Here is a 55982-nt window from a genome sequence, read left to right as displayed (position 1 = left end):
CCTCCCCGTGTACGTCGGCCAGGACCACCGGGTCGGCGCAGCGGACCGGGTCGGTCCTGAGGTGGATCCCGGCCCGGTCGATCAGCCGGGCCCCGACCCCGAGCCGGCGGGCGGAATCGTGGTTGCCGGAGATCATCACGGTGGCCACGCCGAGCTCGGCGAGCCGGTGCAGGGCCCGGTCGTAGAGCTCGACGGCGGGCAGCGGGGGCACGGCCCGGTCGTAGATGTCCCCGGCGACGAGGACGGCGTCGACCTCGTGCTCGCGGGCGGTCGCGACCAGGTGGTCGACGAAGGCGGACTGGGCTTCGAGCAGGTTCACGCGGTGGAAGGACCGGCCGAGGTGCCAGTCGGAGGTGTGCAGGAACTTCACTCGACCGCTCCGACCCGCACGCTTGATCTCCTCCGTGGCTCCGCACACCGACCCTCCAGGCTAACCCGTCCCCCAGGGGGTGCACTGCCGTCCCGGAGTTCCCGTCCGGCCTGCCGGGCCCCTGCGGTACAGGGTCCGCCGCCCGCACCACCACCGGCTGTTCGGCGGCCTCACCGTCCGGCTCAGCCTTCGCTGTAGGCCTCACCGCCGAGCGCGAAGCCCGCGGTCCCCGCGCTGATGTCGGCGAGCCAGGCCCGGAAGGCCTCGACGTCCGCTTCGGGGAGGCCGATCTCGATCGAGACGGCCTCCCCGTAGCGCACGTCCAGGACCACGCGTCCGGTGGAGCGCAGGTCGTTCTGCATCTTGCCGGCGCGCTGGTGGTCGACGGTGACGGTGGCCAGCCGGTAGCGGCGCCGGGTGACGGTGCCCAGCGCGTCGAGGGCCTCGCCGACGACTCCCCCGTAGGCCCGGATCAGGCCGCCGGCGCCGAGTTTCACACCGCCGTAGTAGCGGGTGACGACGGCGACGGCGTACCGGATGTCCCGGCGCATGAGCATCTGCAGCATGGGCACCCCTGCGGTGCCGCCGGGCTCGCCGTCGTCGCTGGCCTTCTGGACGGACGCGTCGGCGCCGATGACGTACGCGAAGCAGTTGTGCGTGGCGGTGGGGTGCTCCTTGCGGATCCGCGCGACGAACTGCTGCGCCTCCTGCTCGGTCGCGGCGGGCGCGAGCGAGCAGAGGAAGCGCGAGCGGTTGATCTCGGATTCGTGCACACCCTCGCGGGACACCGTCACGTACTGGTCTGCCTTCACCGCTCCACCCTAAAGGGAATCGGACATGTGTCCTTGTCGTTGATCCGGAGAGCGGCACGGCCGAAAGAGCGTTCCAGAGCAGCAGGAGGCACCACACGTGTACGGCGATCCGGCGACCATCCGCAAGATCCTCACCGAACTGGGCGACACCTGGGCCGTGGTGGGCCTCTCGAACAACCGGGACCGGGCGGCCTACGGGGTGGCCCGCGTCCTCCAGCGGTTCGGCAAGCGCGTGATCCCCGTACATCCCAAGGCGGAGACGGTGCACGGCGAGCCCGGGTACCCCTCGCTGGAGGCGATCCCCTTCAAGGTGGACGTGGTGGACGTGTTCGTGAACAGCGCGCTGGCCGGGCCGGTCGCCGACCAGGCGGCGGCCGTCGGCGCCGATGCCGTCTGGTTCCAGCTGGGCGTGGTCGACGAGGCCGCCTTCCGGCGCACCCGCGAGGCGGGGCTGGACATGGTCATGGACCGCTGCCCGGCGATCGAGATACCCGCGCTCTAGACCTGTCGTGCGAGTCCCGCCTGGCCGTCCTTCGGCGGCCTGGGACACGTCCCCCGGTGGCCGGTTTGACCCCGGTGACGATGCTGGGGTTCCTTTGTCCGCACCCCACCGTTCGCCGCACCGCACTGCGAGGTCCTGCTCATGACCGCCCTCTTCGCCCTGGCCACAGCCGTGCTGTGGGGCCTCGCCGACTTCGGGGGCGGGCTGGTGACCCGCCGGATACCGGCGCTGACGGTGGTCGTCGTTTCGCAGGTCGTCGCCGTCGTCGTGCTCGGCGCGGTCGTGCTCGGCACCGGCGCGTGGCGGGAGGCCGGGCCACAGCTGTGGTTCGCCGTCGGCGCGGGTCTGGTCGGGCCGGTCGCGATGCTCAGCTTCTACAAGGCGCTGGCCCTCGGCCCGATGGGCGTGGTGTCGCCGCTCGGCTCCCTCGGGGTGGTCGTGCCCGTCGCCGCCGGGCTGATCCTGGGCGAGCGGCCCGGCCTCGGCCAGTTCGCGGGGATGGCTGTGGCCGTCGTCGGCATCGTCCTCGCGGGCGGCCCGGAGCTGCGCGGTGCGCCCGTCCAGCGCCGGGCCGTCGTGCTCACCCTGGTCGCCGCCTTCGGTTTCGGGGCGGTGATGGCCCTGATCGCGCAGGCCTCCACCACCGTGACCGGGCTGTTCCTCGCGCTGTTCGTCCAGCGGGTCACCAATGTCGCGGTGGGCGGCGGCGCCCTGTGGGTGCAGACCCGGCGCGGCACCCCGGCACTCCCGGCCGGCACCGGCCCGCGGGTCCTGTGGGGGCTGCTGCCCGCGCTCGCCTTCGTCGGCCTCGCCGACGTCGCGGCGAACGGCACCTACTCCGTCGCCGCCCAGAACGGCCCGGTCACCCTGGCCGCCGTACTGTCCTCGCTGTACCCGGTGATCACCGCACTCGCGGCCTTCGCCGTACTGAAGGAGCGCCTGCGCCCCGTCCAGGCGGCGGGCGCCGGCCTGGCCCTGGCGGGCACGGTCCTGCTGGCGGCGGGCTGAGCGCGCGAAGGACCTACGACTGCTCGGCCTCCGTCAGTTCGGCCTCCGCCAGTTCGGCCTCCGTCAGCTCCGCCAGCCCGCTGAGTTGCTCCGGGGTCATCCCGTCGGGGATCGGCACCGGCGCCGGCGTGCGCAGCGGCGGCTGCCAACCGGTCTCCGGCTCCCAGCGCCGGACGACGCGCGCCGGCGCCCCGGCCACCACGGCGTGGTCAGGCACCTCGCCCCGTACGACGGCCCCCGCGGCCACCACGACGTTGCGGCCCAGCCGGGCGCCCGGCAGGACGACCGCGCCCGTACCGAGCCAGCAGCCGGGGCCGATCTCGACCGGCGCGCTGCGCGGCCACTGTTTGCCGACGGGCTGGTGCGGGTCGTCGTAACTGTGGTTCGTGGACGTGATGTACACCCCGGGGCCGCAGAAGGTGTCGTCCCCGATGGTGATCCGGGTGTCGGCGATGACGTGGCTGTCCCGGCCGATGACCACCCCGTTGCCGAGGACCAGGACGGGCTCCGTGCCGAGGTCGAGGTCCGGCATCATCCCGGCGGTGAGGGTGACCTGCTCGCCGATGATGCAGTAGTCGCCGAGCCGGATCCACGGCTCGCCGAAGACCGTGCCCTGCGGGAAGGCGAGCCGGGTGCCGTGGCCGATCGCGCCGAACCGCAGCCGCCCCGGGGTCTGCGCGGTGACCGCGCCGGCCCGCTGCATCCAGCGCCAGCCGGCGTGGACCGTGCGGCTCGCCAGCCGGCGGCGCAGGACCGTCAGAGAGGAGAACGTGTTCTGGTTCTTCGGCACCCGGCCACGGTAGTGCGCCGGGTGCCGGTCGGCCGGGCCGCGATCCTGTGATCTTCACCCCATCTCGGGGCGGGCCGGGCCCGTGCCCTACGGTGCCGGTAGCGCGGCATCCGGAAGCAGAGGAATGATCATGACGCAGCAGTCGACGCAGGGGCAGGCACTCATCGCGGGCGTGGGCGACAGGCGGCCGTCCATCGACCCGACGGCCTTCGCCGCACCCACCTCCGTCGTGGTAGGCGACGTCACCCTGTCCGCCGGCGCGAGCATCTGGTACTCGGCGGTGCTGCGCGCCGACTGCGGCCCGATCACGCTCGGCGCGGACAGCAACGTGCAGGACAACTGCACGCTCCACACGGACCCCGGTTTCCCGGTCTCGATCGGCGAGCGCGTCTCCATCGGCCACAACGCCGTCGTGCACGGCTGCACCGTCGAGGACGACTGCCTGATCGGCATGGGTGCGACCGTCCTGAACGGCGCGGTGATCGGCGCCGGCTCGCTGGTGGCCGCCCAGGCGCTGGTCCCGCAGGGCATGGTCGTCCCGCCCGGCTCGCTGGTCGCGGGCGTCCCGGCCAAGGTGCGGCGCGAGCTGACCGAGGAGGAGCGCGAAGGCATCAAGGTCAACGCCGCGATGTACGTGGAACTGGCCAAGCAGCACCGCGCCTCGGTGACCCCGGAAGCCTAAGGGGTGTCCGGGGGCGGGCGGCCTACTCGGCGACGGCCACCGGCGTGGCCGGCTCCACCGGGCCGGCCGCCGCGGCCGCCGCGGCCGCCTTCTTCATGCGGCTGCGTACCACCAGCGTCACCGCGATCCCGAACAGCACGGCGAGTCCCAGCGCCAGCCAGGAGAACCGCTTCAGCCACGGCTCCGCGACGATCCCGACCGAGTAGATGACGGCCGTGGTGCCGCCCGCCCAGAGGATCCCGCCGAGGATGTTGGCGATCAGGAACCGCCAGTACGGCATGTGCAGCACGCCCGCGAGCGGCCCCGCGAAGATCCGCAGCAGCGCCACGAACCGCCCGAAGAACACGGCCCACATCCCCCAGCGCTCGAAGGAGCGTTCCGCCACCGCCACGTGCTCGGGCCCGAAGTGCTTGGGGAAGCGCCGGCCCAGCTTCTCCAGCAGCGGCTTGCCGCCCCTGCGGCCGATCGCGTAGCCGATCGAGTCGCCCACGATCGCCCCGGCGGTCGCGCAGATTCCCAGCACGACGGGGTCGATCTCGCCGTGCTGCGAGGCCAGCAGCGCAGAGCTGACCAGGATGATCTCGCCCGGCAGCGGGATGCCGAGGCTTTCCAGCCCGATGACCAGACCCACGAGGAGATAGATGCTGACCGCCGGAATCGTCTCCAGCCATGCCTGGATGTGCACCGGTACGTCCTCCCGTGTCGTCCCCGGCGCGCCTCCTGTGACACGCCGAACAAGCAGCCTATCGGCTCCTCACGACCGCCTTTGACCTCAGTGGGAGTTCACGCGAGGAACGGCCCGCGAACACCTCCCGGCGGCCGGAACCCAGCACCCAGGCGTGCTGCTCCGGGTCCCAGGACGACAGCGCCCGGGCGTCCACGTCGACGATGACCCGCTGCGCCTCGCCCGGCGCGAGGGTGAGCCGCCGGTAGCCCGCCAGCGCGCGCACCGGCTGGTCGAGCGTGATCTGCGCGGACGGGCCGACGTACACCTGGGCCACCTCGGTGCCCTTGCGGCGGCCGGTGTTGCGGACGGTGAACTCCACGCGCAGGCCGCCGCGCTCCGGCCGGACCGTCAGCTTCTCGTACTGCCAGGTCGTGTACGAGAGCCCGTGCCCGAAGGGGAACAGCGGGGCCATGCGCTGCGCGTCGTACCAGCGGTGGCCCACGTGGACGCCCTCCGCGTACTCCTGCCGGCCGCCCACCCCCGGGTAGCGCAGCGGGTCCCCGGCCACCGGGGTGGCCTGCTCGTCCGCCGGGAAGGTCTGGGTGAGCCGGCCCCCCGGATCCACGTCCCCGAACAGGATGTCTGCGGTGGCGCCGGCGCCCTCCTGTCCCGGGTAGTACATCTGCAGGACCGCACCGGTACGGGAGAGCCAGGGCATGGTTGTACTGGAGGGGGTGTTGAGCACGACCGTGGTGCGGGGGTTGGCGGCGGCGACCGCCTCGATCAGCGCGTCCTGTCCGCCCGGGAGTGCCAGGGTGGTCCGGTCGCTGCCCTCGCTGGCGTCCTCGTAGGCGAACAGGACGACACTGCGGGCCGCCTTCGCGGTCCTGACGGCCTCGGCGACGTCCGCGGCCCGGCCGGCCTTCGTGATGTGCCGCAGCCTGAAGCGCCGGCCCTTGTCCCCGCCCCGGCCGGTCACGGCGAGCCGGTGGGTGCCCGCCTTGAGGGCGAGCGTGCGGCGGCGGACGGTCATCCCGTCGGGTGCGCAGCCGAGCAGTCCGCCCCCGAAGTGCTCAGCCTGACCCTGCCGCACGGGGAACAGCTCCTCCCCGTCCAGGCGCACGCCCGGCCGCTGCCCGGTGTAGTGGACGACCAGGGTCCACTCGTCGTCCGCGGCCAGCCGGAACTCCGCCTCGTGGCTCCAGTCGTGCCCGGCGTCCACGACGCGGTCGTCCAGGTCGGCGGGGGGCGTCAGCAGGGCCGGCGGCAGCGGGCGGCCGTAGAGGTCTTCGCCGAGGGCGTAGCGCACGGCGGAGCCCTTCCCGGCGCGCCGGCGAATGGCGGTGAACGGGGCGGCCGCCCCGTCGGAGACGACGTGGGCGCTGCCGCCGCCACCTACGAAGGGCACCTGGCCGGTGGGGCCGATCACCGCGATCGAGCGGGCGGCGGCGCCGGTCAGCGGCAGGGTGCCGTGCTCGTTGCGCAGGAGCACCGCTCCGGCGGTGGCCACCTTGCGCGCCACCCGAGCCCCGGCAGCCGCGTCCCGCGCGGGCCGCGCGGCGGGCCGGGCCGCGAGCAGCCCGAAGCGGTCCATGGTGGTCAGGATCCGTCGAACGGCGAGGTCCACGGCGCTCTCGGGGACGGAGCCGGCTCGCACCGCCTCGCGCAGCGGGCCGCCGAAGTGGGTGCCGCCGGGCATCTCCATGTCGAGTCCTGCGCCGATGGCGGCCACGGTGCTGTGGGTGGCGTCCCGGTCGGACATCGCCCAGCCGTCGAACCCCCAGTTCCCGCGGAGCACTTCGTCGAGCAGCGCCGCGCTCTCGCAGGCATGGACGCCGTTGACCTTGTTGCAGGCGCCCATCACGGCGCCCGCGCCGGCGGCCACGGCGGCCTCGAAGCCGCGTAGCTCGGTCTCGTGCAGGGTCTGTTCGGCGACGACCACGTCGACGGTGTCGCGGCCGTGCTCCTGGTTGTTGAGGGCGAAGTGCTTGACGGTGGCGATGAGCCCCTCGTCCTGGATCCCGCGGACCATCTCGCCGACCAGGTCGGCGGTGAGGCGCGGATCCTCGGCGAAGGTCTCGAAGTTCCGGCCCGCGTACGGGGTGCGGATGAGGTTGACCATCGGCGACAGGACGACGTCCTGGCCGAGGGCGCGGCCCTCGCGGCCGATGACCCGGCCGTACTCGCGGGCCAGCACGGGGTCGAAGGCGGAGGCGAGCAGGACCGGCGCGGGCAGCGCGGTGGCGGGCCGGGTGACCCGTACGCCGGCGGGCCCGTCCGCGAGGCGGAGCGCGGGGATGCCGAGACGCGGGACGCCGGGCACGTAGCCGGTCTGGCCGAGGGAGGCCGGGTCGGCGCCGCCGTGGAGCAGGGCGGTCTTCTCGTCGAGGGTGAGCCGCTCGATCAGACTGTCGATCCGGGCCGCGCTCGCGGGCTCGGGGGCGGGCGCGAGGGCGGCGGAGGCCCCGGTGCGGAATCCCGCGCCGGGCGGCACGGTCGCGACGCAGCCGCCCGCCCCGAAGGCCGCGCCCGCCACGCCCACCGTTCCGAGCAGCCGCATCGCGGAACGTCTGGACACGGCCTCGCTCATGGGCGCTCCCGGCAGCGTGGGTCGGCGGGAGCGGCCCGCGCCGGACCGCTCCCCCGCCCACTGTGCGCCGCGCCACCGCGGAGCCGGCTCCGGACGCGCCACAGCGGCGCCCGGATTCAGCCCTGCGGCGGCTGCGACACGCCGTCGGCGTCCCGCCGGGGCTCGTCCTGGAGCTGCACCCGCGCCTCGGTCCGGTGCCCGCGCGCGATGTAGTCCCGTACGACGGCCTCCACCGCGTCCTGCGGCGACCCGACCCCGGCGAGCACCATCACCTCCACAACGAGCTCGGCGTCGAGGCTGATGTTGACCTTGGCCATGGGGTACCCCCTCCATCGTTGTGCGAGGGACTCTAGACCCTGTCGTCAAAGCAGCGCCGGATTCCGATGTTCCCCCCGCAGCCGGGTACCCGGAGCCGCACCCGCACCCGCACTCCGCCCGCACCCTGCGGATCTCGAACTCCATCGCACCCCTTGAGCTGGGGTGTTGCAACGACTCCTAGAACCCAAGCCCCGGGGCGGGGGCCGTGTCAGCCGGGAGGCCTAGGCGTTGGGGCGAAGGGTCCAGACGACGGTCATCTCGCCCGTCACGGCCTCGTCCTCGCGCTGGATGGCGATGGTGACCGGGAACTCGGGGCGGCCGCCCGCGTCGAGTTCGGCCACGACCTCCGCCGCCGGGCGACCGAGGGTGGCGGTGGCGGTCACGACGCCCTTGGCGAGCTTCTTGTAGCCGATCTCGGCCTTCACCGCGAGGGGCACGGCGCGCGAGAGCTGGTCGCCGAAGGCGGCCAGGACGATCGCGCCGCTCGCGGACTCGGCGAGGGTGAACATGGCGCCGGCGTGCGGGCCGCCCACGTGGTTGTGAAAGTCGGGCTGGTCCGGGAGGCGGACGACCGCGCGCTCCGGGGTGGTCTCCAGGAACTGGAGGTTCAGGGTCCGGGCCATCGGAACCGTCGCGGCGAGCAGTTCGCCCACGTTCATCTGATCTGCGCTCATGGGACGCGATGTTACCCACGAGTAGATGTTCTTGGCCAGTGCCGTAACGGGGGCGGCCGTGGCCCCGGGCGACCCCTCCCACTATCGTTACCGGCCATGTGGCCAGGACAGCAGCAGCAGCCCGGGGGCGAGCAGAACCCCCAGGACGCGCAACAGAACCCCTACCAACAGCAGTCGGGACAGCCGAACCCGTACCAGCAGCAGCCTGGTTACGGATACCCGCAGCAGCCCGGGTACCAGCAGCCCCCGACGGAGCCCGGCCAGCAGTGGGGGCAACCCCAGCTGCCCCAGCAACCCCAGCGGCAGCCGGGTGGTGGCGGGAGTCCCTTCCAGACGAAGACCGTGGCCATCGTCGCCGCGGCAGCGGTGGTCGTGGCGGCCGCCGCGACCGGCGCGTTCGTCCTGACCCGGGACGACAAGAAGACCGACGAGGCCGACGACAAGCCCTCCGCCTCCGCCTCGGCGTCCGTCGCGCCCGCCCCGGCCGGCAGCAGCCCGAACCCGCGGGCCGAGGGTGACGTGAAGCCGACCGTCCCGGGGTGGAAGGTGATCGTCAACCCCAAGCACGGCACCGCCTTCGAGGTCCCGCCGGAGTGGAACGTGCTGAGCTCCGGCACCGCCATCGGCTTCGAGGACGAGGCGAAGAAGGACGGGTCGCCATACGTCTCGATGTCCGCGCCGGCCTACCTCAAGCAGGACTGGTGCAAGGTCGACTCCAACAAGGACGGCCACGAGGAGACCACGTCGCTGGCCGGCACCGGCACCAAGGGCGGCCAGGGCGCGAAGGACACTGCCGAACTCTCGCGGAACGCGGCCGGCAGCTGGGCGTACGGGGGGTACGGACAGCCGCACCCCATCGAGGTCACCAAGATCTCCGAGGCCAAGGAGTACACCACTGCCTCCGGCCTCAAGGGTCACATGGCGACGGCGACCGTGAGCGGCCTGGCGAAGGACAGCAAGTGCGACTCCGACGGCAAGTCCATCGCCTTCGCCTTCAAGAACGCCAAGGGTGACTTCGCCAGCTGGATCCTCTACAGCGCCGCCGGAGTTCCGGACGAGGTCAGCAAGGAGACGATGGAGAAGATCCTCAGCACGGTCCGCCTGTCCGGCGGCTGATCCGGCTCCCTTCTCCTGCTGATCCCCCTCCCCGCTCTCCCCGGGCCGACAATCCGTTTGGATTCCCGGCCCGGGGCGGCGATAGTCCGGGGGTGAGCTCTCCCCCCGCCGCTTCTCCCCGTACGCCCGCACGCCGCCGCCTGCCCGCGTGGGCCGGCCGCAACTACACCCTGCTGACGGGCGCGGCGGTCGTCACCAACCTCGGCAGCCACGGAGCGCTCATCGCGGCCGCGTTCGCGGTACTGGAGGCCGGCGGTTCCGGCGCCGACGTCGGCCTCGTCGCGGCCGCCCGTACGCTGCCGCTCGTCCTCTTCCTGCTCATCGGCGGCGCGCTCGCCGACCGGCTGCCGCGCCACCGCGTGATGGTCGCGGCCAATGCCATCAACTGCCTCTCCCAGGCCGCCTTCGCCGTGCTCGTGCTCGCCGGTGACCCCCAGCTGTGGCAGATGATGCTGCTGACCGCGCTGTGCGGCACCGGTACGGCCTTCTTCAACCCGGCGGCCGAGGGCATGCTGCTGTCGACCGTCTCCGGTGAGCACGCCAACCGTGCCTTCGCGCTCTTCCGCATGGCGATGAACGGCGCCGGCATCGGCGGCGCGGCCCTCGGCGGCGCGATGATCGCCGCGATCGGCCCGGGCTGGGTCCTGGCCGTGGACGCGGCGGCCTTCGCGATCGCGGGCGCGCTACGGGCCTTCCTCGACGTCGGCCACGTCACAGAACGGGCTCCCGGCGGCGGCCTCCTGGCCGACCTGCGCGAGGGCTGGGTGGAGGTCAGGACCCGGCCATGGCTGTGGAGCATCGTGCTCCAGTTCTCCGTCGTGGTCGCCGTCGTCGGCGCCGCCGAGGCGGTCTACGGTCCGCTGGTCGCCCGGGACCGGCTGGGCGGGCCGGCGCCCTGGGGGCTGGCCCTGGCCTGCTTCGGCGTGGGCACCATCGCGGGCGCCGTCCTGATGATGGTCTGGAAGCCACGCCGGCTGCTGCTGGTCGGCACCCTGTGCGTGTTCCCGCTGGCGCTGCCGTCGGCGGGCCTGGCCGTACCGCTGCCGGTGTGGGCGCTGTGCGCGGTGATGTTCGTGAGCGGCACGGCCATCGAGGTGTTCGGCGTGAACTGGATGACCACGATGCACCAGGAGATCCCCGAGGAGAAGTTCTCCCGGGTCTCCGCCTACGACTGGTTCGGCTCGGTGTCGATGCTCCCCCTGGCCACGGCCCTGGCCGGCCCGGCCGAATCGGCCTTCGGCCGCACCCAGGCCCTGTGGGGCTGCGCAGCCCTGGTCGTCCTGGCCACGGCCCTGGTCCTCGTGATCCCGGACGTCCGCCGCCTGACCCGCAGACCACCGGCCGAACCGGCCCTTGCCGCCACCCCCGTCCCCTCCAGCCCCGCGGTATCCCCCAGCCCCGCAGCCACGCCCCCCAGCCCCGCCACGCCCTCCAGCCCCTCCAGCCCCGCCGGCGTTTGAGGCGCGGGGCCCGGGGCGGAGCCCCGGCAGCGGCGCCGCACCCGCTCCCCTCACCCCAGGCTGAACGCACCTTCCGGCGGAGCCGGGGACGGCGTGGCGTCCGCGTCAGCCACGGGCACGGCTCCCCGCACGAACCGCGCAAGCGAATCCCCGAACACCACCCTGGCGGGAAACGCGTCCGCGGCACACCGCCGAGCCAGCAAACCCACCTCCAGCGGAGCGTCGGACGCCAGCAGCACCGCGTTCCCGAACCGCCTCCCCCGCAGCACCGCCGGCTCTGCGACCAGCGCAAGCTCCCCGAACACCGCCCCGAAGTTCGCCAGCTGCGCCCGCAGGAAACCGAACGGCGCCCCGTCGGCGAGGTTCGCCGCGTACAGCCCGCCGGGCCTCAGCACCCGCGCCGCCTCCCGCGCGTACTCCACCGACGTCAGCTGCGCCGGCACCCGCGAACCGCCGAACACGTCGGCCACCACGACGTCCGCACTCTCCGCGGGCGCCGCCTCCAGCCAGGCCCGCGCATCGGCGGCGTGCACCGCGACACCGGATCCCGCCGGCAGCGGCAAGTACTCCGCGACCAGTTCAACGAGCCCCGTGTCGAACTCGACGACTGCCTGCCGGGATCCCGCCCGCGTCGCCGCGGCGTAGCGCGGCAGGGTGAGGGCGCCGCCGCCCAGGTGCAGGAGGTCCAGCGCGAGCCCCGGCTCCGCCGCGCAGTCCAGGACGTGCGCGAGGCGGCGTACGTACTCGAACTCCAGGTGCTGCGGATCGTCCAGGTCCACATACGACTGCGGCGCCCCGTCGACGGTCAGCAGCCAGGCCCGCTCCCGGTCCACGTCCGGCATCAGCTTGGCGGTGCCCTGGCCCACGTCCCGGGTCACCGGGATCTGTTCGTCGCTCACCCGTCCATTGTCGGTCCGGTCCCGGCTCAGCCCGACCAGACGGCCGCCGCCTCGACGGCGTGCTCCTCGGCCTGCGCCAGGCCCGCCCGCGCTGCCGGGTCCCGCCGCGCCGGGTCGAGCACGTTGCGCCCGAAGACCTTGCGGGCCGCCGCCGACGGGGTGATCAGCAGCACCCTGGCGCCCGCCTTGCGCAGTCGCGCGGCCTGTGCGGACGCCGAGGGGACGAGCCCCGAGCCGAGCGCGATCGGGGCGATGACCACCACACGCCGGTAACCGGCGGCCAGGTCGGCATTGGTGGCGGAACGGACGCCTCCGTCGATGAAGCGCCGCCCGCCGACGGTCACCGGCGGCCATACCCCGGGCACGGCGCAGCTCGCCGAGACGGCGTCCACCAGCCCGGCCCCGCTCTCCCGGTCGAAGTCGGCGGGCTCACCGCTCAGCGCGTCCACCGCGGTGACGACGAGCCGCCGCTCGGCGGGCCAGTCGTGCGAGACCAGCCGGGACGCCAGCACCTCGCGCCGCTCCGCCTCCGCCCCGGTGTCGGCGGCCAGTGCCATGGCGCCGACCCGCTGCCGGTAGGCCGTCGCGTCGCGACGCGAGCGCGCCATGGCGACGGCGTACCGCGCGATCAGCGCGGCCCCGAGCTTCTCCGCGATCTCCCCGGCGGCGTCGCCGAGCTGGCGCTCGTACAGTTCCTGCGCGGTGAGCATCCCGGAGGTGAGCTGGGCGCCGACCACCGAACCCGCGGAGGTGCCGACGACGAGGTCGGCGGTGGTGAGGTCCACTCCCGCGCGGGCGAGCCCGTACAGGATTCCGCACTCCCAGCCGATGCCGGTGAGTCCCCCGCCGCCGAGCACCAGTGCCGTGTCGCCGCCCATTCCCGCCGCCCTCCGCGCATGCCTGTGGTGACGGCAGTCTGACGCAGCCGGACCGCCGCCACCACACAGGGGCCCGGAGCACCCCGCACATCACCGCCCGGATCGGTGGCCGGCCCCCGCCGGCCGCGGCGCCGCCCGGGCCACCTGCCGGATCAGCCCGCCCGGATCACTCCAGTACGGCCGTCACCGTGCCCGCGCCGACGGTCCGCCCGCCTTCGCGGATCGCGAAGCCGAGTCCCGACTCCAGCGGGACGTCCCGCCCGAGCTCGACGGTCATGGTGACCGTCTCCCCCGGCCGGGCCACGCCGGCCTCCCCCAGGTCCACGTCCCCCACCACGTCGGCGGTGCGGATGTAGAACTGCGGCCGGTATCCGGTGGCGACCGCTGTCGTACGGCCGCCCTCGCGCGCCGAGAGCACGTACACCTGCGCCGTGAAGCGCCGTTTCGGCGCCACACTGCCGGGCGCGGCCACCACGTCGCCGCGGCGCACCTCGTGCCGGTGGACCCCGCGCAGCAGCAGCGCGACGTTGTCCCCCGCCTCGGCGGACTCCATCGGCTTGCCGAAGGTCTCCAGGCCGGTGACCACGACCGGGTCGGACGCACCGTCCCCGCCGAGCATGCTCACGCGGTCGCCGAGGCGGATGCTGCCCCGCTCGACGGCGCCGGTCACGACCGTCCCGCGCCCGGTGATGGTCAGGACGTTCTCCACCGGCAACAGGAACGGCGCGTCGGTGTAGCGCACCGGCGTGGGCACGTACGTGTCCACCGCGTCCAGCAGCGCCTGGATCGCCCCGGTCCACCGCGGGTCGCCCTCCAGCGCCCCGAGCCCGGAAACCCGTACGACAGGCGCGCTGTCACCGCCGTAGCCGTGCGCGGTGAGCAGTTCGCGGACCTCCAGCTCGACCAGGTCGGTCAGCTCGGGGTCCCCCGCGTCGGCCTTGTTGAGCGCCACCACGATGTGGTCGACGCCGACCTGCCGGGCGAGGAGCACGTGCTCGGCGGTTTGTGGCATGACCCCGTCGAGCGCGGAGACGACGAGGATCGCCCCGTCGAGCTGGGCGGCGCCGGTGACCATGTTCTTGACGTAGTCGGCGTGGCCGGGCATGTCCACGTGGGCGTAGTGGCGGGTGTCGGTCTCGTACTCGACGTGCGTGAGGTTGATGGTGATCCCGCGCCGGGCCTCCTCCGGGGCCCGGTCGATGCGGTCGAAGGGCACGAAGGATCCGCCCCCGCGCTCGGCGAGGACCTTGGTGATGGCGGCGGTGAGGGTGGTCTTGCCGTGGTCGACGTGACCCATGGTGCCGATGTTGAGGTGCGGCTTGGTCCGCACGAAGGCCGTCTTGGCCATGATCTCTTCCCGTGGCTCGAAGCTGGAACGGGACCCCTGAGTCGAGCCGACCCTCCCCCTGCGGGGTCCGCCGGACGATCCGGGAAGGGTCAGCTTCGTGCGCCGTCGAATGCGGCGAAGGGAAATTCCTCTGCGGGAACAGCGAATGCGGCAGCCTTCGGCGCGTCCGCGACTGCGGACGATGCGGCGGGGAAGGCGTACCGGGACATGCGCCTGATCCTGCCGGACCCGCCCCGGCGCGTCGAACGAATTTCCGCGACCTCAGAGGTTCTTGAGCGCCTCGCGCACGGACAGCGGGGACAGGGAACGCCGTTCGGCCTCGACGAAGGCGCGCACGGCGGCGGGATCCGTCTTCGCGTACTCGCGCAGGCACCAGCCGATGGCCTTGCGGACGAAGAAGTCCGGGTGGTCCGCCTGGCGGCGGCAGTAGCCGAAGAGCCGCCCGGTGTCGGTGGCGGACTTGTAGCGGAGCTGGTGGAGCAGGGCGGTGCGGGCGAGCCAGAGGTCATCGTCGCCGATCCACTCGTCCATCACCGCCGCCAGCGCGGGGTCGGCGGCCACCAGCGGGCCCACGGTGTGCGCGGCCAGCAGGTCGACCGTGTCCCACCACGGCACGGTGGTGATCAGGTGCCGGACCACCGGCAGCAGGCCGGACGAGCACCGGGAGACGTGCCGGCGCAGGTAGTCCACCGCGAAGTAGTGGTACTCGCGCTCCGGGAGCCGCCAGCAGCCCAGCGCGAGCGCCGCGCAGTCCGTCTCCGACGGACGCGGAGTGTCCTTGGTCACTGCCTTCGACAACTCGCGGCGCAGCGGGGTGGGGATGCCGAGGAAGGGGGCCACGTCCTTCATGTACGCGGTCATCGGCACCGCCCGTGCCGGGTCGGCCGCCGCCGCGTACACCTCGGTCAGCCGCTCCAGGAGGGTGTCGGCGAGGGCGCTGTGCGGGACGTTCGGAGGTCGCCGGTCGTTCGACAGCATGAGGCCCAGATTACGGCGGGGCGCCGCACGGGTCGGCTAGTCTCCCGGGATGTCCCTCCTCCTCGCGCCGTGGACCCGGCTGTCGCTGCTCGTCGTGCTGCTCGTGGCGGCCGGCGTGGGCGTGCTGCTGTACGAGCCCCAGCGCATCCTGTCGGAGGGGTGGCCCCCGGGGTTCCCGGTGGGCGCGGCGGTCCTGCTGTTCGCCGCCGGGTACGGCGTGTGTGCTGCGGCCTTCGTCCCGCGCCCCCTGCTCAACCTGGCCGCGGGAGCCGTCTTCGGCACCCAGTTCGGACTCCTCGCGGCGGTCTGCGGCACGGTGCTCGGTGCCGCGATCGCCTTCGGCCTGGGGCGCGTCATGGGCCAGGAGGCCCTGCGCCCGTACCTGCGCGGCCGCTGGCTCAAGGCGGCCGACGGGCAGCTCAGCAGGCACGGGTTCCGCTCGGTGCTCGCCGTGCGGCTCTTCCCCGGAATGCCCTTCGTGGTCGCCAACTACTGCGCGGCGGTGTCCCGCTGCGGCTGGCTGCCCTTCCTCGGCGCCACGGCGCTCGGCGTCGTCCCGAACACCACGGCGTACGTGATCGCGGGGGCCAGCGCCTCCGCCCCCGGTTCGCCCGCGTTCCTCGTCTCGTTCGGTTTCATAGTGGTCTCGGTGGTGGCCGCCGGAGTGGTCGCCTGGCGCAAGCGGCACCGCCTGGCACCTGCCCGGATCCACGAGACCACGTACGAACTGACGCCCCAGCACCCCCCTGTGGTCACCGGCGCTCCGCACGGGCCCTAGCATCGGACCCGAACTGCCCGACGATCACAAGGACGAGCGCACCCCGACATGAGCTGGTTCGAATCCCTAATCCTCGGTCTCGTCCAGGGGCTTACGGAGTTCCTCCCGATCTCCTCCAGCGCCCATCTGCGGCTGACCGCGGCGTTCGCCGGCTGGCACGATCCCGGAGCGGCCTTCACCGCCATCACGCAGATCGGCACCGAGGCCGCCGTACTGATCTACTTCCGCAAGGACATCGCGCGGATCGTCTCCACCTGGTTCCGCTCGCTGTACACGCCTGCGCTGCGTTCCGAGCAGGACGCCAAGATGGGCTGGCTGGTGATCGTCGGCTCGATCCCGATCGGTGTCCTCGGCCTGGCGTTCAAGGACCAGATCGAGGGCCCGTTCCGCGATCTGCGCCTGACCGCCACCACCCTCATCGTGATGGGCCTCGTGCTGGGCATCGCCGACCGGCTGGCAGCCCGTGACGAGGAGGGCGGCCGGCACCGCGCGATCCGCGAGCGCAAGACGCTCAAGGAGCTGGGCGTCAAGGACGGCCTGATCTTCGGTGTGTGCCAGGCGATGGCCCTGATCCCGGGCGTCTCCCGCTCCGGCGCGACGATCTCCGGCGGTCTGCTGCTGGGCTTCACCCGCGAGGCCGCGGCCCGCTACTCCTTCCTCCTCGCCATCCCGGCCGTCCTGGCTTCGGGCGCGTTCGAGATCAAGGACGTGGTCGAGGAGCCGGGCCACATCTCGTGGGGGCCGACGATCTTCGCGACGGTCATCGCCTTCTTCGTGGGCTACGTCGTCATCGCCTGGTTCATGAAGTTCATCTCCAGCAAGAGCTTCATGCCCTTCGTGATCTACCGGATCCTGCTGGGCATCGCGCTGTTCATCCTCGTCGGCATGGGCGTGCTGAGCCCGCACGCCGGCGAGTCCGGCGGCTGAGCACACCGAGGATCACCGCTTCGCGTGAACCGGAGGCCGCCCGGGAACGTTCCCGGGCGGCCTTCGCGTCGTTGTCCCTGGAGACCTGAAGGCAAGGAGCAGGGGGTGTCCCATGGGTCGTGTGGTTCTGGAGCGTTTTCCGGCCGGAAGTCCGAGGGGAAGCTGGCCCGCCGAGGAGTACGCCGCGCAGCGGATGCGCGAGGGCGTGGACGCCGAGGTGGTGATGGACCTGGACAGCGACGCGTTCCTCGTCGTGGTCCGGCAGCGGGAGGCGTATTCCGGTCACTGAGGGCCCGTACGAAGATCCGGTCGGCGCACGCCCCTTGGCCTGGGGACCCGGCAGCCCCACACTGACCCGATGACGCAGCGTGTGGACCTTGCGACGGTAATGGACCGGCTGGCGATCGACGAGGTGGTCACGGGGTACGCGGTGGCCGTCGACGACGGCGACTGGGCGGCGTACCGTGCCCTGTTCACCGCGGCCGGGCGGGCCGACTACAGCTCGGCGGGCGGGATCGAGGGCCCGGCCGGGGAGGTCGCCGACTGGCTCGCGGAGACCATGAAGCTGTTCCCGGTGCGTCAGCACCTCATCGTGAACCGGCTGATCCGGCTGGAGGACCTGGGCGGTTCACCCGGCGACAGCGCCGAGGTACGGGCGGACTTCCTCAATCCGATGCTGCTCGACGGCGGCGAGTCCGACGGTTCCGTGACGGCGCCCAACTTCGTCGCCGCCGGGCGCTACTCCTTCGCGCTGGCCCGCACCCACGACGGCTGGCGGCTCACCCGCGTCACCGTGCACGAGAAGTGGCGGCACATCTCCGCCTGACTGCCACACTGGAAGCGGAGGCGCGTCATGGTCCCGATCCGTGTCCGTTGGTTCCCGCGGTGGCGTGCGCCGGCCGCGGTCGCCGCCGGGGCAGTCCCCGCGCTCGCCTTCCCCGCGCCCGCGCTCTGGTGGTTCGCCTACGTCGCCCTCGTGCCCTGGATGCTGCTGCTGCGGTCGGCCCCCACCGGGCGGCGGGCCGCGCTGGAGGGCTGGCTCGGCGGCGCGGCCTTCATCGTCGCCGTCCACCACTGGCTGCTGCCCAGCCTGCACGTGTTCCTGGTACCGCTGGCCGCACTGCTGGGCCTGCTCTGGATCCCCTGGGCCCTCCTGGTGCGGGAGTTGCTCGGCGGGATCCCGGCGGCGGGCCGGACGGGCGCCGCGCTGGTCCTCGTACCGGCTGGGTGGCTGCTGTCGGAGCTGGCGCGGTCCTGGCAGGGGCTGGGCGGGCCGTGGGGGCTGCTGGGGGCGAGCCAGTGGCAGGTGTCGCCCGCGCTGCGGCTGGCCTCGGTGGGCGGGGTGTGGCTGGTGAGCCTGCTGGTGGTGGCAGCGAACTGCGCGCTGGTGCTGCTCGTCGCGGTACCCGGGGCGCGGGTGCCGGCGGTGGCCGGGGTGACGGGGTGTGCGGTGCTGACGGGCGTGGTGTGGCTCTGGGTGCCGCGCCCCGAGGTGTCGGCCGGGCTGCGCGTGGCCGTCGTACAGCCGGGTCTGGTGGCGGACGGTCCGGACAGTGCGGAGCGGCGGTTCGCCGCCGGGGAACGGCTCACCCGGGCCCTTTCCGGGCAGCCGGTCGACCTGGTGGTGTGGGGCGAGAGCAGCGTCGGCGGCGACCTGGCGGCGCGCCCGGACCTGGCCGGACGGCTGACCTCGCTGTCCTCTCAGGTCGGGGCGCCGCTGCTGGTCAACGTGGACGCACGGGGGTCCGACAGCCCCGGGATCCGCAAGAGCGCCGTGCTCATCGGCCCCGAGGGCCCCATCGGTGAGCGGTACGACAAGATGCGGCTGGTCCCATTCGGCGAGTACATACCGGCCCGGGCCCTCCTCGGCTGGGCCACCTCCGTCGGCAAGGCGGCCGGCGAGGACCGGGTGCCGGGAGACACCCCGGTGGTGATGAACCTGCCCGGGCGGCCGGACGGCCGCCCCGGCGTCCGCCTCGGCCCGCTGGTCTGCTTCGAGTCGGCCTTCCCCGACATGAGCCGGCACCTGGTCCGCGACGGCGCCGCCCTCCTCGTCGCCCAGTCGGCGACCTCCAGCTTCCAGGACAGCTGGGCGCCGGCCCAGCACGCCTCGCTGGCCGCGCTGCGGGCGGCCGAGACCGGCCGCCCGATGGTGCACGCCACCCTCACCGGTGTCAGCGAGGTACACGGCCCGTCCGGCGAGCGGATCGGCCCCGCCCTGCCCACCTCGGCGAGCACGTCGCAGGTGTACGAGGTCCCGCTCGCCCGGGGCACCACCCTCTACGTCCGCTTCGGGGACTGGCCGGTGGCGGCGGCCCTCGCCGCGCTGGCGGCCTACTGCGCGGCGGAGGGCACCCGTGCGCTCAGGAGGCCTGCCGCAGCGCCGACGTCACCACGCGCTCGCACAGCTCGTGGGTGAGCAGCGCGTCCCGCGCGCTGAGCGTCCTGCCCGCCTCGACGGCCTGCAGGAACGCGTCCACGGCCTGCTCGATGCCGCGCTGGCGGGCGACCGGCACCCAGTCCCCGCGGCGCCGCACGGTCGGCTGGCCCTTGTGGTCGATGACCTCCGCGAGGTTGACGACCTGCCGCTTGGTTTCCTGCCCGGAGACCTCCAGGATCTCCTCGGTGGAACCCGACAGCCGGTTCATGATGCCGAGCGCGGTGAATCCGTCACCGGACATCTGGAGCACCACCTGGTGCATCAGTCCCTCGCGCACCACGGCTCGCACGTCGAGGTGGTCGGCCTCGCCGGGCAGCAGGAAGCGCAGGGTGTCGACAACGTGGATGAAGTCGTCCAGCACGAGCGTGCGGGGGTCCTCGGGCAGCCCGACGCGGTTCTTCTGCATGAGGATCAGTTCGCGCGGGTGGTCGGCGCACTGCGCGTAGCCGGGCGCGAAGCGGCGGTTGAAGCCGACGGCGAGCGAGACGCCGCGTTCCTCCGCCAGTTCCACGAGCCGCGCCGAGTCCGCGAGCTCGTACGCGAGCGGCTTGTCCACGTACGTCGGCACGCCGGCCTCCAGCAGCCGCCCGACGATCTCGGGGTGGGCGGCCGTCGAGGCGTGGACGAAGGCCGCGTCGAGCCCTTCGGCGAGCAGCGCGTCGAGGTCGGTGTGCCGGCGTCCGGCCGGGACGTGGTGGATCGCGCCGACCCGTTCCAGCGTGGCGGGGGTACGGGTCTGCAGGTGCAGCTCGACTCCCGGGCGGGTGGTGAGGACGGGCAGGTACGCCTTCTGCGCGATGTCGCCGAGTCCGATGCAGCCGACCTTCACCGGGAGCCTCCTGGTTCGTTCCTTGTGGGACTCCGGCAGCTTAAGTCCTGCGGTCGACCGGGACTTAATCCCTGGTGGCGGGGGCCTGGTTAACCGAGGATGGCCCCTATGACCACCAGTTCCGGATCACATCGCAATGAGCCCTCCACCACCGCGGACGAGCGCGGCATGCTGGACGGCTGGCTCGACTACCACCGCGCGACCCTCGCCTGGAAGTGCGAGGGGCTCCAGGACGAGCAGCTCCGCCGCAGTCCGCTCGCACCCTCGGAACTGAGCTTGCTGGGCCTCGTACGGCACATGGCCGAGGTGGAGCGGTACTGGTTCCGGGAGATCATGCTCGGCGAGGACCTTCCCGAGCTGTACTGCACGAGCGAGGACCCGGACGGGGACTTCCACTTCACCGACAACGACACCTGGGCCGAGGTGGAGCAGGTGTGGCAGACGGAGGTCGAGCTGGCGCGCCAGGCCGCCGCGGGCCGTTCGCTGGACCTGCTGTCGGAGGCCGAGAGCCACCACCGGGGCGAGGTGTTCAGCCTGCGCTGGGTCTACACCCACATGATCGAGGAGTACGCGCGCCACAACGGGCACGCGGACCTGCTGCGCGAGCAGATCGACGGAGCCACCGGCGACTGAGGGCTGTCCCGTCACCCGTGCGGGGTCAATATGGCCCGCGGGTTTTCGCAACGTGGCCCTCGCAGAGCAGAGTTGCGCGAGTGCATCCAACCCGAACCACGACGAGGCTGCTGCTCGGAGTCGCCTGTGCCGTCTCGGCCGTCTCCGGCTGTGTGAACGTGAGCCCCGCCCCCGGGCAGCCGGGGGCGGCGGCCCCCTCCGCGGGGCTGCTGCCGCACCACGAGCTGAGCGGCGGGCCGGGAGCCGCCCCGGGGGTCGTGCAGGCACCTGCTCTGGAGGCGCTGAAGACGGCTCCGGAGAAGCAGGCGCGGCCCACGGCTCCCGCCCCCGCCGGACGGTCCGCCGAGCGCACCGCGCAGGGCGCCACCGCCGGGCCCCTGGAGGCCGCACCGCCGGTGCCGGAGATCCCGGAGCCCGGGGGCCGGCCGGACCGGCTGCGGGCCGTCAGGGCGGCGGCCGCCCGCACGGCCCGCAGCCCGACGCCGCGGTGGAGCGCGAGCTGGTGCGGGAGCTTCCGGTACGGGCCGCCGACGTGTGCGCGCTGGGCCGGCGGCACGCGCGGTGGCAACCGGACAGCCCGGAGGCCCGCATCTGCGCGGGCGTCCGCGAGGACTGATCCGCTGACGGGGACCGGACCGATCCGCTCACGGGGGCCGGCCGGATCACGGGGACTGCTCGGGGAACGGCCGGGGACCCCCGCCCGGTTCCGCCGCGAGCCGCCGCTCCAGCCGGGCGATGGCGGCCCGTACGCCGTTCCCGTACCCGTCGTCGGGCAGCGCGCCGGTGGCGGCGCGGGCCCGCGCCAGGTGGACCCGGGCCGCCTCCGGCCGCTGGAGCTTCACGTAGTCGGCGGCCAGGCTGAGGTGCAGGGACGGGTAAAACACCCGCATCGCCGGATGCGGCTCCCCCGGTGCGGACGGCTCGTCCCGGAGCGCCTCGGCGGCGGTGAGGGCCCTCAGGTCCCAGGCCAGTTCGTCGGCGGGGTCGTCCTGGGCGTCGGCCATGTAGTGGGCGAGCGTGCACCGGTGCAGGGAGTCACCCTCCTCACCGATCTCGGACCAGATCACGCCGAGCCGGTTGCGGGCTTCCTCGCGGTCCCCGGCGTGCAGCAGGATGACCGCCTGGCCGATCCTGGTCATGACCGCGTCCTCCGACGCCTCCTGCTGCTGCTCCGTCACGGCGGCCTCCGGCTTGCTCTGCGCCAGACCTGCTCCGGTCTGATCGTCAAGAAGCTAGCCGGAGGTACGGGCATTGACGCCGAGGCGCGGTGGGCCGTCAGCCGAGGTCCGGGATCCGCCAGTCGATCGGCTCATGGCCCTGGGCGGCGATGGCCTCGTTGATCTGCGTGAAGGGCCGGGAACCGAAGAACTTCTTGGCCGACAGCGGGGAGGGGTGCGCACCCTTGACGATCACGTGCCGCTCTTCGTCGATCAACGGGATCTTCTTCTGGGCGTAGGCGCCCCACAGCACGAAGACGGCGGGGTCGGGACGCTCGGACACGGAGCGGATCACCGCGTCGGTGAACTTCTCCCAGCCCTTGCCCTTGTGCGAGTTGGGCTCGGCCTCACGGACGGTGAGCACCGCGTTGAGCAGCAGGACGCCCTGGCGGGCCCACGGCATGAGGTACCCGTTGTCCGGGACGGGCAGGCCCAGCTCCTCCTTCATCTCCTTGTAGATGTTGCGGAGCGAGGGCGGGGTCTTGACCCCGGGCTGGACGGAGAAGCACAGGCCGTGGCCCTGCCCGGCGCCGTGGTACGGGTCCTGGCCGAGGACCAGCACCTTCACCCGGTCGAACGGGGTGGCCTCCAGGGCCGCGAAGACCTGCTCGTGGGGCGGGTAGACCGGCCCGTTCGCCCGCTCCTTCTCGACGAACTCCGCGAGTTCCTTGAAGTAGGGCTGGTCCAGCTCCCCGCCGAGGACGGGGAGCCAGGACTCGGGCAGCATCTGGGTCACGGCGACAACCTCCGGTACAAGTTCGGTTCAACTGCTCTGAACCTACCGGGGGCCACTGACAACGCCTCAGCCGCCCGCTCCGCTGAAGCGGCTACCAGCTGGTCTTGCGGTAGAACTCCCACATCTGCATGACGGTCTGCGGGTCCAGCGCCCGCTCGGCGCCCGCGATGTCGTCGCGTGCGGCTACGTACAGCTTGCCCTGCCACAGGGGCAGCAGCCGGACGTCTTCGGAGAAGATCTGCTGCGCCCGCTCGAACTCGTGGACGCCGGCCGAGCGGTCGCCCTCGCGGCGCGTCTTCGGCAGCAGGTCGGTCAGGATCTCGGCCGGCTCGTACGGGGTGCCGACCGCGTTCTCCTTGCCGACGAACGGCGCGATGAAGTTGTCCGGGTCCGGGAAGTCGGGGAACCAGCCGCGGCCGAAGACCGGGTACTCCTGGCTCTTGTAGCCCTCCTGGAAGGCCTTCCAGGGCTGGCTGCGCAGGGTGATCCTGAAGAGCCCGCTCTCGTCCAGCTGGCGCTTGAGCTCGGTGAACTCGTCAGCGGTGGAGGAGCCGTACCGGTCCGTGGTGTACCAGAAGGTCAGATCGACCGGCGTGGGGATCCCGGCGTCCTTGAGGATCTTCTGGGCCTTCTTGACGTCCGCGTGGCCGTACTTGTCGTAGAAGGGCGTCTTGTGGCCGACGACCCCCTTGGGAACCATCGAGTACAGCGGCTCGGCGGTGCCCTGGTACACCTTGGAGACGAGCACGCCGCGGTCGACGAGCTGGGCGATGGCCTGGCGGACCGGGAGCTTGGAGACCGCCGGGTCCTTCGGGTTGAAGACGAGGTAGCGGATCTCGGCGCCGACGTTCTCGACGACCTGGACGCCCGCCGTGTGCGACTCGGGGGTCTGCAGGTCCCTGACCTCCGGGGCCGACAGGCCTCGGTAGGTGGCGTCGATCTCCTTGGCCTTGAGGGCGGCGACCATCTTCGTGGAATCCGCGAAGTAGCGGATGGTCACCCCGTTGTTACGGCGGTTGGCGAAGCCCGTGTAGCTCTCGTTGCGGCCGAGGACGGCCTCGGCGCTCTCCTTGTACGAGTCGAGCACGTACGGGCCGGAACCGGTGACCTTGCCGTCCTCGCGCACCTTGTCGGCCGGGTATTCCTTGGGCGCGACCAGCGAGGCCGCGGGCGAGCCGAGGACGAGGGGGAAGGTGGCGTCGGGGGTCGTCAGGTGGAAGACGACGGTCAGGGCGTCCGGGGTCTCGATCTTGTCGAGGCTGCCGAAGAGGTCCTTGGGGCCGACCTTGGAGCCGATGGTCCGGATCCGGTCCAGGGAGTGCTTGACCGCCTTGGCGTCGAGCGGCTCCCCGTTGGAGAACTTCAGGCCCTTGCGCAGGGTGCACCGGTACGACTCGTTCGCCGCGTCCGTGAACTCGCAGCTCTGGGCGGCGTCCGGCTGGGGCTTGGTGGAGCCCGTGGGGAAGGCCAGCAGAGTCTGGTAGACGTTCCGGTACAGCTCCCAGGAGCCGTCCCATGCCGCCGCGGGATCGAGGGTGCTCGGTGCGCTCGTCGTGCCGACGACGATCCTCTTCGCGTCGTCGGCGCTGTCATCCGAAAGCAGGCCGCAACCGGCGAGCAGGGATATGGACGCAAGGGCCGCAGTGATCTGCAGGCATCTGGTCCGGTTGAACACGTGCACGCTCCTCGATCAGCCAGGGGTGCGGCAGACCCTACCGCAGTGCCCCACAAATCCAATGGGTTGGTTTCGTGGGGCACTTGACCGGTTCCGTGCCCATTCGGTATGCATTTACCTCCCTTTTGGAGGCAAATCCGTCCGATTATCGATCAGTGCACACCGGCATTGAGGAACATTCCACCGTCGACGACGAGAGTTTGCCCCGTGATCCATTCCGCTTGTGCAGATGTAAGAAATGCGGCGGCCCCTCCGATGTCCTCGGGGGTCCCGAGCCGGCCGAGCGGATAGGCGGCCGAGGCCTCCTGCTCCCGGCCCTCGTAGAGCGCCTGCGCGAACTTCGTCTTGACCACCGCGGGGGCGATCGCGTTGACCCGGACCCGGGGCGCCATCTCGTGGGCGAGCTGGAGCGTGAGGTTGACCATGGCGGCCTTGCTCATCCCGTACGCGCCGATGAAGGGCGAGGCGGAGACCCCGGCGATGGAGGCGATGTTCACGATCGCCCCGCCGTTGTCCTTCTGCCAGGCGTGCCAGGTCCGCTGGGCGAAGCCGAGCGCCGAGATCACATTGGTCTCGAAGACCTTGCGCGCGACCCCGAGGTCCAGGTCCGCGATCGGACCGAAAACCGGATTGGTGCCGGCGTTGTTGACCAGGAAGTCCACGCGGCCGAAGGCCTCCATCGTGCGCTCGACGGCGACGGCCTGGTGGGCCTCGTCGTGCGCCTTTCCGGCCACCCCGATCACACGGTCGGCGCCGAGCCGCTCCACGGCCTCCTTGAGGGCCTCCTCGTTGCGCCCGGTGATGCAGACCCGGTCGCCGCGCGCGACGAGCGCCTCGGCGATGCCGTAGCCGATGCCGCGGCTCGCCCCGGTGATCAGCGCGACCTTGCCGCTGTCGATGCCGTTGTACGTCATGGCGTACGTCCTGCCTCTCGTGGTCTCGTCAGTTGAGCGGGCCGCCGGCCACGTACATGACCTGGCCGGAGACGAAGCCGGCGGCCTCGCCCGTGAAGAAGGCGATGGCGTTGGCGATGTCGTCCGGGCGCCCGACGCGCTGGACGGGGATCTGGGTGGCGGCGGCCGCCTGGAAGTCCTCGAAGCCCATGCCGACGCGGGCGGCCGTCTGGGCGGTCATCTCGGTGACGATGAAGCCGGGGGCGACGGCGTTGGCGGTGACGCCGAACTTGCCGAGCTCGATGGCCAGGGTCTTGGTGAAGCCCTGCAGACCGGCCTTGGCGGCGGAGTAGTTGACCTGGCCGCGGTTGCCGAGCGCCGAGCTGCTGGAGAGGTTCACGATGCGGCCGAACTTGGCCTCCACCATGTACTTCTGACAGGCCTTCGACATCAGGAACGCGCCGCGCAGGTGGACGTTCATGACCGTGTCCCAGTCGGTCTCGCTCATCTTGAAGAGCAGGTTGTCGCGCAGCACGCCCGCGTTGTTGACCAGGATGGTCGGGACGCCGAGCTCGCTCGCGACGCGCGCCACGGCCGCCTCCACCTGCGCGCCGTCGGAGACGTCGCAGCCGACCGCCAGGGCCTTGCCGCCGGCCGCCGTGATCGCCTCCACGGTGTCCTTGCAGGCCGCCTCGTCAAGGTCGAGTACGGCGACGGCCCGGCCCTCGGCGGCCAGGCGTACAGCGGTGGCCGCGCCGATGCCCCGGGCCCCTCCGGTCACGATCGCGACGCGCTGCTCGGTGGTGGACATGCTGGATCTCCTCGCCCTTGAGAGACGGCCGCCCTGAGGTGAGCAACCGCTTAGTAGCTTCAGCTGAGGAGACGCTAGGAGCCATGACACTCCGTGTCAACGGGGGCACTTCCCGCCCGGCGGCGTGGGAGGCACCATCCGGCCCCGCCGGCGCCCGAGGCGCACTTCGAACCCCGCCGGCGTTCGAGGCGCGGGGCCGGGGGCGGAGCCCCGCGCCGGTGCCGGGGCGGAGCCCCCGCACCGGCGCGGCACCCGGACTGCCGACGGGGCCCGGGTCAGCGGACCAGCAGGTCCAGCAACCGCTCCGCCTCGGCAGCGGGATCGGCCGTCAGGCCGGTGTGCACCGGTCCCGGCTGCACCACCGTGCTCCTCGGCGCGATCAGCCACCGGAACCGCCGCCCCGCGTCGTCACCGGCCGCCTGACCGGCGGCCTCGCCGCCCGCACACACACCCTCCACCCCGCGCAGCGCGGCCCGTACCCCGGCCACGTCGGCCCCGGGATCCAGCGCGAGGAGCTTCGCCTCGTCGAGATGGGTGTGCGCCGCCACGTACGAGCGCGCCCGGCAGTAGACGATCACGCCTGCGTTGAAACACTCGCCGCGCTCCATCCGGGGCACCACACGCACCAGCGCGTACTCGAACACGTCCCGCTTGGTCACTCGCCGTCGCTCTTCTTCTTGGTCTTGTGGGGCCATTCCGTCAGGTGCTCGGTGAGCCAGCCCGGCGGCTTCTGCGGAGCCTTCACCTCCGCCTCCATCGAGATCCTCTCGTGGATCGTGGCCGCGCGCGGCAGCAGCGCGTCCACGTAGGCGCGGCGCAGCGCGTCGGTGGAGTCGAAGCCGGGCTCGTCGACCAGCCACTCGTCCGGCACGTCGGCGGCGACCTCGGTGAGCAGCTCCTCGGTGACCAGCGGTGCGAGTGCGGCAGCGGCGGCCGCGACGTCCGGTCCCACGGGGGCCAGCACGTGGTCGGAGGCGTTGTACGGCTTCGCGGCGGCGGCCTCGGCGGTGGGCCAGTTGTGGTGCCAGATCATGGTGGCGCCGTGGTCGATGAGCCACAGGTCCCCGTGCCAGACCAGCATGTTCGGGTTGCGCCAGGACCGGTCGACGTTGTTGATCAGGGCGTCGAACCAGACCACGCGCCCCGCCTCGACCGGGTCCACCTGGTAGGCGAGCGGGTCGAAGCCGATCGACCCGGGCAGGTAGTCCATGCCGAGGTTGAGCCCGCCGCTGGCCTTGAGCAGCTCCTGGACCTCCTGGTCGGGCTCGCCGAGCCCGATGACGGGGTCGAGCTGCATCTGCACCAGCCGCGGGACCCGCAGGCCCATCCGCTGGGCGAGGCGCCCGCAGATGACTTCGGCGACCAGGGTCTTGCGGCCCTGGCCGGCTCCGGTGAATTTCATGACGTAGGTACCGAGATCGTCGGCCTCGACGATTCCCGGGAGCGAGCCGCCCTCACGCAGGGGCGTGACGTAACGGGTCGCGATCACTTCGGACAGCATCCGCCCAGGTTACGGCGGTCAGGGTGCGGGAGCCCACTGATCGAGCAGCGCTTCGGTGGTGGTGATGGCGGCGACCAGCGAGAGGGAGTTGCGGATCACCTCGGCGGTGCAGGATGCGGGCACCCCGGCGATGGCGTCGGCCGGGACCACGACCTGGTAGCCGAGGTTCACGGCGTCGAAGACGGTGTTCGGGATGGCGATGTTGGAGGAGACGCCGGTGACGACGAGGGTCCGGACGCCGAGGTTGCGCAGCAGGGCGTCCAGGTCGGTGCCGGCCATCGGGGAGAGCCCGTGCAGCCGGCGGACCACCAGGTCCTGCCCGGCCACGACGATGGGGGCCGCGACCTCCACCGCCCGGCTTCCGGAGAGCTGGCGCACGGGCAGCTTCCCGGCGGCGCGGAACAGCCGCGCGTTGGTGTTCGCCCCGCGCCCGTCGGGCCGCCGCTCGGCGACCGCGTGCAGCACTTGTACGCCGGCCCCGCGCGCGGCGTCGGCCAGCGCGGCCACCCGTCCTAGCATCCCGGAGTCCCGGGCCTCCTTCGCGAGCTCGGGCAGGGCGCTCTCGTCGCCGACGACGCCGTTCTGGCATTCGACGGTGAGCAGTGCGGTGGTGGCGGGATCGAGATCCGGCATGGCTCCCCCTGGCGTGACGGCCGTCGACCCCGCATGATTCCTGACACACAGTCAGATGTGAAGGGGTGCGGGACGGATGGACGAGACACGCGTGGACGGGACCCAGCGGCGAGGGCGCCGCATCATGATGAGCGACGAGGAGGTGGACGCCTTCCTGCGCGAGCAGCGGACCTGCCGGGTGGCCACGGTCTCCCCGGACGGGCGCCCGCACGTGGGGGCCCTGTGGTTCGCCTGGGACGGCACCTCGCTGTGGCTGTACTCGATCACGCGCAGCCGGCGCTGGTCCGACCTGCGCAAGGACCCGCGGATCTCGGTGGTCGTGGACTCCGGCGAGTCCTACGACGAGCTGCGCGGAGTGGAGCTGTCCGGCAGCGCCGTCTTCGTCGGCGAGGCACCGCGCACCGGCGAACCGTGCCCGGAACTGGCGGAGGCCGAGCGGATCTTCCCGGTCAAGAATTTCGGCATCGAGGAGATGCCGCACGACGGGCGGCACGCCTGGATCCGACTGACCCCGGAGTCGGTCGTCTCGTGGGACTTCCGCAAGCTCTAGACCCTCCGGCACCAGGGGGTCAGAGCGCTGCGGCAGCCTGCCGCAGCGCCTCGGCGGCGGCCCGGATGGAGGGCCTGCGGTCGGCGTCCGCGCGCCACACGGCGTACACGTGGCGGCGTACGGAGTCGCAGACGGCCAGCAGCCGGACGCCGGGCGGCACGGGGCCGCGACCCAGCTTCGGCGCCACGCAGACCCCGAGCCCCGCCTCCACGAAGGCCAGCTGGGTGTGGTGTTCCTCGGCGATGTGGGCGATGCGCGGCTCGATTCCCGTACCGCGGAGGGTGAAGACCAGCCACTCGTGGCAGAACTGCCCCTCGTTCCAGGAGATCCAGTCGTCGTCGGCGAACTCGGCGAGGGAGACCTCGGTCCGGTCGGCCAGCCGGTGGCCGGCCGGGACCGCGATGTCGACGGAGTCGTCCAGCAGGTGCGTCCGGGTGAGTTCGGCGGGCACCGGCATCCGCTTGTTGTGCCAGTCGATGGCCAGCGCCAGGTCGAGGTCCCCGCGCACGACGGCGGCCATGCTCTCCTCGGGCTCCTGCTCGCGCACCAGCGGCCGCAGTTCCGGATGGCCGTCGCGCAGGGCGGACAGCGCTTGCGGGAGCAGCCCGCGCATCGCGGTCGGAAAGGCCCCGATGCGCAACTCGCCGACGGCGCAGCCCCGCTGGGCCTCCACATCGGCCTGGGCGAGCTCCACCTGGGAGATGATCCGGGCCGCGTGATCGGCGAGCAGCCGCCCTGCGTCGGTGAGCCGGACCCCGCGCCCGTTCTTGGCCAGCAGCGGCTGGCCGACCTCGCGCTCCAGCTTGGCCATCTGCTGGGACACGGCGGAGGTGGTGACGTGGAGTCCGTCGGCCGCGCCGCTGACCGAGCCGTGGCGGGCGAGGGCGTCGAGGGTGCGCAGGCGCTCCAGGTTCAACATGTAAGGGATGCTACGCCGTCCCTCCGAGAAAATCTCGCTTGTTCTACGAAGTTGGGGGGCGCACAGTAAGGGCCATGAGCGCACCCACGGCCCCCCGCCCGACCCTCGCAGCCCCCTCTCCGTCCGCCGCGAGCACCCGGCGGGGCGCCCTCCTGGACTGGCGCGTCCGCTTCGCGATCCTCTCGGTCGTCTGGGGCTTCAGCTTCCTGCTGATCAAGGTGGGCACGGAGGCGTACGCGCCCTTCCAGGTGGCCATGGGCCGGGTCCTGTTCGGCGCGCTCGCCCTCCTCGCCGTGCTGCTGGTCCGCCGCGAGCCGCTGCCGCGGGGACTGCGCACCTGGGGCCACCTCGGCGTGGCGGCGCTCCTGCTCAACACCGCCCCGTTCTCCCTCTTCGCCTACGCAGAGCTGAGCATCCCCTCCAGCCTGGCCGGCATCTGCAACGCCACGTCCCCGCTGTGGGGGATGGCGCTCGCCCTGGTCGCCCTGTCGGAGGACCGCCCGACGCGCCGCCGCGTCGCGGGTCTGGGCCTGGGCTTCCTCGGCGTCCTCACCGTCCTCGGTGCCTGGCAGGGCTTCTCCGGGGTCGACGCCAAGGGCACCGCGTTCGCCCTGCTGGCCTCGCTCTGCTACCCCATCGGCTGGATCTACGTCCGCCGCACGCTGGCCGGGTCCCCCGGCTCCCCGGTCGCCCTGACCGCCGCCCAGCTCCTGTTCTCCACCGTCCAGCTCGCCCTGGTCAGCGCCCTGTTCACGGCCGCCCCTACGTCCTTCCCCCTCTGGCCGACCCTGTCGGTGATCGCCCTGGGCGCCCTCGGCACGGGCATGGCCCTCCAGATGCAGTACGGCCTGGTCTCGGAGGTCGGCCCGACCACCGCCCAGATGGTCACGTACTTCATCCCCGTCATCGCCACCACGGCGGGCGTCCTGGTCCTCGGCGAACAGCTCCACTGGAACACCCCGGTCGGCGCCGCCGTCGTCCTGGCGGGCGCCGCCCTCACCCAGACCCGCCCCGGGGCCCGGCGGCCGGCCTGACCCCTGATACCGTCCCGGCGATCACCACACCGCCCGGGGGCATCTCTTGAGCTTGGCCACAGTCCTTCTGACCGCCGGTCCCACCGCCCTCGTCGGCGGCGGCTGGGTCGCACTGGACATCCGCGGATCGGCCGCTCGGCTGGCCCGCCGGGCGGAGGCCGACGCGGAACTGCGCAGGCACTCCCAGGGTGACCTCGGCCCGGCGACGAGGACCATTACGGCCGGGCTGTACCGCTACATGGCCACATTCATGGCCCTGGGCGGAGTCGTCCTCACCCTGGTTGGCCTCCTCGAACTCCTCTGACCTCCGGCCGTGGGCCCGGCTCCGGCCCCGCCGTCAGACGGAGCGGCCGCCCCCCGCCGGGCGGACCGCCGCGGCGACGCTGTCGGCCAGGGCCGGGACGTCGGCCACCGCCAGCTGGGAGACCGTCAGCCGGACGCCCGGCCCCGACTCCACGCGGAACCGGGCGCCGGCGGTCACCGCCCAGCCCGCCGCCAGCAGCCTCGTCACCACGGCCGTCTCGTCGGCCACCGGCACCCACACGTTCATCCCGCTCCGCCCGTGCGCCCGTACGCCCCGCTCGCGCAGCGCCGCGACCAGCGCGTCCCGCCGCTCCCCGTACGAGCGGGCCACCGCGGCCCGGTCCACCGCGCCCGAGGTCCACAGGTCGACCACCGCGTACTGCAGCAGCCTGCTCACCCACCCGGGGCCCAGCCGCTGCCGCCCTCGTACCCGGTCCAGCGTCACCGCGTCCCCGGTCAGCACCGCCAGCCGCAGGTCCGGCCCGTACGCCTTCGCCGTGGACCGCACCAGTGCCCAGTGCCGGGTGATCCCGCCCAGCGGGCGCAGCGGCAGGTCCACGATCCCGTGCCCGTGGTCGTCGTCGATCACCAGCACCCCCGGGTGGCCCGCGAGCAGCGCCCGCAGCTCCCCGGCCCGCGCCGCGCTCACCGCGGCCCCGGTCGGGTTCTGCGCCCGCGAGGTCACCACCAGCGCCCGTGCCCCGGCCTCCAGGGCCCGCGCCACCGCCTCGGTCCGCGGCCCCTCGTCGTCCACCGCCACGGGCAGTACCCGCAGGCCCAGCGCCGGCATCAGGTCCAGCACGCTCCCCCAGCCCGGGTCCTCGACCGCGACCGCGTCCCCGGGGCGCAGGTGCGCGGCCAGTACCCGCTCGATCCCGTCCAGCGCGCCCGAAGTCACCGCGATGGGTCCGGCCGGCACCCCGTCCCCGTCGAGGTCGGCCCGGGCCAGCCGGGCCAGTTCCGGATCGACCGGGTCCTGCCCGTAGAGGGGCGGCGCCTGCGCGTACCGCCGGGCCGCCGCCACCAGCGCCCCGTCCAGCGCCGGGAGCAGCGACACGTCCGGATTGCCCTCCGTGATGTCCCGTACGCCCGCCGGCACCGCCATCCGCAGAGCGTCCCGCGGCGCGCTCGACGGTCGGGCGCGCACCCGGCTGCCGCGCCGCCCGTCGGTCTCGATGACACCGCGCTCGCGCAGCGACCGGTAGGCGGCCGCCACCGTGTTGGGGTTGACCCCCAGCTCGGCCGCCAGCTCGCGCATCGGTGGCAGCAGCGCCCCCGGTGCGAGCGCACCCGTTCCCACACCCGCTTCGACACTGGCCGCGATGTCCGATGCGCGGCGCCCAACGATCCGATAGTCTCCTAGCACAAAGAACATTATGCACTAGTACAACGGAGTTCGCATTATGACCGCCACGCCCGCCACGGAAGCGCCCGCACAGTCCGAGCCGCCCACCTCGTCCGACGCGTACGAGCCCACCGACCGCACGGTGCCGACCCGCTCCCGCGACCGGGCGCGCTACGACCGCGAGACCGTGCACTCGATACTCGACCAGGCCTACATCTGCCACCTCGGCTTCGTCCGCGACGGCGCCCCGGTGGTGCTGCCGACGCTGTTCGGCCGGGTCGGCGAGGCGCTCTACATCCACGGCTCCACGGGTTCGCGGCCGCTGCTCGCGGCGGGCAAGGCCGACCCGGGACTGCCGGTGTGCGTGACCGTGACCCACGTCGACGGCCTGGTGCTGGCCCGCTCGGCCTTCCACCACTCGCTCAACTACCGCTCGGTGGTCGTACACGGCACGGCCTACCAGGTCACGGACGAGGAGGAGTGCCGGGTGGCCCTCGATGCCCTCGTCGACCACGTGGTCCCGGGCCGCTCCGCCGACTCGCGGCCGGCCAACGCCAAGGAGCTCGCCGCCACGGCGGTGATCCGCCTGGACCTGACCGAGGTGTCCGCGAAGATCCGTACCGGCGGACCGAACGACGACGCCGAGGACATGGGACTGCCCTACTGGGCGGGCGTGGTACCGGTCGCCCCGGCGTACGGGACGCCGGTCCCGGCGGCCGACCTGGCCCCCGGGACCGCCACCCCGGACTACCTCGCGGCGCTCTGACCCGACACTTCGGGGGCTCGGACGGGCCGCACCACCGGCCCGTCCGCAGACCCGTCCGCAGACCCGCCCGCGTGCGCATCCGCCGGCCCGCCCGCATGCCCGTCCGCCGGCCCGTCCCCAGGGCGCCGCGCCTCCGCGGCGATCAGGGCGCCCACGGCTGCCAGCAGCAGTGCGGTGCCCAGCACCACGGCCCCGGTCAGCCGCTCCCCCAGCACCAGTACGGCGATCACCGCCGCGCTCACCGGCTCGATCAGCATGATCACCGACACGGTGGCGGCCCGCACGGCGGCGGCCCCGGTGAAGTAGAGCGCGTACGCCAGCGCCGTCGGCACGGTCGCGACGTACAGCAGCAGCCAGAGCACCCGCCCGAGTTCGGCGGTGTGGGGCAGCAGTCCCTCCACCACTGCGAACGGCAGCAGGCACACCGTGCCCACCGCGACCGACCAGGCGGTGGTCACGAGCGGATCCCCGCCCGCCCCGCGCCGCCCGAGCCAGCGGGCCCGCAGGGTCATCCCCGCGTACCCGGCGGCCGACAGCAGCGCCCAGCCGACGCCCAGCGGGCGCACCTCGCCGCCCCCGCTGCCCAGCACCAGGACGGCGAGCCCGGCCAGCGCCCCGGTGACGGCGGCCACGCCGCCCTTGCCGAGCCGCTCGCCCATCCAGTACCGCGCCCCGAGCGCGATCAGCACGGGCCCGGCGCCGAGGGTGACGACGGTGCCGACCGCGAGGCCGGTCTCGCGCACGGCGGCGAAGTAGGCGGCTTGGAACAGCGTGAACAGCAACCCTGTCGCGATCAGCGAGCCGGCGGACGGCCGCACCCGCCCGATCCCGGGCCCGGGGCGGCGGGGCCGGCGTACGGCGAGCACCCCCAGCAGCACCGCGAGCCCGCCCGCGCACCGCCAGAACGACAGGGCGAGCGGACCGAGGTCACTGGCGAGGAAGAGAAGGGAGGCAGCCGCCCCGGCGGTGCCCCAGGCGGCTCCGGCGACGACGAGGTACAGCAGACTGCGCCCGGAAGCGGGCGAATGGTTCGACACGTGGTTCTCCGCGCATGCGTGAAGGACGAAGACAGCAGGTCATCTCTTCGCGGGCAGCGCTCACCCGCCCGGGAGCTCCCCGGGCAGGGGTAATTTCGAGGAGGTACCGCCCGCGCTAGGCGCGGGCGGGAGGCGGAAGCACGGTCGACGGCATGTGCGCCACCCTAGGCGCTCGTGGTCTCTCGGTCCACCACGACCGGATCGACCCCGGTCGGGAGGGTGGACGGAGCGGCGGACGGGGCAGGCCGCGAGGACTGCGCGATGAACGCGCCGCCCAGCACCAGCCCGCCGCCGACGATCTGCCAGGTGGAGAGGTGCTCGCCGAGCAGGATCCAGGCCAGCACGGTGGCGACGACCGCCTCCAGGAAGGCCACCACGCCCGCGATCTGCGGTGAGAGCCTGCGTACGGAGACCACGCCGGTCAGGTACGCGAAGACGGTCGCGATCAGCACCACCCAGCCGAGCAGCACCGGCGCGGGGACCATCGTGTCGCCCATGGCCGCCTCCCCGCCCAGCACCTGCCAGTCGATCTCCCACGGCCGGGCGATCACCGTCATCACGAGGGCGCCGACGAGCATGCCGTACGCGATCACCCCGAGCGGGTCGGGGGCGTCGTCCCCGTCCGCGCCCTGGTCGGCGAAGACGAAGTAGAAGGCCTGGCACAGGGCCGCGCAGAGGCCGAACAGCACGCCGAGCACATCGAGCCGCAGCCCGGCCCAGATCTCGACCACGCAGGCGAGGCCCACGACGGCCACGGCCGCTCCGGCGGCGGCGCCCCGCGTCACGGGCTTGCGCTGCACGAAGCGGATGTAGCCGAGCAGCAGCGCCGGACCGAGGTACTCCAGCAGCAGGGCCACGCCGACCGGAATCCGGGACAGGGAGGCGAAGTAGAAGGCCTGGACACCGGCGACGGCGACCAGCCCGAAGCCCGCCAGCAGCGCGGGCCTGCGCAGGACGAGGGCACGGTGGCGCCAGGCCAGCGGGGACAGCACGAGCGCTGCCCCGGCCACCCTGAGCCAGACCATGTGGAGGGGGTCCAGACCCGCCTCGATCAGCGGCTTCGCCGCCACTCCGGAACCACCGAACGCGATCGCCGAGACGAGGGCGAGGCCCAGTCCGGCGTTTTTCCCTGACGCTTGCATCGGGCCATCATGGCAGGGCTCGTCAGGAGCGTCACGGGCAAGACACCTGTTGAGACACAGACGATACGACGACCCGTCCACCCCTCCAATATCTGACAGGTCGTCAGTATTGAATGTTCCGCCCGCCGGGGCTACGTTCCGCCGCACGTACCCGACGAGAAGGGGTGGTCGCATGGCCGAAGTCACCGCGGAATCACGCATCGAGGCGTCCGCCGCGAAGCTCTGGTCCCAGCTGACGGACTGGGACGCGTACGGCCAGTGGAGCATGACCCACACCAACTTCCCGAAGGGCGGTCCGGAGACCCTCGCGGTCGGCGCCACCTTCGCCGAGAACATGAAGATGATGGGTTTCCCGGCCGAGGTCGTCTGGACCGTCTCCGAGCTGGAGGACGAGCACCTCTTCGCCATCACCGGCAAGGGCCCGATGGGCGTGGCCGTCCTCACCCGGTACACCCTGACCCCCGACGGCGCGGCCACCACCGTCCGCATCGACGGCGAGTTCACGGGGGCCGCCGTCTCCCTGATGGCGGGCAAGCTCAAGGACTCGGCCACCGCCGCGCTGAACGAGTCGCTGCGCAAGCTGGCCGGCCTGGTCGCCTGACCCACCCGAGCCGCCCGAACCGGCGGACCGGCGGACCGCCAGACCCACCTGACCCGCTCGATCCGCCCGAACCGGCGGACCCACCCGACCCACCCGACCCACCTGACCCACTCGATCCGCCGACCCCCGAGACGTCCACGCACACGACGGCGCGCCCCGCGAAAGTCCCGCGGGGCGCGCCGTTCCGGTCGTCCGGGGCCGAAGGGCGAGTGTCAGTGCTCGTCGGCCAGGATGAGGTAGAGCTTCTTGCGGGCGTCGTTGATGACCGCGACGGCCTTGTTCCGCTGCTCGGGCGTGCCCGTCTTCCAGACCTGGCCGAAGGCCTCCATCAGGCCGAAGCCGGCCGTCCGGATCTCGCTCATCGCCTCGAAGTCGAAGCCGCGACCGGCATCCGCCCAGGGGGCGTCCGGGCCCGACTCGGCCTCGGCGCGACCGGCTTCGGTGAGCGTGAACAGCTTCTTGCCGCCCTCGCTCTCGCTGGTGATGAGCCCCTCGTCCTCGAGCAGCTGCAGGGTCGGGTAGACCGAGCCCGGGCTGGGCTTCCAGGCCCCGCCGCTGCGCTCGCCGATCTCCTGGATCATCTCGTAGCCGTGCATCGGCCGGTCGGCGAGCAGCGCCAGGATCGAGGCGCGCACATCACCCCGCCGGGCCCGGCCTCGCGGTCCCCCGCGGCCGCCGCGCCCACCGAAGGGGCCGCCGCCGAAGGGCGGTCCGAAGGGGCCGAAGGCGGCGCGCCGCCCCTTGAACTCCTCCCGACGATCCGGCCCGCAGTGGCCGTGGCCCCGTCCGTGCTCATGTCCGTGGTCGTGTCCGTGTGAACGCATGGCTGCGCTCCTTTCGTCACTTCGTGATGTCGTATCGGTTGTCCGATGACTCCACTATCGATGATCCATCGCGACACGTCAACGATATATCGGAAACTTCCCGACGAACAGCTTCGAACAAGGCCAGTCACCCCCGATTGGCCTTTGTCGGTGATCAAGAAACCGCCCTACCGTCGGGGGATGCGCATCCGAATCGTCGACGCCTTCACCGACCGCCCCTTCCACGGGAACCCCGCCGGAGTCCTGCTCCTCGACACCGGGTTCCCCCCGGACGTCTGGCTCCAGCAGGTCGCTTCCGAGGTGAACCTCTCCGAGACCGCCTTCGCGCACCCCCTGCCGCCCGGCGGGGACGCCGACTGGGCACTGCGCTGGTTCACCCCGGCCGCCGAGGTCGACATGTGCGGCCACGCCACGCTCGCCACCGCCCACGTACTGGCGACGCAGGGCCTCGCCACGGGCCGGATCCGCTTCACCGCGCGCTGCGGCATCCTCACGGCCGAGACCGCCGAGGACGGGACGGTCACCATGGACTTCCCGACGTCCTCACTCACCCCGGTGCAGGCTCCGACCGCGGTCGACCACGCCCTCGGGGGCGCGCCGATCCTCTCCGTGCACGACACCGCAGCCCACATCGGAGACCTGCTGATCGAGCTCGCCGACGAGAAGACCGTCCGCGAACTGGAGCCGGACCACTCCGCCCTGCGCGCCTTCGCCAAGCGCGGGGTGATCGTCACCGCGCCCGCCGAGGATCCCTCTCTCGGGTACGACTTCGTCTCCCGCGGCTTCTTCCCGGCCTTCGGGATCGACGAGGACCCGGTCACCGGCAGCGCCCACACCGCGCTCGCACCGTTTTGGGCCGAGCGACTGGGCCGCACCGAGCTCACCGGCCTCCAGGGCGGCGCCCGCAAGGGCCTGGTACGGGTGACCCTCGCGGGCGAACGCACCCTGCTGAGCGGCCACGCGGTCACCGTCCTCGACGGGGAGCTCCTCACGGCCCCCTGACCGGGCCGCCCACGCCGCGGCGGGCCGGTCCCGGCCGCCCGTCACGGCGTCGGCAGCCAGCCCACCTTGCCCGCGAGCAGCGCGTACCCGCCGAAGGCCACGATGTCGAGCAGCGCGTGCGCGACCACGAGCGGTCCGACCCGGCCCCAGCGGCGATAGGCCAGCACGAACACGACGCCCATCACCACGTTGCCGATGAAGCCGCCGATTCCCTGGTAGAGGTGGTACGAGCCGCGCAGCAGCGAACTGGCCAGCAGCGCGGCAGTCGGCGACCACCCCAGCTGGCCGAGCCGGCGCAGCAGGTAGGCCAGCACGATGACCTCCTCCACCACGGAGTTCTGCACCGCGGAGAGGATCAGCACGGGGAACTTCCACCACACGTCGGGGAGCGCCTCCGGCACCACCGTGAGGTTGAATCCGCCGGCCCGCGCCGCGAGGTAGAAAACGAGCCCGGCGCTCCCGATCCCGGCGGCCACGAGAGCGCCCCGCCCCAGGTCCCACCCGGGCCGCGTGCGGTCGAAGCCCAGCACCCGCAGCCCCGGCACGCCCTCGCGGGTCAGCAGGTGGGCCACCAGCAGGACGGGCACCAGGGCGGTCCCGATGCCGAACAGCTGCCAGGCCAGGTCCAGCCAGGGCCGGCCGGGCGCGTAGGAGCCGTTGAGCGTGGCGGCCTGGTCCTTGAGGCCGCCCGGCTTGGTGAGCGAGCCGATGAAGCTGATCAGCGCCGAGACCCCGCTCGCGCCCAGCGACAGCGCCAGGACCAGCAGGGTCTCCGTGCGCAGGAGACCCCGCCGCCCGTCCTCGCGCAGCTCCACGACCACCGGCTCCGGCTCCGCCCGCACGCCCGACTCCCGTCCTACCGTCCCGTTCCGACCTCCCCATACTGCCCCTTCGGCCACGGAACGGGATCACCGGACTCAGCGCACGGCCGCGCCCGGAGCGCTCACCTCCCCCTCTCCCAGCCCCACGGGCCAGGTGTGCACGGGGTCGCCCTTGTGCATCAGCTCGCTGTAGCGCCGGGTGGTCGCGGCCAGCGCCTCGTCCCGCTCCAGCCCGGAGGCGAGCGCCCGGTGGTAGGTGTCCACCTGCCAGGTCGCCCCGTTCACCCGTCGCCGACAGCGCTCCTCGATGATGCCGAGATAGCGGTCCCGGTCCGCGGGCTCGATGCCCCACGCGTCCAGTCCGGCCGCCGCCATCGGCAGCAGCTCGTCCAGGACCAGCCGGACGGCGGGCACGCTCGCCAGCCCCCCGCCCCGGCCCCGGCGCGGCCAGCGCAGCCGCGCGTCGATCCCGTACCGGCAGGCCGCGTCGAAGTTGGCCTCCGCCTCGGCGAAGGGCAGCCGGGTCCACACCGGGCGCGGCTCGTCGGCGAGGGTGCGTACGAGTCCGTAGTAGAAGGCGGCGTTGGCGACGACGTCGGCGACCGTGGGGCCGGCCGGCAGCACCCGGTTCTCCACCCGCAGGTGCGGCACCCCGTCGGCGACCCCGTACACGGGCCGGTTCCACCGGTAGACGGTGCCGTTGTGCAGGACCAGTTCCTGCAGCCCCGGTATCCCGCCCTCGCCGAGCACGCGCAGGGGCTCCTCCTCGTCGCAGATCGGCAGCAGCGCGGGGAAGTAGCGGACGTTCTCCGCGAAGAGCTCGTACGCCGAGTCCACCCACCGCTCCCCGAACCAGGTGCGCGGCCGCACCCCCTGCGCCTGGAGCTCGGGCGGCCGGGTGTCGGTGGCCTGCGTGAACAGCGGCGGCCGGGATTCCCGCCACAGCTCACGCCCGAACAGGAAGGGGGAGTTGGCGCCGACTGCTATCTGAGCGGCCGCCACCGCCTGCGCCGCGTTCCACACGTCCGAGAACCGCGCCGGGGTCACCTGAAGGTGCAGCTGTACGGAGGTGCAGGCGGCCTCCGGGACGATCGACCCGGAGTTCCAGACCAGCCGCTCCACCCCGTCGATGTCGAGCGTGAAGTCCTCACCGCGCATCATCAGGATCTGCTCGTTCAGCAGCGAGTAGCGGTCGACCGCCGAGAGGTTGGCGGTGACCAGGTCCTCGCGGGAGATCGTCGGCAGAATACCGATCATGACCACACCGGCGTCGATCTCCGCGGCCTGCCGGTGGGCATAGCCCAGACCCGCGCCGAGTTCCTCGGCGAGCTGGTCGAATACCCGGCCGCCGAGCCGGTGCGGGAGGACGTTCACCTCCAGGTTGAACATTCCGAGTTCGGTCTGGAAATCAGGGCTCGCAATCCGCTCCAGTACCTGCGCATTCACCATTCTCGGCAAACCGTCGGCACCCGCGAGATTCAACTCGATCTCCAGCCCCATCATGTTCTTCGGACGATCGAACCTCTTCTCCGCCAGAAGCCGCTCCAGCCCCTCCAGGCACTCGTGAAGCTTCCTTCGATACCGCTGCCGATCGGACAGGTCGAATCCGCCTGCCACGACCTTCTCCCCCATCGAAGCGTCCCCTCCTCGAGTGGGCCTGGTCCCGTGCACCCAGGCACGCATGTACGGTCGATGATGCCCCGGCAGAGTGATCCATAACGCCGGGGGGCGTGCGTGGCGGGGAGCGCGCGCCGGTTTGGCCGACGGGCGCTACGGCACATTCACCTGGCAAGTTGCTTCCCGCAAATTCCGCATCGACTTTGCACGTTCCGGAAAACCGGTGCTTTTCAGCCGAGCCCCCGTCCGGTAACCTCCGAGGTCAGCGCGGCATGTCCGCGTGTATCCGACATGAATGCCACGTCAGCGGGACCGGTAAGCGCCTTGTCGGCAATAGCCGGGACAGCTAGCCGAAACACTGCGTGAACACATGTCGTATAAACTCCGCAAACGAGGCAGAGAGTTGGCGCGCGGCCATTGCCCCTCAGCCCCCCTCTGGCCCCAGAATGCGACAGCGCCGTCCGCACCGCACCTGCCCCCGTTCCACAGGTCTCCCAAGTGAGAGGCGACCCACCATGCCGCTGCATGTCCCTCCGGCTCCCGCGCCCGCCGTCCGCTGCGTCCTCGCGGCTCTCGGCTCCCCCACCGCAGTCCACGAGGCGCACACTCCCGCCCTGCGCGCGATCCAGGGGCCGATGACCCCCGAACTCCCGCTTCCGGTGCACGTCCTCGACCGGCTGGACGGCTCGAACCCGGCGGCGGGCGGCAGGCCGCCCCGTACCCGCCTGACCGGCTGGCGGTTCCTGATCCGCAGCGGGGACCGGTACGTCGCGGCGGCCGACACCCGGCTGACACCGGACGGCTGGGCCTTCTCCCACTTCTTCGAGGGCCCCTACGTGGCAGCCACCGAACGCGCGCTGCGCCAGGCCGAGTCGCTCGCCACGGCGTACCAGCCCCGGCTGCTGTCCGTGCCGGAGCTGTACATGCTGACCCTGTGGCTGCACGGCGCCGTGGGCGCCGACGCGTCCGCCGGGCTGCCCGCCGGCGAGGATCTGCTGGTGCCGCTGGCCCCGGCCCCGCCCGGCATCGCCGCGTACCGGCCGCATCCGGTCTCCGAGCTGCTGCCCGTGATGACCCACCGGCTCACCCCGGCGACGGCGCCGGTCCCGCCCTCGCTGGCCGCACCCGCCGCCTGACCCGAGTGACCCATTCGGCCTAGCCCGGTCGGGCCACCGGCGAACCATCCGAAATGACGGGGGAGTTGGCCTGAACCGCCCGCACGAGTGATGCGTCATCAATCTATGAGGACAGCTGGCGGGAAATGCCTGCGAAGCGGCTGTCGTGGGGGAAGACTGATGACAAGCTCCCCGCGGGTGCGGGGATGACCCAGGGGGACGGCCATGAACCACGTATCGAGCCGTAGCACGCAGACCACACCGCAGCGAAAGAACGCATCCATGTGCCAGCACCAGCCAGCCTGCCCGTCAGCCGAATCCGCCGACCGGGAGGCCGCACTCCCGGTGGCCAACCACCCGGAACAGGGCTGGAGCCTGCTGTGCAACGGCGTCCTGCTCTTCGAGGACACCGGCGAGCTGCTGCCGGACGGCCAGATCATCGCCCCGCACCGCCCGCTCGCGGGGGCACAGGCGGCCTAGCCGACGGAGCGACCACACGGAGCGACGGCCGGGAACGACCGGGCGACGACGAAGGGGCCGGTCCGGGAGGGTTCTCCCGGACCGGCCCCTTGTCCGTGGCTCAGTGGTCGTACTCGTCCAGCGGCGGGCAGGAGCAGACCAGGTTACGGTCGCCGAAGGCGCCGTCGATCCGGCGCACCGGCGGCCAGTACTTCTCGGCGGCCGTGACGCCACCGGGGAAGACCGCCTCGTCACGGGTGTACGGGTGGTTCCACTCGCCGCCCAGCGCCGCCGCGGTGTGCGGGGAGTTGGCCAGCGGGTTGTCGTCCACCGGCCACTCGCCGGCCGCGACCCGCTCGATCTCGCCGCGGATGGCGATCATCGCGTCGCAGAAGCGGTCGATCTCGGCGAGGTCCTCGGATTCCGTCGGCTCGATCATCAGCGTGCCGGCGACCGGGAAGGACATCGTCGGCGCGTGGAAGCCGTAGTCGATCAGACGCTTGGCGATGTCGTCCACGCTCACGCCCGTCGCCTTCGACAGGGGGCGCAGGTCGATGATGCACTCGTGCGCGACCAGGTTGCCCGGCCCGGTGTAGAGCACCGGGTAGTGCGGCTCCAGGCGCTTGGCGATGTAGTTGGCGCCGAGCACCGCCACCTGGGTGGCGCGCTTGAGGCCCTCTCCGCCCATGAGCCGCACGTACGACCACGAGATCGGCAGGATGCCCGCCGAGCCCCACGGCGCGGCCGAGATCGGGCCGACGCCCGTCTCGGGACCGGCGGTCGGCTGCAGCGGGTGGTTCGGCAGGTACGGGGCCAGGTGCGCCCGGACGCCGACCGGGCCGACGCCCGGGCCGCCGCCGCCGTGCGGGATGCAGAAGGTCTTGTGCAGGTTCAGGTGCGAGACGTCGCCGCCGAAGTGACCCGGCTTGGCCAGGCCCACCAGGGCGTTGAGGTTGGCGCCGTCCACGTAGACCTGGCCGCCGGCCTCGTGCACCTGCGCGCAGATGTCGGCGACGTGCTCCTCGAACACACCGTGCGTGGAGGGGTACGTGATCATCAGAACGGCGAGCTCGTCGCGGTACTGCTCGATCTTGGCGCGCAGGTCGGCCGCGTCCACCTCGCCGTCGTCGGCGGTCTTGACGACGACGACCTTCATGCCGGCCATCACGGCGCTGGCCGCGTTGGTGCCGTGCGCGGAGGACGGGATGAGGCAGACGGTGCGCTGCTCGTCGCCGTTCGCGCGGTGGTAGGCGCGCACGGCCAGCAGACCGGCCAGCTCACCCTGGGACCCGGCGTTGGGCTGGATGGAGACCTTGTCGTAGCCGGTGACCTCGCAGAGACGTTCCTCCAGCTCGGTGATGAGCGTGAGGTAGCCCTCCGCCTGCTCGACCGGGGCGAACGGGTGCAGCTGGCCGAACTCGGGCCAGGTCACCGGCTCCATCTCGGTGGTCGCGTTGAGCTTCATGGTGCAGGAGCCCAGCGGGATCATGCCGCGGTCCAGCGCGTAGTCCTTGTCCGAGAGCTTGCGCAGGTAGCGCAGCATCGCGGTCTCGGACCGGTGCTGGTGGAAGACCGGGTGCGTCAGGTAGTCGTCCGAGCGCAGCAGCCCCTCGGGCAGGGTGTCGGCCGTGGTCTCGTCCAGCGCCTCGATGTCCGCGGTGACGCCGAAGGCGGCCCAGACGGCCTCGATGTCCGCGCGCAGGGTGGTCTCGTCGCAGGCGACGGAGACGTGGTCGGCGTCGGCCCGGTACAGGTTGACCCCACCCTCGCGGGCGGCGGCGACGATCTCGGCCGCGCGGCCCGGTACCCGGGCCGTGACCGTGTCGAAGTAGGCGCCGTGCACGATCTCCACGCCACCGGCCCGCAGACCCGCGGCGAGCAGGGCGGCATAGCGGTGGGTGCGGCGGGCGATCGTCCGCAGGCCGTCCGGGCCGTGGTAGACGGCGTACATGGCAGCCATGACGGCCAGCAGCACCTGCGCGGTGCAGATGTTGCTGGTGGCCTTCTCGCGGCGGATGTGCTGCTCACGGGTCTGCAGCGCCAGGCGGTACGCCTTGTTGCCGTCCGCGTCCACGGAGACGCCGACGAGGCGGCCCGGCAGCGAGCGCGCGTGCTTGGCCTGGACGGCCATGTAACCGGCGTGCGGTCCGCCGAAGCCCATCGGGACGCCGAAGCGCTGCGTGGTGCCGACGGCGATGTCCGCGCCGAGCTCGCCCGGGGACGTCAGCAGGGTCAGGGCGAGCAGGTCGGCCGAGACGGTGACGATGGCACCGAGCTCGTGCGCCTGCTCGATGAGCGGCTTGATCTCCCGTACGGCACCGGAGGCGCCCGGGTACTGGATCAGCACGCCGAAGACGCCGCGCTCGGCGATCTCGGCCGGGATGCCGTCCGACAGGTCCGCGACGACGACCTCGACGCCCGTGGGCTCGGCGCGGGTCTCGATCACGGCGATGGTCTGCGGCAGCGCGTCGGCGTCGATCAGGAAGACGCCGTCCTTGACCTTGCCCACGCGCCGGGCGAGGGACATGGCCTCGGCGGCCGCGGTGCCCTCGTCGAGCAGCGAGGCACCCGAGGTCGGCAGCCCGGTCAGGTCGGCGACGACGGTCTGGAAGTTCAGCAGCGCTTCGAGACGGCCCTGCGAGATCTCCGGCTGGTACGGGGTGTACGCCGTGTACCAGGCCGGGTTCTCCATGACGTTGCGCAGGATCACCGGCGGCGTGAAGGTCCCGTAGTAGCCGAGACCGATCATCGACGAGAGGACCTGGTTGCGGTCGGCGAGCGAACGCAGCTCGGCCAGCACCTCGGCCTCGGTCCGCGCGTCGGGAAGGTTCAGCGCTTCGGCGGTCTTGATGACATCCGGCACCGCGGCGGCGGTCAGTTCGTCCAGGGAGCCGTAGCCCACCTGGGCGAGCATCTTCGCCTGCGCCTCGGCATCCGGGCCGATGTGGCGCTGCTCGAAGGGGATGCCTCGCTCCAGCTGGGAGAGCGGAATGCGGTTGGCGGTCATGTACGGAGGCCTCCTGGTCGTATGACCTGCGAGGGGCACCACGGCGCGGGCACCCGGACGGCCTCCCCCTCTGTCATCTCAACCTGAGAGTTTCACCGGCCGCTCAAGGATCACTTGAGTGCCGGCTTTCACCGTCGGTGAGGAGAGGAACCGGCACTGCGCGCCCGGTACCCGCCCCTGCTTTCCAGAGTGGCCTCGTCCGTGCGGTACGTATGCCTGAGAGATTCCGGGGAGGATTTGCTCCTTCGGCGCCTCCGTCACGCTCACTCGGAGGACTCTCCCGCACAGGGTCGACAGCCATCACCCAGCCTACCAGCGAGGATCTGGACACTCCCCGAGTGGCCTCAGGTCGCGAAATGCCCTTCTGTAGTCATTACGGAGGAGTTGCGACCATTTGGAGGGACCGTGCAGACCGACATCGATCCGCGCAGCCTGATCGGCCGCAAGGCGTTCGACCGCAACGGCACCAAGATCGGCACCATTGACGAGGTCTACCTCGACGACGCCACCGGGGTCCCGGAATGGGCCGCTGTGCGTACGGGTCTGTTCAGCCGCGACGCCTTCGTCCCGCTGGAGCCCAGCGAGCTCGTGGGCGACACCCTGCGGGTGCCCTTCGACCGCTCCCTGATCAAGGACGCCCCGGATTTCGGAGTCGGCCGCCACCTCTCCCCGGAACAGGAACTCCAGCTCTACCACCACTACGGCCTGGACGTGACCCTGCCCACTGACTTCCAGCGCGACTTCGGCCACCTGGCGGGCGACGAGGGCTGAGGACTGTCCCGCAATCCCCGGCGGGCCCGCGCACGGCATCGGACGCGGTGCGCGCAAGGCTGAGGGGCGCCCCGGTACTGGACGCATTCGGGCGTTCCGACAACGCCGCGGGGTGCCGTAGCCGGCGTCGTGCGCCCGCAGGGGATTGCGGGACAGTCCTCAGCTCTGCTCCGCCGTCCGCTCCTCCTCCCCCACCAGCGGCAGCGGGTCGGACGGCTCCAGCTCGGGGTCGTCCACCCGGAAGGTCCGCACCCGCCCGGGCTCCGATCCGGGCTGCTCGAACCGTACGGTCACCCGCCCGACCCCGCTGCCCTGCACCCACCCGGGCCCGTACACGGCGTGCCGTACGTCGCTCCCGGCCGCCCAGCGCCGCTCAGGGGCGGGCTCCGGCTCCCCGGACGGCTCCACGCCCTCCGGGGTCCCTGCAGCCCCATCCGGCCCAGCGGCCGCCCCTCTCTCACCGGCCTCCACGGACTCCCCCGGCTCACCGAGCGGCTCGACGGCCAGCGACTGGGCGAACAGATCCTCCTGCGTGTAGTCCGCCAGCCCGGTCACGCCCACCCCGAGCAGCCGCACCCCGCCCGTGGTGTCCACGCCCTCCAGCAGCCTCGCCGCGGCCTCACGCACCACCGCGGGGTCGTCCGTGGGCCCCCGCAGCGTCTCGGACCGCGTCAGCGTCGAGAAGTCGTACCGGCGGACCTTCAGCACGATCGTGCGCCCCGAATGCCCGGACGCCCGCAACCGCTGCACGCACCGGTCGGCGAGCCGCTGCACCTCGGTCCGGATCCGCACCCGGTCGTGCAGGTCCACGTCGAAGGTGTCCTCCACCGACACCGATTTCGCGTCCCGCTCCGCGACCACCGGCCGGTCGTCCAGTCCCAGCGCCATCCGGTACAGGCCCACCCCGTGCGCGCGCCCGACCATCCGGACCAGCTCGTCCTCCCCGGCCTCCACCAGGTCCCCCACCGTGGTGATCCCGGCCCGGCGCAGGTGCTCGCCGGTGGCCGGCCCCACCCCGGGCAGGGTCCGCACCGACATGGGCGCGAGGAGCTCCCGCTCCGTCCCCGGCTCGATCAGCAGCAGACCCGCCGGCTTGGCCTCCTCGGACGCCACTTTGGCCAGCATCTTCGATCCGGCCAGCCCCACCGAACCGCTGAGCCCCGTGGCGGCCCGGATGTCCGCCCGCAGCCGCTCCCCCGCAGCACGGGCGCTCGGCCCGTCAAAGGCGACACCGCCCGCCTCCAGGTCCACGAAGGCCTCGTCGAGGCTGAGCGGCTCCACGAGCGGCGACAGCTCCCGCAGCAGGGCCATCACGATGTCGCTGACCTCGCGGTAGAGGCTGAAGCGCGGGATCAGACAGGCGCCGTTCGGGCAGAGCCGCCGCGCCTGCGCCATCGGCATCGCCGAATGCACCCCGAACCGCCTGGCCTCGTACGAGGCGGTGGCGACGACTCCTCGGGGCCCGAGGCCGCCCACGATGACGGCCTTGCCCCGCAGGCTCGGCTTCGACGCCTGCTCGACGGAGGCGTAGAAGGCATCCATGTCCAGATGCAGAATGGTCGGCGCGGCTCTCACAGCTCGATGCTGCCCTACGCCTCTGACAACGGGTCCGGCGACATCGGGCCCGGAGGTACCGGGCTCGGTCGTACCGGGCTCGGTCGTATCGGGCCCGCTCGTCCCGGGCCCGGTGGCATCGGGCTCCGTCCGCCCGGGTTCACACGGCCCGGGTCACACGGCCCGGTTGCGGCGGGCGGCGAGTTCGTCCGCCGGGTTGTGACCGACCAGGGTCTCGCCGGTGTCCACCCGCTCCCCGTGCAGCTGCGACAGCGCTTTCTCCACGTCGCGCCACACCACGCCCACGGCGATCCCGAAGATGCCCTGCCCGCCCTGGAGCAGGCTCACGACCTGGTCCGGCGAGGTGCACTCGTACACGGTGGCGCCGTCACTCATCAGCGTCATCCGCTCCAGGTCCGAGAACCCGCGGTCACGCAGGTGCTGCACGGCCGTGCGGATGTTCTGCAGCGCGACCCCGGTGTCCAGGAAACGCTTGACGATCTTGAGGACGACCACGTCCCGGAAGCTGTACAGCCGCTGCGTCCCCGACCCGTACGCGGGCCGCACGCTCGGCTCCACCAGCCCGGTCCGCGCCCAGTAGTCGAGCTGCCGATAGGTGATGCCGGCCGCGGCACACGCCGTCGGCCCTCGATAGCCGATCTGCTCGGGCGCCGGGTCGCCGCCCACCGGTCCGACCGGCGTCGACTCCGGCTGACGGCGCGCGGACCCCGCCGCACCGCCGTGCAGCGGGTACGGTCCACCGTCACTCCGTGCGGGGATGCCCCCGGTCGTACCGTCGCCCGTGATCCTCACGCCGACCCTCCGTCCTTGACCTGCCACCTTGAAGGTAGGCAGTCACCAGGGGTGCGTCAACGATCGCCACACTCGGCACGCCGAGTGATAATCACCCTGAGAGTGGTTTCCCGTATCCGATTGCGGGGAAAGGCTACTCGAATGGGCTGTTACTTCCCCGTGGACGACGCGGCCGACGCGTCACCGCGGGCCGGTGAGGCGTCACTGCGGGCCGGTGAGGCGTCACTGCGGGCCGGTACCGAAGTCCTCGGGCGAGATCTGGTCGAGGAACTCGCGGAACTTCTCCACCTCGTCCTCCTGCTCGTCCGGAATCGCGATCCCGGCGTCGTCGAGCACGCCGTCACTGCCGTAGATCGGCGTCCCCGTGCGCAGGGCGAGCGCTATGGCGTCGGAGGGCCTCGCGCTCACCTCGACCCCGCTGGCGAAGACAAGCTCCGCGTAGAAGACGCCCTCCCGCAGATCCGTGATCCGGACCTCGGTGAGCTCCTCGCCGACCGCCTCCAGCACGTCCTTGAACAGGTCGTGCGTCAGCGGACGGGCAGGGGCCATTCCCTGCTGCGCGAAGGCAATGGCGGTCGCCTCCCCAGGACCGATCCAGATGGGGAGGTACCGGTCGCCTCCCACTTCACGCAGGAGCACGATCGGTTGGTTGGAGGGCATTTCCACCCGGACACCCACAACGTCGAGCTCGTTCACACAGCAACCCTAGGACCTGCTCGGCAGGTTTGGGTAGTCGGGGCCCCCTCGGTCACTGGAGCCGGACCCCGAGGGCGGTCTGTACCAACGCCTCGTGGAGCCTCACGGAGAGCCCCGCGAGCTCCTTCGTCGTGGCCTCCGCGTGCGCCCTGGTCTGGGGATTGCGGTGCCGCCTCAGCGGCGCCACGACCTGCTCGATCAGGCCCGCCTCCCGGTCCGCGGCGGCCTTCATCGCGCGCAGGTGCCGCGGCTCCAGCCCGAACCGCCCCAGATCGGCCACCAGCCGGGCCACGGTGACCGCCTCGGCGTCGAATCCCCCACCGGGTGCCTCGGCGAGCAGCCCGTACGACTCCCACTCGACGAGTTGGACCTCGTCCACCTCGGCGGCCGCGATCAGCTCCGCCCGGCCGACCCGGGCCACGGTGGGCCGCTCACGGCCCACCTCGCCGTACACGGCAGCGGGGCCGGCGGGATCGACGGATTCCCCGTGCGGCGTGGGCCCCGGGATGCGGATCTGCTCCCCGCGCGCCAGCGCGTCGAGCTGCTCGCGGATGACCTTCAGCGGCAGGTAGTGGTCGCGCTGCAGCCGCAGGATGCGCGCCAGCCGCTCCACGTCCTCCGTACTGAACTTGCGATATCCGGAAGGTGTGCGTCTGGGCTCGACGAGCCCCTCCGCCTCCAGGAAACGAATCTTCGAGATCGTGACTTCGGGGAACTCGTCACGCAGCGTGGTGAGCACCGTGCCGATGCTCACCAGCCGCCCGTCCGAGCCGGAGGTTCCGGCGGTGCCGTTCTTCGCGGCACCGCCGGTCGGGGTACGCAGCAATGGAACCTTCCCTTGAGAGGTCAGACGCCCCGCAGGCTCGCGTAGAAGACCAGCCGGTACTTGCCGATCTGCACCTCGTCGCCGTTGTGCAGCGCGACGGAGTCGATCGGCTCACGGTTCACGTACGTGCCGTTGAGGCTGCCGACATCGGCGACGGTGAAGCCGCCTTCCTGGCTCCTGCGGAATTCGACATGGCGCCGGGAGACGGTGACGTCGTCCAGGAAGATGTCGCTCTGCGGGTGCCGGCCTGCCGTGGTCAGCTCGCCGTCCAGCAGGAAGCGGCTACCGGAGTTGGGGCCGCGCCGCACGATGAGCAGGGCGGAACCGGGGGGCAGCGCTTCCACCGCGGCCTGAGCCTCGGGGGACAGCGAGGACGACACGTGCTGTTGTCCCGACACCTCGGCCTCGTAGGCCTCGAGGCCCGAGATCGAGATGGTGGACGTGGTCTCCGAGGCACGCTCCGGCGTCAGACCCGCCCGCAGCGGCGCGCCGCAGTTGGAGCAGAACCGGCTGGCCGCATCGCTGCGGTGTCCGCACCTGCTGCAAACCTGCTCGGCCGACATGGACGGCTCCTCGCGCCGCGGCTGCCCCGCGGAGGCACTGGTGGCATACGGGTCGGGGGCAAACCCTCCACCCGCACTTGAGGTTGACGGTTCACCGAAACCTATGCGGCCGGTACCGGCAGGGTCAACGGACGACGCGCCGTGGGCGCCCGAAATGTCACCCGCGCCCGGGACCTCGTCACGGAAGAGCGGCCGGTCGCCCTGCCCCTCCGCCTCACCGCGGTCGGCACGGTGACGTGCCGCACCGCTTTCCTCACGGTTCTTCTTGCCGAACAACTTCTCAAACAACTTCACGGGCGATTCCCCTTGACCGAAACAGACCCGCCCGTGGGGCAGGACGAACTCCGAATGCAACACCTGCCGACCCGGACATTCTCACAACGTCCGTAACCACCAGACAGTTTCCACCACACACCGCGACTTCTGTGCGCCGACCCCCCGCAGGCCTCCGCCCGCGTGAGCCGGTCCACCCTCCGCTCCGCATCATCACGATGACGACCGAGCGTAGTCAGGCTGCTTCGCAGCCCGCAAGGCATCCACAACGATCTTCGCCGACCGTGTGACGGCGACGGTCGCCTGTTCCTTCTCCAGCGTCTGGACGACACCGCCGGGAATGTTGAGCGCGGGCTCCAGATCCTGCGGCTTGCCGATCACCCTGAACTCGTAGGGCTGTGTGATCTTCTTACCGTCGATCCCGACCCCACCGTTCTCGTCCGAGAAGTACGAGCCCGCCACCACGCGCACACCGTTGATCTGGATCGCCTCGGCCCCGGCCGCCCGCAGCTCCTGAAGCGTGTCCAGCAACTGGTCGGACCGCACCTGGCCCTTGGGATCGGCGATCTTCAACGTGATACCGGGCCCCTGAGCTGCCACCGTACCGGCCAGGATGCCGAGTTGGCGCTCCTTCTCCACCGTCTGCTTCCGGGCCTCCTCGGCCTGGTTGGAACTGCTCTCCAGCTCCTTGCGCTGGTCCTCCAGCCGCTGCTTCTCGTCCTCCAGGCGCTTGGTCCGTCCGTCGAGCTCGTCGAGGATCCGTACGAGGTCCTCCTGGCGGGCCCCTCGAAGCGCGCTGGAGTCGCTGTTCGACCGCACCTGGATGGCCAGCCCCAGGCCCAGGACGAACAGCAGCAGCGCGACGATCAGTTGTGCCCTGCTCACCCGCGGCGGCCACAGCCCGGCCGCGAGCCGCTGCCGGCCCGTCTCCTGAGGCTCGGGCTGCGCGGGCTCGGGCTGCGCGGACGGCTCGGGCTGCGCGGGCGGGACCGGGGGCGTGGGAGCGTCGGGCCTCTCGGACCCCCCGGATCCCTCGGAGCGCTCCGGCGGAGTGTCGTTCGTACTCATCGGCCTCACGCCCTGAAGACGTGCCGGCGGATGGCCGCGGCGTTGGAGAAGATGCGGATGCCGAGGACCACCACCACGCCCGTGGACAGCTGCGAGCCGACCCCCAGCTTGTCGCCGAGGAAGACGATCAGCGCGGCCACGACCACGTTCGACAGGAACGACACCACGAAGACCTTGTCCACGAAGATGCCGTCCAGCATCGCGCGCAGACCGCCGAAGACCGCGTCCAGCGCCGCCACCACGGCGATCGGCAGATAAGGCTCCACCACGGCCGGTACTTCGGGCCGGACCAGAAGTCCGACCACCACTCCGGCCAAGAGGCCCAGTACCGCGATCACGATGCACCCTTCTGCTGCTCTGCTGCTGTAGCCGTACGTACGGTCAGGCTCGACGCGGCCGGCAGCCGCACCTCGTCCTGGGGGGCCAGCGAGTACCGGATCCCGTAGTTCTCCTGCAGCACGTGCAGGTACTGGCCGTCCGCCGAGTCCTGGAAGGCGGTGCCGAGCCGCTTCTTGTCCCCCACCGCCAGCACCTCGTACGGCGGCACGAGCGGCCTGTTGTCGACCAGTATCGCGTCACCCGCGGCCCTGATCGCCGACAGCGCCGTCAGCCGCTGCCCGTTGATGGAGACGGCCTCCGCCCCGGACTGCCACAGCCCGTTGACGATCTTCTGCATGTCGCGGTCGCGGAGCCGTCCGGTGTCCGAGAAACCGGCGCTCTCACGCGGTCCCCCACCGTCGCCCGACGAGGCGCCCTTGGCGTCGTCCACGACCAGTCTGATCCCGGGGCCGCGCACTTCCGTGGCACCGGACAGCAGCGCGACGAGTTCACCCTGGCCCCCGCCGGGCTGCTTGAGCGCGGCGCGCTGGCGGTCGGCGACATCGGCCCGCAGACGCTCGATGTCCCGCTCCAGGCCGTGCGCGCGGTCATCGGCCCGCTCCACGCGGTCGATCAGTTCCTGACGCTCCTTGGCCAGTACCGGCGCGGCCAGTCGCGCCTCGGCAGCACCGAGCGTGACGACCATGGCGGCGAGCACGAGCCCGGCGGCGAGCGCCAGTTTGGCCTTGAGGGTGCGCGGGAGTCCCGCCGTACCGTCCGCCTCACGCCGGGCCGATGCCTCCGCGTAGCCCTCGTCGAGCCCGTGGTCCATCACGTGCGTCAGCAGCGACATGGAGGCGTCCGGGCGCGCGGGCGCAAGAGACGCCGAACTCCGGTTGTGGGGCGGCTGCGACATGCCGCACATCGTCGCATGTCGGCGCCGCACACACCGAATGCACCTGTCCCGCGGGCCCGGGCGGGAAATTCTCCCCACCCGGGCCCGCGGGACTTCCGTCACGTGCGGATCACCGCACGGCACTCAGTGCCCGGCACCGTCCACGACGCCCGCCCACTCGTCGAGCAGGGCCTGCGCCGAGGCGGCGTCGGGGCCTTCGGCCCACAGATGGGTGACGGCCTCGGCCGGGTCCGGCAGGACCAGCGCCCACCGTCCGTCGGCCTCCACGACCCGCACGCCGTCGGTGGTGTCCACCTGCCGCTCGCCCGCGGCTTCCACGACCCTGCGCATCACGAGTCCCTTGACCGCCCACGGCGTCGGCACGTCCCGCTTGAGCACGTGGGCCCGCGGGATCCGCGCGTCGATCTGGCTCAGGGTGAGCTGCGTCCGCGCCACCAGCCCGAGCAGCTGCACGAACGCCGCCGAACCGTCGAAGACGCTGCTGAACTCCGGAACGATGAACCCGCCACGCCCGTCACCGCCGAAGATGGTGTTCTCCGCACGGCCCACCCGGGTCAGGTCGTCGGGCGAGGTCGTCGTCCACTCCACCTGCGTGCCGTGGTACGCCGCCACCTGCTCGGCGACACGCGTCGTGGTCACCGGCAGCGCGACCTTGCCGCTGCGCTTCTCCGCGGCCACCAGGTCGAGCATCACCAGCAGCGCCCGGTCGTCCTCGATGATCCGCCCGCGCTCGTCCACCAGGGAGATCCGTTCGCCCACCGGGTCGAAGCGCACGCCGAAGGCGGCCCGCGCCGATGCCACGATCTCGCCGAGCCGCACCAGCCCGGCGCGACGGGAGTCGCTGGTCTCCGTCGGCCTGGTCTCGTCGAGCCCGGGGTTGATCGTCAGCGCGTCCACTCCGAGCCGGCCGAGCAGGCTCGGCAGAACGAGCCCGGCGCTGCCGTTGGAGGCGTCCACGACCACCTTGAGCCCGGCGTCGCCGATCCCGGTGGTGTCGACCCGCCGCAGCAGCGAACCCGTGTAGGCGTCGAAGACGCTGCCCGGGAACTGCAGGTCACCGATCTCTCCGGGGAACGCCCGCCGGTACTCCTGGCGCGCGTACACCCGGTCGAGCTTGCGCTGTCCCTGGAGCGAGAGGTCCGCCCCGCGTTCGTCCAGGAACATGATGTCCACGGAGTCCGGCACACCCGGCGAGGTCCGCAGCACGATCCCGCCCGCGCTGCCGCGTGCGGTCTGCTGCCGCGCGACGGGCAGCGGCACGTTCTCCAGGTCGCGGACGTTGATGGCGCTGGCCTGGAGCGCCGAGATCACGGCCCGCTTGAGCGCTCTGGCGCCTCGGGAGTGGTCGCGGGCGGTGGTGACCGTCGCGCCCTTCTTCAGGGTCGTCGCGTATGCCCCCGCGAGGCGGACGACGAGCTCGGGGGTGATCTCCACGTTCAGGATCCCGGTGACTCCACGCGCACCGAACAGATGTGCCTGTCCGCGGGATTCCCAGATCACCGACGTGTTGACGAAGGCGCCCGCCTCGATCGTCTTGAACGGGTAGACCCGCACGTTGCCCTGGACGATCGATTCCTCACCGACGAGGCATTCGTCGCCGATGACCGCGCCGTCCTCGATCCGCGCGGACCGCATGATGTCGGTGTTCTTGCCGATGACACAGCCGCGGAGATTGCTGTGGGGTCCGAGGTACACGTTGTCGTGGACGACGGCTTTGTGCAGGAAGGCCCCGCTCTTGACGACGACGTTCGACCCGACGACCGTGTGCTCGCGGATCTCGACGCCCGCCTCGACCTTGGCGTAGTCCCCGATGTACAGCGGCCCGCGCAGCACCGCGTCCGGGCTCACCTCGGCCCCTTCGGCGATCCACACGCCGGGCGAGATCTCGAAGCCGTCCATCTCGACCTGGACCTTGCCTTCGAGCACGTCGGCCTGGGCCTTGACGTAGCTCTCGTGGGTGCCCACGTCCTCCCAGTAGCCCTCGGCCACATAGCCGTAGATCGGCCGGCCTTCCTTCATCAGCTGCGGGAAGACGTCGCCGGACCAGTCCACCGAGACGTCCGGGTCCACGTAGTCGAAGATTTCCGGCTCCATCACGTAGATGCCGGTGTTGATGGTGTCCGAGAACACCTGGCCCCAGGTCGGCTTCTCGAGGAAGCGCTCGACCTTGCCTTCCTCGTCCACGATGGTGATGCCGAATTCCAGCGGGTTGGGCACCCGGGTCAGGCAGACCGTGACGAGGCCGCCTTTTTCCTTGTGGAACCTGATGAGATCAGTGAGGTCGAAGTCGGTGAGCGCGTCGCCGGAGATCACGAGGAACGTGTCGTCCTTCAAGGCCTCCTCGGCATTCTTCACGCTGCCGGCGGTCCCGAGTGGCTTCTCCTCGTTGGCATAGGTGAGCTCCATTCCGAGCTCTTCGCCGTCACCGAAGTAATTCTTGACGAGCGACGCCAGGAACTGCACGGTGACCACGGTCTCGCTGAGCCCATGCCGCTTGAGCAGCCTGAGCACATGCTCCATGATCGGCCGGTTGACCACCGGCAGGAGCGGCTTGGGCATGCTTGAGGTCATGGGGCGAAGGCGGGTGCCTTCACCACCGGCCATCACGACGGCCTTCATGTCGGAAGAGTCCTCCTTGAGAGACGACGTTCTCGCCGACCTCACCCGGCTCGGACGGTGACTCCGCTACTCCTCCGCGTCATCAGGCGCCGAGTGAGCTCAATCGGCCGTGGCGTCCGCCTTGACCAGCCGACGGACCTGCACCACGTACAGCACTCCTGCCCACCAATACAGGGTTGTACCCCATCCCGCGAACGCCCAGCCGAAAACTGCCCCCGTCCAGGCCAACCAGCCCGTGCCATCGCTGAGGAGCAGCAAGGGGAACGCGTACATCAAATTGAAGGTGGCGGCCTTGCCGAGGAAGTTCACCTGCGGCGGGGGGTAGCCGTGGCGGCGCAGGATCCACACCATGACCAGCAGCATCAGCTCACGTGCCAGCAGGGCGCCGGTGAGCCACAGGGGCAGGATCTCGCGATAGGTCAGACCGAACAGCGTCGACAGGATGTACAGCCGGTCCGCGGCCGGGTCCAGCAGCCGGCCGAGGTTGCTGATCTGGTTCCAGCGCCGCGCGAGCTTCCCGTCGAGGTAGTCGCTGACCCCGCTGAGCATGAGGACGGCCAGGGCCCACCCGTCGTGCTCCGCCAGGATCAGCCACAGGAACAGGGGTACGCCGGCCAGGCGAGCCATGCTCAGGATGTTCGGAATCGTGAAAATTCGGTCAGTCTGAACCCGAGTCTCCTGGACCTCCACCCGGGGGCCTCCACTGTGGCTGTAGAAATGTCGAACGATGCACTCTGACCCTACAGGAGTCCGCACACGTGTCCTGAACGCAGAAAAGCCCCGCACCGGACCCCGAAGGGTCTGGTGCGGGGCTTCCGCAATGATTGTTCGGCGGCGTCCTACTCTCCCACAGGGTCC

The 55982-nt window shown here is 71.9% G+C and carries 58 protein-coding genes and 1 riboswitch (1 of these 59 running past the window's edge); of the genes, 20 read left to right on the top strand and 38 right to left on the bottom strand.

Annotated features, from left to right (window positions below; genetic code table 11):
• Both AB0D48_RS28180 and AB0D48_RS28175 read right to left on the bottom strand, forming a co-directional pair.
• Window positions 1–370, bottom strand: partial view of an exonuclease SbcCD subunit D gene (locus tag AB0D48_RS28180; protein ID WP_362402774.1) — the 5' portion only. Its footprint begins 800 nt before the window's first position; only the first 370 of its 1170 coding nucleotides appear in the window; its start codon is at window positions 368–370; its stop codon lies beyond the left edge, outside the window.
• A gap of 182 nt (window positions 371–552) precedes the next feature.
• Entirely contained in the window at window positions 553–1182 is a 630-nt protein-coding gene (locus AB0D48_RS28175; protein ID WP_362402771.1) for a YigZ family protein, read from the bottom strand.
• A gap of 97 nt (window positions 1183–1279) precedes the next feature.
• On the opposite strand from AB0D48_RS28175, the gene AB0D48_RS28170 reads away from it, so the two are divergent.
• Window positions 1280–1684, top strand: a complete 405-nt coding sequence (locus AB0D48_RS28170; protein ID WP_362402768.1) for a CoA-binding protein — start codon at window positions 1280–1282, stop codon at window positions 1682–1684.
• 141 nt (window positions 1685–1825) lie between these two features.
• Window positions 1826–2692 (top strand): DMT family transporter, encoded by an 867-nt coding sequence (locus tag AB0D48_RS28165; protein ID WP_362402765.1) that lies wholly within the window; start codon window positions 1826–1828, stop codon window positions 2690–2692.
• Between the two features lie 13 nt (window positions 2693–2705).
• On the opposite strand, the gene AB0D48_RS28160 is transcribed toward AB0D48_RS28165, so the two are convergent.
• Window positions 2706–3482: an acyltransferase gene (locus tag AB0D48_RS28160; RefSeq protein ID WP_362402761.1), complete on the bottom strand. Its 777-nt coding sequence runs from the start codon at window positions 3480–3482 to the stop codon at window positions 2706–2708.
• Window positions 3483–3612: 130 nt separating this feature from the next.
• Here AB0D48_RS28160 and AB0D48_RS28155 point away from each other — a divergent pair, with 130 nt between their 5' ends.
• Window positions 3613–4164 (top strand): gamma carbonic anhydrase family protein, encoded by a 552-nt coding sequence (locus AB0D48_RS28155; protein WP_362402758.1) that lies wholly within the window; start codon window positions 3613–3615, stop codon window positions 4162–4164.
• Between the two features lie 22 nt (window positions 4165–4186).
• On the opposite strand, the gene AB0D48_RS28150 is transcribed toward AB0D48_RS28155, so the two are convergent.
• From AB0D48_RS28150 to AB0D48_RS28135, 4 genes are all read right to left on the bottom strand, one after another.
• Window positions 4187–4849, bottom strand: a complete 663-nt coding sequence (locus tag AB0D48_RS28150; RefSeq protein ID WP_362402755.1) for a DedA family protein — start codon at window positions 4847–4849, stop codon at window positions 4187–4189.
• Between the two features lie 58 nt (window positions 4850–4907).
• A complete protein-coding gene (locus tag AB0D48_RS28145; RefSeq protein WP_362402751.1) occupies window positions 4908–7421 on the bottom strand; it encodes a glycoside hydrolase family 3 C-terminal domain-containing protein in 2514 nt (837 codons plus the stop codon).
• A gap of 116 nt (window positions 7422–7537) precedes the next feature.
• Window positions 7538–7738: a type II toxin-antitoxin system VapB family antitoxin gene (locus AB0D48_RS28140; protein ID WP_362402747.1), complete on the bottom strand. Its 201-nt coding sequence runs from the start codon at window positions 7736–7738 to the stop codon at window positions 7538–7540.
• Window positions 7739–7960: 222 nt separating this feature from the next.
• Window positions 7961–8413, bottom strand: coding sequence for a DUF4442 domain-containing protein (locus tag AB0D48_RS28135; RefSeq protein WP_078904414.1), 453 nt, complete (start codon window positions 8411–8413; stop codon window positions 7961–7963).
• A gap of 96 nt (window positions 8414–8509) precedes the next feature.
• Between AB0D48_RS28135 and AB0D48_RS28130 the strand changes: the two genes are divergently transcribed.
• Together AB0D48_RS28130 and AB0D48_RS28125 are read left to right on the top strand one after the other, a co-directional pair.
• Window positions 8510–9529: a hypothetical protein gene (locus AB0D48_RS28130; protein ID WP_362402744.1), complete on the top strand. Its 1020-nt coding sequence runs from the start codon at window positions 8510–8512 to the stop codon at window positions 9527–9529.
• A gap of 92 nt (window positions 9530–9621) precedes the next feature.
• The gene (locus AB0D48_RS28125) at window positions 9622–10989 is read left to right on the top strand and encodes an MFS transporter (protein WP_362402741.1); all 1368 of its coding nucleotides are present in this window, start codon (window positions 9622–9624) and stop codon (window positions 10987–10989) included.
• 50 nt (window positions 10990–11039) lie between these two features.
• Here AB0D48_RS28125 and AB0D48_RS28120 read toward each other — a convergent pair whose 3' ends face one another.
• The 4 genes from AB0D48_RS28120 to AB0D48_RS28105 all read right to left on the bottom strand — a co-directional run bounded on the left by AB0D48_RS28120 (window position 11040) and on the right by AB0D48_RS28105 (window position 15092).
• Window positions 11040–11831 (bottom strand): fused MFS/spermidine synthase, encoded by a 792-nt coding sequence (locus AB0D48_RS28120; RefSeq protein WP_362402832.1) that lies wholly within the window; start codon window positions 11829–11831, stop codon window positions 11040–11042.
• Between the two features lie 83 nt (window positions 11832–11914).
• Entirely contained in the window at window positions 11915–12766 is an 852-nt protein-coding gene (locus tag AB0D48_RS28115) for a patatin-like phospholipase family protein (protein ID WP_362402738.1), read from the bottom strand.
• A 166-nt stretch (window positions 12767–12932) separates the two neighbouring features.
• A complete protein-coding gene (gene tuf / locus AB0D48_RS28110) occupies window positions 12933–14114 on the bottom strand; it encodes an elongation factor Tu (RefSeq protein ID WP_362402735.1) in 1182 nt (393 codons plus the stop codon).
• Between the two features lie 261 nt (window positions 14115–14375).
• Window positions 14376–15092: a DNA alkylation repair protein gene (locus AB0D48_RS28105; RefSeq protein WP_362402732.1), complete on the bottom strand. Its 717-nt coding sequence runs from the start codon at window positions 15090–15092 to the stop codon at window positions 14376–14378.
• A gap of 49 nt (window positions 15093–15141) precedes the next feature.
• Between AB0D48_RS28105 and AB0D48_RS28100 the strand changes: the two genes are divergently transcribed.
• The 5 genes from AB0D48_RS28100 to lnt all read left to right on the top strand — a co-directional run bounded on the left by AB0D48_RS28100 (window position 15142) and on the right by lnt (window position 19216).
• Window positions 15142–15870, top strand: a complete 729-nt coding sequence (locus AB0D48_RS28100; protein ID WP_362402729.1) for a VTT domain-containing protein — start codon at window positions 15142–15144, stop codon at window positions 15868–15870.
• Window positions 15871–15918: 48 nt separating this feature from the next.
• Window positions 15919–16797 carry an undecaprenyl-diphosphate phosphatase gene (locus AB0D48_RS28095; RefSeq protein ID WP_362402726.1) on the top strand — a complete coding sequence of 293 codons (879 nt, stop codon included), beginning with the start codon at window positions 15919–15921 and terminating at the stop codon, window positions 16795–16797.
• A 112-nt stretch (window positions 16798–16909) separates the two neighbouring features.
• A complete protein-coding gene (locus tag AB0D48_RS28090) occupies window positions 16910–17086 on the top strand; it encodes a hypothetical protein (RefSeq protein ID WP_362402723.1) in 177 nt (58 codons plus the stop codon).
• 69 nt (window positions 17087–17155) lie between these two features.
• The gene (locus AB0D48_RS28085) at window positions 17156–17623 is read left to right on the top strand and encodes a nuclear transport factor 2 family protein (RefSeq protein ID WP_362402721.1); all 468 of its coding nucleotides are present in this window, start codon (window positions 17156–17158) and stop codon (window positions 17621–17623) included.
• Between the two features lie 27 nt (window positions 17624–17650).
• Window positions 17651–19216 carry an apolipoprotein N-acyltransferase gene (gene lnt, locus AB0D48_RS28080; protein WP_362402718.1) on the top strand — a complete coding sequence of 522 codons (1566 nt, stop codon included), beginning with the start codon at window positions 17651–17653 and terminating at the stop codon, window positions 19214–19216.
• Here the strand turns inward: lnt and AB0D48_RS28075 are convergent.
• Window positions 19161–20066 (bottom strand): Gfo/Idh/MocA family oxidoreductase, encoded by a 906-nt coding sequence (locus AB0D48_RS28075; RefSeq protein ID WP_362402714.1) that lies wholly within the window; start codon window positions 20064–20066, stop codon window positions 19161–19163. The two genes, lnt and AB0D48_RS28075, sit on opposite strands and share 56 nt — an antisense overlap.
• Before the next feature lie 108 nt (window positions 20067–20174).
• On the opposite strand from AB0D48_RS28075, the gene AB0D48_RS28070 reads away from it, so the two are divergent.
• A complete protein-coding gene (locus AB0D48_RS28070; RefSeq protein WP_362402711.1) occupies window positions 20175–20699 on the top strand; it encodes a DinB family protein in 525 nt (174 codons plus the stop codon).
• Between the two features lie 662 nt (window positions 20700–21361).
• Here the strand turns inward: AB0D48_RS28070 and AB0D48_RS28065 are convergent.
• The 8 genes from AB0D48_RS28065 to AB0D48_RS28030 form a co-directional block, all read right to left on the bottom strand.
• On the bottom strand, window positions 21362–21838 hold the full coding sequence (locus tag AB0D48_RS28065; protein ID WP_362402829.1) for a hypothetical protein: 477 nt from the start codon (window positions 21836–21838) through the stop codon (window positions 21362–21364).
• Between the two features lie 136 nt (window positions 21839–21974).
• Window positions 21975–22643 carry a uracil-DNA glycosylase gene (locus tag AB0D48_RS28060; protein ID WP_362402825.1) on the bottom strand — a complete coding sequence of 223 codons (669 nt, stop codon included), beginning with the start codon at window positions 22641–22643 and terminating at the stop codon, window positions 21975–21977.
• Between the two features lie 100 nt (window positions 22644–22743).
• Window positions 22744–24327, bottom strand: coding sequence for an ABC transporter substrate-binding protein (locus AB0D48_RS28055; RefSeq protein WP_362402708.1), 1584 nt, complete (start codon window positions 24325–24327; stop codon window positions 22744–22746).
• Window positions 24328–24479: 152 nt separating this feature from the next.
• Window positions 24480–25241: an SDR family oxidoreductase gene (locus tag AB0D48_RS28050; RefSeq protein ID WP_362402705.1), complete on the bottom strand. Its 762-nt coding sequence runs from the start codon at window positions 25239–25241 to the stop codon at window positions 24480–24482.
• A 28-nt stretch (window positions 25242–25269) separates the two neighbouring features.
• Window positions 25270–26031 (bottom strand): 3-oxoacyl-ACP reductase FabG, encoded by a 762-nt coding sequence (fabG, locus tag AB0D48_RS28045; RefSeq protein WP_362402702.1) that lies wholly within the window; start codon window positions 26029–26031, stop codon window positions 25270–25272.
• 275 nt (window positions 26032–26306) lie between these two features.
• Window positions 26307–26690: a DUF3037 domain-containing protein gene (locus tag AB0D48_RS28040; RefSeq protein ID WP_362402699.1), complete on the bottom strand. Its 384-nt coding sequence runs from the start codon at window positions 26688–26690 to the stop codon at window positions 26307–26309.
• Entirely contained in the window at window positions 26687–27532 is an 846-nt protein-coding gene (locus AB0D48_RS28035; protein WP_362402696.1) for a HipA family kinase, read from the bottom strand. The genes AB0D48_RS28040 and AB0D48_RS28035 overlap by 4 nt, the downstream gene beginning before the upstream one ends.
• Window positions 27533–27550: 18 nt before the next feature.
• Complete coding sequence (locus tag AB0D48_RS28030) at window positions 27551–28165, bottom strand: cysteine hydrolase (RefSeq protein ID WP_362402693.1); 615 nt, start codon at window positions 28163–28165, stop codon at window positions 27551–27553.
• A gap of 91 nt (window positions 28166–28256) precedes the next feature.
• On the opposite strand from AB0D48_RS28030, the gene AB0D48_RS28025 reads away from it, so the two are divergent.
• Window positions 28257–28715: a pyridoxamine 5'-phosphate oxidase family protein gene (locus AB0D48_RS28025; protein ID WP_362402822.1), complete on the top strand. Its 459-nt coding sequence runs from the start codon at window positions 28257–28259 to the stop codon at window positions 28713–28715.
• A 19-nt stretch (window positions 28716–28734) separates the two neighbouring features.
• Here AB0D48_RS28025 and AB0D48_RS28020 read toward each other — a convergent pair whose 3' ends face one another.
• Window positions 28735–29634, bottom strand: coding sequence for a LysR substrate-binding domain-containing protein (locus tag AB0D48_RS28020; RefSeq protein ID WP_362402690.1), 900 nt, complete (start codon window positions 29632–29634; stop codon window positions 28735–28737).
• A gap of 74 nt (window positions 29635–29708) precedes the next feature.
• Here AB0D48_RS28020 and AB0D48_RS28015 point away from each other — a divergent pair, with 74 nt between their 5' ends.
• On the top strand, window positions 29709–30668 hold the full coding sequence (locus AB0D48_RS28015) for a DMT family transporter (RefSeq protein WP_362402687.1): 960 nt from the start codon (window positions 29709–29711) through the stop codon (window positions 30666–30668).
• Between the two features lie 52 nt (window positions 30669–30720).
• The gene (locus AB0D48_RS28010) at window positions 30721–30972 is read left to right on the top strand and encodes a hypothetical protein (protein WP_362402684.1); all 252 of its coding nucleotides are present in this window, start codon (window positions 30721–30723) and stop codon (window positions 30970–30972) included.
• A 33-nt stretch (window positions 30973–31005) separates the two neighbouring features.
• Here AB0D48_RS28010 and AB0D48_RS28005 read toward each other — a convergent pair whose 3' ends face one another.
• Entirely contained in the window at window positions 31006–32337 is a 1332-nt protein-coding gene (locus AB0D48_RS28005) for an aminotransferase class I/II-fold pyridoxal phosphate-dependent enzyme (RefSeq protein WP_362402681.1), read from the bottom strand.
• Window positions 32338–32374: 37 nt separating this feature from the next.
• Between AB0D48_RS28005 and AB0D48_RS28000 the strand changes: the two genes are divergently transcribed.
• Window positions 32375–33082, top strand: coding sequence for a pyridoxamine 5'-phosphate oxidase family protein (locus AB0D48_RS28000; protein ID WP_362402678.1), 708 nt, complete (start codon window positions 32375–32377; stop codon window positions 33080–33082).
• On the opposite strand, the gene AB0D48_RS27995 is transcribed toward AB0D48_RS28000, so the two are convergent.
• Both AB0D48_RS27995 and AB0D48_RS27990 read right to left on the bottom strand, forming a co-directional pair.
• Window positions 33064–34119, bottom strand: coding sequence for an EamA family transporter (locus AB0D48_RS27995; protein WP_362402675.1), 1056 nt, complete (start codon window positions 34117–34119; stop codon window positions 33064–33066). The two genes, AB0D48_RS28000 and AB0D48_RS27995, sit on opposite strands and share 19 nt — an antisense overlap.
• 164 nt (window positions 34120–34283) lie before the next feature.
• A complete protein-coding gene (locus tag AB0D48_RS27990) occupies window positions 34284–35261 on the bottom strand; it encodes an EamA family transporter (protein ID WP_362402672.1) in 978 nt (325 codons plus the stop codon).
• Between the two features lie 172 nt (window positions 35262–35433).
• Here AB0D48_RS27990 and AB0D48_RS27985 point away from each other — a divergent pair, with 172 nt between their 5' ends.
• Window positions 35434–35862, top strand: coding sequence for an SRPBCC family protein (locus tag AB0D48_RS27985; RefSeq protein WP_362402669.1), 429 nt, complete (start codon window positions 35434–35436; stop codon window positions 35860–35862).
• 212 nt (window positions 35863–36074) lie between these two features.
• On the opposite strand, the gene AB0D48_RS27980 is transcribed toward AB0D48_RS27985, so the two are convergent.
• Complete coding sequence (locus AB0D48_RS27980) at window positions 36075–36686, bottom strand: PadR family transcriptional regulator (RefSeq protein ID WP_362402666.1); 612 nt, start codon at window positions 36684–36686, stop codon at window positions 36075–36077.
• A 180-nt stretch (window positions 36687–36866) separates the two neighbouring features.
• On the opposite strand from AB0D48_RS27980, the gene AB0D48_RS27975 reads away from it, so the two are divergent.
• Entirely contained in the window at window positions 36867–37688 is an 822-nt protein-coding gene (locus tag AB0D48_RS27975; RefSeq protein WP_362402663.1) for a PhzF family phenazine biosynthesis isomerase, read from the top strand.
• 41 nt (window positions 37689–37729) lie between these two features.
• On the opposite strand, the gene AB0D48_RS27970 is transcribed toward AB0D48_RS27975, so the two are convergent.
• A complete protein-coding gene (locus tag AB0D48_RS27970) occupies window positions 37730–38530 on the bottom strand; it encodes a type II CAAX endopeptidase family protein (RefSeq protein WP_362402661.1) in 801 nt (266 codons plus the stop codon).
• 75 nt (window positions 38531–38605) lie between these two features.
• Window positions 38606–40141, bottom strand: coding sequence for a glutamate--cysteine ligase (locus AB0D48_RS27965; protein WP_362402658.1), 1536 nt, complete (start codon window positions 40139–40141; stop codon window positions 38606–38608).
• 500 nt (window positions 40142–40641) lie between these two features.
• Here AB0D48_RS27965 and AB0D48_RS27960 point away from each other — a divergent pair, with 500 nt between their 5' ends.
• Complete coding sequence (locus tag AB0D48_RS27960; protein WP_362402655.1) at window positions 40642–41262, top strand: hypothetical protein; 621 nt, start codon at window positions 40642–40644, stop codon at window positions 41260–41262.
• A 261-nt stretch (window positions 41263–41523) separates the two neighbouring features.
• Window positions 41524–41721: a DUF5999 family protein gene (locus AB0D48_RS27955; RefSeq protein WP_328924569.1), complete on the top strand. Its 198-nt coding sequence runs from the start codon at window positions 41524–41526 to the stop codon at window positions 41719–41721.
• A gap of 100 nt (window positions 41722–41821) precedes the next feature.
• Here AB0D48_RS27955 and gcvP read toward each other — a convergent pair whose 3' ends face one another.
• Window positions 41822–44707, bottom strand: a complete 2886-nt coding sequence (gene gcvP / locus AB0D48_RS27950; protein ID WP_362402652.1) for an aminomethyl-transferring glycine dehydrogenase — start codon at window positions 44705–44707, stop codon at window positions 41822–41824.
• Between the two features lie 194 nt (window positions 44708–44901).
• Window positions 44902–45000, bottom strand: a riboswitch (glycine riboswitch).
• A gap of 112 nt (window positions 45001–45112) precedes the next feature.
• Between gcvP and AB0D48_RS27945 the strand changes: the two genes are divergently transcribed.
• On the top strand, window positions 45113–45478 hold the full coding sequence (locus AB0D48_RS27945; protein WP_362402649.1) for a PRC-barrel domain-containing protein: 366 nt from the start codon (window positions 45113–45115) through the stop codon (window positions 45476–45478).
• A gap of 159 nt (window positions 45479–45637) precedes the next feature.
• Here AB0D48_RS27945 and AB0D48_RS27940 read toward each other — a convergent pair whose 3' ends face one another.
• From AB0D48_RS27940 to AB0D48_RS27895, 10 genes are all read right to left on the bottom strand, one after another.
• A complete protein-coding gene (locus AB0D48_RS27940; RefSeq protein ID WP_362402646.1) occupies window positions 45638–47053 on the bottom strand; it encodes a DNA polymerase IV in 1416 nt (471 codons plus the stop codon).
• A gap of 153 nt (window positions 47054–47206) precedes the next feature.
• Window positions 47207–47845 (bottom strand): MerR family transcriptional regulator, encoded by a 639-nt coding sequence (locus AB0D48_RS27935; RefSeq protein WP_362402643.1) that lies wholly within the window; start codon window positions 47843–47845, stop codon window positions 47207–47209.
• Window positions 47846–48067: 222 nt separating this feature from the next.
• On the bottom strand, window positions 48068–48541 hold the full coding sequence (locus AB0D48_RS27930) for a bifunctional nuclease family protein (protein ID WP_007262890.1): 474 nt from the start codon (window positions 48539–48541) through the stop codon (window positions 48068–48070).
• Window positions 48542–48593: 52 nt separating this feature from the next.
• Complete coding sequence (locus tag AB0D48_RS27925) at window positions 48594–49367, bottom strand: MerR family transcriptional regulator (RefSeq protein ID WP_362402640.1); 774 nt, start codon at window positions 49365–49367, stop codon at window positions 48594–48596.
• A 20-nt stretch (window positions 49368–49387) separates the two neighbouring features.
• Window positions 49388–49930: a zinc-ribbon and FHA domain-containing protein gene (locus AB0D48_RS27920; RefSeq protein WP_030303844.1), complete on the bottom strand. Its 543-nt coding sequence runs from the start codon at window positions 49928–49930 to the stop codon at window positions 49388–49390.
• 486 nt (window positions 49931–50416) lie between these two features.
• Window positions 50417–51271, bottom strand: coding sequence for a DUF881 domain-containing protein (locus AB0D48_RS27915; protein WP_362402636.1), 855 nt, complete (start codon window positions 51269–51271; stop codon window positions 50417–50419).
• A 5-nt stretch (window positions 51272–51276) separates the two neighbouring features.
• Window positions 51277–51609: a small basic family protein gene (locus AB0D48_RS27910; protein WP_007262894.1), complete on the bottom strand. Its 333-nt coding sequence runs from the start codon at window positions 51607–51609 to the stop codon at window positions 51277–51279.
• Window positions 51606–52514, bottom strand: coding sequence for a DUF881 domain-containing protein (locus AB0D48_RS27905; RefSeq protein ID WP_362402819.1), 909 nt, complete (start codon window positions 52512–52514; stop codon window positions 51606–51608). Before AB0D48_RS27905 ends, AB0D48_RS27910 begins: the two co-directional genes overlap by 4 nt.
• A 114-nt stretch (window positions 52515–52628) precedes the next feature.
• Window positions 52629–55124 (bottom strand): mannose-1-phosphate guanyltransferase, encoded by a 2496-nt coding sequence (locus AB0D48_RS27900; protein ID WP_362402633.1) that lies wholly within the window; start codon window positions 55122–55124, stop codon window positions 52629–52631.
• 99 nt (window positions 55125–55223) lie between these two features.
• Window positions 55224–55814: a CDP-alcohol phosphatidyltransferase family protein gene (locus tag AB0D48_RS27895; RefSeq protein WP_362402631.1), complete on the bottom strand. Its 591-nt coding sequence runs from the start codon at window positions 55812–55814 to the stop codon at window positions 55224–55226.
• Window positions 55815–55982: the final 168 nt, after the last annotated feature.

The organism is Streptomyces sp. NPDC048269 (genome assembly GCF_040652395.1).
GTDB lineage: Bacteria > Actinomycetota > Actinomycetes > Streptomycetales > Streptomycetaceae > Streptomyces.
This window is presented reverse-complemented; position numbering and strand designations above follow the sequence as displayed.

Coding starts and splice junctions, on each gene's coding strand:
- gcvP (WP_362402652.1), bottom strand. CDS start 44,707: ATGACCGCCAACCGCATTCCGCTCTCCCAGCTGGAGCGAGGCATCCCC.
- fabG (WP_362402702.1), bottom strand. CDS start 26,031: ATGTCCACCACCGAGCAGCGCGTCGCGATCGTGACCGGAGGGGCCCGG.
- AB0D48_RS28035 (WP_362402696.1), bottom strand. CDS start 27,532: ATGCTGTCCGAAGTGATCGCGACCCGTTACGTCACGCCCCTGCGTGAG.
- AB0D48_RS28100 (WP_362402729.1), top strand. CDS start 15,142: ATGTCCCTCCTCCTCGCGCCGTGGACCCGGCTGTCGCTGCTCGTCGTG.
- AB0D48_RS28065 (WP_362402829.1), bottom strand. CDS start 21,838: ATGACCAGGATCGGCCAGGCGGTCATCCTGCTGCACGCCGGGGACCGC.
- tuf (WP_362402735.1), bottom strand. CDS start 14,114: ATGGCCAAGACGGCCTTCGTGCGGACCAAGCCGCACCTCAACATCGGC.
- AB0D48_RS28120 (WP_362402832.1), bottom strand. CDS start 11,831: ATGCCGGACGTGGACCGGGAGCGGGCCTGGCTGCTGACCGTCGACGGG.
- AB0D48_RS28000 (WP_362402678.1), top strand. CDS start 32,375: ATGACCGCCACGCCCGCCACGGAAGCGCCCGCACAGTCCGAGCCGCCC.
- AB0D48_RS27985 (WP_362402669.1), top strand. CDS start 35,434: ATGGCCGAAGTCACCGCGGAATCACGCATCGAGGCGTCCGCCGCGAAG.
- AB0D48_RS27975 (WP_362402663.1), top strand. CDS start 36,867: ATGCGCATCCGAATCGTCGACGCCTTCACCGACCGCCCCTTCCACGGG.
- AB0D48_RS27900 (WP_362402633.1), bottom strand. CDS start 55,124: ATGAAGGCCGTCGTGATGGCCGGTGGTGAAGGCACCCGCCTTCGCCCC.
- AB0D48_RS27955 (WP_328924569.1), top strand. CDS start 41,524: ATGTGCCAGCACCAGCCAGCCTGCCCGTCAGCCGAATCCGCCGACCGG.
- AB0D48_RS27980 (WP_362402666.1), bottom strand. CDS start 36,686: ATGCGTTCACACGGACACGACCACGGACATGAGCACGGACGGGGCCAC.
- AB0D48_RS28060 (WP_362402825.1), bottom strand. CDS start 22,643: ATGCTGCCCGAGTCCTGGCTCCCCGTCCTCGGCGGGGAGCTGGACCAG.
- AB0D48_RS28020 (WP_362402690.1), bottom strand. CDS start 29,634: ATGTTGAACCTGGAGCGCCTGCGCACCCTCGACGCCCTCGCCCGCCAC.
- AB0D48_RS28145 (WP_362402751.1), bottom strand. CDS start 7,421: ATGAGCGAGGCCGTGTCCAGACGTTCCGCGATGCGGCTGCTCGGAACG.
- AB0D48_RS28140 (WP_362402747.1), bottom strand. CDS start 7,738: ATGGCCAAGGTCAACATCAGCCTCGACGCCGAGCTCGTTGTGGAGGTG.
- AB0D48_RS27915 (WP_362402636.1), bottom strand. CDS start 51,271: ATGAGTACGAACGACACTCCGCCGGAGCGCTCCGAGGGATCCGGGGGG.
- AB0D48_RS28135 (WP_078904414.1), bottom strand. CDS start 8,413: ATGAGCGCAGATCAGATGAACGTGGGCGAACTGCTCGCCGCGACGGTT.
- AB0D48_RS28130 (WP_362402744.1), top strand. CDS start 8,510: ATGTGGCCAGGACAGCAGCAGCAGCCCGGGGGCGAGCAGAACCCCCAG.
- AB0D48_RS28085 (WP_362402721.1), top strand. CDS start 17,156: ATGACGCAGCGTGTGGACCTTGCGACGGTAATGGACCGGCTGGCGATC.
- AB0D48_RS28070 (WP_362402711.1), top strand. CDS start 20,175: ATGACCACCAGTTCCGGATCACATCGCAATGAGCCCTCCACCACCGCG.
- AB0D48_RS28015 (WP_362402687.1), top strand. CDS start 29,709: ATGAGCGCACCCACGGCCCCCCGCCCGACCCTCGCAGCCCCCTCTCCG.
- AB0D48_RS28155 (WP_362402758.1), top strand. CDS start 3,613: ATGACGCAGCAGTCGACGCAGGGGCAGGCACTCATCGCGGGCGTGGGC.
- lnt (WP_362402718.1), top strand. CDS start 17,651: ATGGTCCCGATCCGTGTCCGTTGGTTCCCGCGGTGGCGTGCGCCGGCC.
- AB0D48_RS28105 (WP_362402732.1), bottom strand. CDS start 15,092: ATGCTGTCGAACGACCGGCGACCTCCGAACGTCCCGCACAGCGCCCTC.
- AB0D48_RS28090 (WP_362402723.1), top strand. CDS start 16,910: ATGGGTCGTGTGGTTCTGGAGCGTTTTCCGGCCGGAAGTCCGAGGGGA.
- AB0D48_RS28165 (WP_362402765.1), top strand. CDS start 1,826: ATGACCGCCCTCTTCGCCCTGGCCACAGCCGTGCTGTGGGGCCTCGCC.
- AB0D48_RS27990 (WP_362402672.1), bottom strand. CDS start 35,261: ATGCAAGCGTCAGGGAAAAACGCCGGACTGGGCCTCGCCCTCGTCTCG.
- AB0D48_RS27920 (WP_030303844.1), bottom strand. CDS start 49,930: ATGTCGGCCGAGCAGGTTTGCAGCAGGTGCGGACACCGCAGCGATGCG.
- AB0D48_RS28030 (WP_362402693.1), bottom strand. CDS start 28,165: ATGCCGGATCTCGATCCCGCCACCACCGCACTGCTCACCGTCGAATGC.
- AB0D48_RS28095 (WP_362402726.1), top strand. CDS start 15,919: ATGAGCTGGTTCGAATCCCTAATCCTCGGTCTCGTCCAGGGGCTTACG.
- AB0D48_RS27905 (WP_362402819.1), bottom strand. CDS start 52,514: ATGTGCGGCATGTCGCAGCCGCCCCACAACCGGAGTTCGGCGTCTCTT.
- AB0D48_RS28050 (WP_362402705.1), bottom strand. CDS start 25,241: ATGACGTACAACGGCATCGACAGCGGCAAGGTCGCGCTGATCACCGGG.
- AB0D48_RS27965 (WP_362402658.1), bottom strand. CDS start 40,141: ATGGGGGAGAAGGTCGTGGCAGGCGGATTCGACCTGTCCGATCGGCAG.
- AB0D48_RS28115 (WP_362402738.1), bottom strand. CDS start 12,766: ATGGGCGGCGACACGGCACTGGTGCTCGGCGGCGGGGGACTCACCGGC.
- AB0D48_RS27960 (WP_362402655.1), top strand. CDS start 40,642: ATGCCGCTGCATGTCCCTCCGGCTCCCGCGCCCGCCGTCCGCTGCGTC.